This window comes from Bacillus sp. AK031 (assembly GCF_053903065.1).
On record NZ_CP096424.1, the window covers coordinates 3,037,843 to 3,095,053 of the forward strand.

A 57,211-nucleotide genomic window follows, 5' to 3' on the forward strand; every position below is an offset into this window, starting at 1 on the left:
CAATCTTTGAAGTATTATTAAAGTTACACTTACTATAATTCTTGTCCACTTCTCTATCAACATTTAAGCTTTCTGTATGTGTAAGACAACGTATTCCCCTTTCTCCTTGTTGCTTTGGGAAAAGGTTGGTTGACTCCCACTGTGATATGCATGACTTTGCCCGATCCCTGGTATCTACTCAGAGGGCGGGCGCTCATCAAGCAGGAGACTCTCGCCTTCCACTCCAATAATTGTTTACGAAAACAGACTTAGTATAAGATTATTTCATGAAAAAGATACCAATCTATCCCACTTCCACCATATAAAAAGGAAGAGGCGTCAATCCTCTTCCTTGAAACTCTTTGCATTTAACTGTCAAACCAAGAGAGGCTGCCTCGCTTTCTCTTCAGGTTTACCGATATAATACCCCTGGGCAAGGTCTATGCCCACAGTTTTACAGTAGTCAAACTCTTCTTTCCTTTCAATTCCCTCTGCCAGTACTTTGATCCCCAACTCTTTGGAGATATGGGAGACTTCCTTCAGGAATGCTTGGTTTTCCCGAATCGAATCACAATGGCTTACATAGGAACGATCTACTTTAACATAGTCCGGCTTGATCTGGCCGAGCATCTCAAGTGTAGCAAATCCTGATCCTACATCATCCAAAGCTACTTTCATACCTTCTCTTCTGTAGACAGCGAATACATTTTTCAGGTGGTCGATATCCACTATTTTTTCAGTTTCCACCACTTCAAAGACAAGGTCTGAGGGATCTACTTTGTACTTTTCTACAATGCTGAAAGTGTGTTTCAAGCAAAATTCCGGATTGTAGATGGTTGAGGGTAGAAAATTGATGAAACTTTTTATCCCGTTCTCTACATTTCCTTTTCGGCAGCGAATGGCTGCCTCTCTTGCTCTCTGGTCTAACAGGGAGTGCAAGCCTGTCTCATTGGCCGTTTGAAATAAGAGACCAGGTGAAATTTCCTTCCTATCATCCCGGAGCGAAGCAGGGACTCAAACCCAAAAAGCTGGTCATCCTGCAATTGGATTATTGGCTGAAAGTGGCTGATAAGCTTTCCTGTTTGGATAAATTCGACTGCATCCCGTTTATGCATCCTTTTATAAAAGTCATGAAAAGGAACGACCCGTGGGGTATTTCTCCCGTTTGAGATTCCTGCCCCCCAACTTCCCCTGCTTAATATGGGATCAAATTCCTTCAGCATCAATAATAGTTGATCGAAGTCATTATAAATAAAGCGATATTTATTGTCCGGTTCAGTTGTTCCTGAAAATGAGAGACTGCTGATGTCCAGCTCTTCATTTCCTTTTACAGTCAACAAACCGCTTTCATAGAAAGGGATTGATATTCCGCAATTGATACATGTGTTTTCCATCGGCACTCTTCCCCCATCCATTCATCATATTTTTTAGAACTTATTACCTATTTTATTGTCTAAGTGTAACAGTTAAGCAGACTATTGACCACTTTCATCAACTGAAAGAAAGTTCAACTCATAGAAAAACAGAGGAAAACATATCTCCTCTGTTTACTGCTTCTGAACTGCCTGGCCTTATAATAAACTGTATAGGTTGATATCAGGGTTTTTGTCCTGGAACCATCTCATCGCAAAATCATTTTCGAACAAGAATACAAGGCGGTCATGCCGGTCTTTTACAAGCAGGCTTCTGGAGCTGGACATTGATTCTTTAACATCTGATTCATTTTCTATCCAGCGTGCAATTTTCCCACCGATATTTTCCATTATGACATCTACATTGTATTCATTTTTCATCCGGTGTTCAAACACTTCATATTGAAGCTGTCCAACAGCTCCAATGATGATATCTTCTGTTCTCAAAGTCTTGTAAAGCTGGATGGCCCCTTCCTGAACAAGCTGATGAATGCCTTTATGGAAGTGCTTCTGTTTCATCACATTCTTGGCTGTCACCCTCATGAATAATTCCGGGGTGAACTGAGGGAGTTTTTCATACTGAATCATTTCTTTTCCTTCAACGATTGTATCTCCAATTTGATACGTCCCTGTATCATAAAGGCCGATGATATCGCCGCTGACTGCTTCATTGACTGTACTCCGGTCATCAGCAAGAAACTGGGTGGATTGAGACAGTTTTATTGATTTTCCAGTCCTAGTAAGAGTCACATTCATTCCTCTTTCAAATTTCCCGGAACATATGCGTACGAATGCAATTCTGTCTCGGTGGGCCGGGTTCATGTTAGCCTGGATTTTAAAGATGAATCCTGAAAATTCTTCTTTAGCAGGGTCCACTTTGCCGACATCTGCTTTACGTGGCTGCGGAGACGGGGCAAATTGCAAATAGGTTTCAAGAAAAGTCTGCACCCCAAAATTGGTTAATGCACTCCCAAAGAACACAGGTGTAAGTTCGCCATTTGCAACCTTTTCTTCAGAAAAATCATTTCCAGCCTCATTCAACAGTTGAACATCTTCAAGGGTTTGTTGATAAAGTGAAGATGATTTTAACTCATGGTCCTGGGCGAGTTCCCCATTCTCATCCAATTCAAGAAATCTTTCTTCATCTTCCACTCTGAATTGTTCAATGCGATTATAATGCCTGTCATAAATACCGTGAAATTCCTTCCCCATTCCGATTGGCCAATTCATTGGATAGGATTCAATACCGAGAACCTCTTCAAGTTCTTCAAGAATCTCAAGAGGCTCTCTTCCCTGCCGGTCCAGTTTGTTGACAAACGTAAAAATCGGGATGCCTCTCATACGGCAAACTTTAAATAGCTTGATTGTTTGGGCTTCAATCCCTTTTGCTGAATCGATAATCATGACAGCACTGTCAACTGCCATCAATGTTCGATAAGTATCTTCACTGAAATCCTGGTGTCCAGGTGTATCCAAGATATTTACCCGGTATCCGTCATAATCAAATGCCATTACGGATGAGGTCACAGAGATTCCTCTCTGCTTCTCGATTTCCATCCAATCCGAAGTGGCAAATTTGCCTGTTTTCTTACCTTTAACTGTACCGGCTGCCCTTATAGCACCGCCAAATAGCAGAAGCTGCTCCGTTAAAGTTGTTTTCCCTGCATCAGGGTGGGATATAATTGCAAATGTTCTTCTGGAAAGAACGTCTTCCTTTAATCTATTCATTCATTAAACCCTCTCATTTATAAAATCTCACTCTTCATCATATTCTTTCCTCCGTTTGTTTGCAATATAAAGAGGGAAGACTCATTGGTTAATTGTGTCTTCTTTTGGCCCCTTTCATTTTGTCGCTATACAAAGAGTAAAGTGATTTCCACTCCAGGAGCGCGACTCCGCGGGGCGTGCGGTGAGCCTCCTCGGCTTCGCCTGCGGGGTTACGTTCCGGTGGGTACGTAACCTTGGTCTCACCTGTCACGCTACTCCCGCAGGAAGTCGCGCTCCTTCCGCTCCAATCGACACATTTTAAATTAGGACAGAAAATAATACTAAATATTATCAACCTTTTAGAAAACAGCGTTTCATAAATAGAGCTGCTAATGACATAGGTCCGGGTGATTATATCTTAGTAATGAGCCGTTGTTTACATCTCTCTCGTCCAATTATAGATACAAGCAGAGATTTCTTCTGCTTCAGCCTCTTCCAGACCGCTTCCTTGTAACGAATCTTTTAGCATTTCTCTTAAATCTGCTGTCTCGTAAGTGAAATCCGAAGACCAATTCAGACTAGGGATTGCTGCCATAAAGTATTCTTCTTTCTTATTCTCATAAATAAAAACCTTCCGTTCAATGCCGCCTGCCAAGCTATTTCTGATTTTCATTTTCAACTATCCTTTCCAAAATAGAATCACCGAAATGGATCGGTAAAAGCCTCTCAACAAAACCATCACTAAGTGGGATAAAAAAAATGAAACACTACATAATAAAAGTGTACCAATATTAATCAGACAGATTGGTTTACATGAAGAAAATTTTAAAGTAATCTTACTATCCTAGCAAGAATATTACATACGAGGTGAGAAGTTTGCAGTATATTTGGGGTATCATCGGGATTTTAACCGTATTGGCCATCGCTTTTATTTTCTCCAAGCATAAACGGTCCATTAACTGGAGGACTGTTCTGGGCGGATTGGCGATTCAGTTGTTCTTTGCCTTTATCGTCCTAGAGACGAACTGGGGACAAGTAGCATTAAATGAATTCACTAAAGTAGTCAACAATATTATCAACTATTCTAATGAAGGCATTAACTTCCTGTTTGGCGGTTTATTTTCAGAGGAATCAAATATTGCTTTTGTATTTGCCTTTAATGTTTTGCCTGTTGTCATATTTTTCTCTTCCCTGATTTCAGTCTTATATTACCTGAAAATCATGCAGGTTTTCATTTACATTCTGGGCGGAGGCCTTTCCTGGCTGCTTGGAACGAGAAAAGCAGAATCAATGTCTGCTGCGGCCAATATATTTGTAGGCCAGACGGAAGCGCCCCTGGTTGTACGGCCTTATTTACCGAAGATGACAGAATCCGAGCTCTTTGCCGTCATGACAGGAGGCCTGGCTTCTGTAGCCGGTTCCGTACTGATCGGATATTCACTCCTTGGGGTTCCATTAGAATACCTTCTTGCGGCCAGCTTCATGGCGGCACCTGCCGGTTTGGTCATGGCTAAATTGTTCATCCCTGAAACAGATGATAAGCCGGAACCTAAAGAATTTGAAATGGAAACAGATTCAGAATCAACAAATGTAATCGACGCCGCAGCAAGAGGTGCATCCGTCGGATTGGAATTGGCATTAAATATCGGAGCGATGCTTTTGGCTTTCATTGCTTTAGTTGCTTTAATTAATGGAATCCTGGGTTTATTCGGCGGACTGTTTGGCCTGGACAACCTTTCATTGGAATTGATACTCGGCTATATTTTTTCTCCGCTCGCATTTGCTATCGGTGTACCTTGGGATGAGGCCGTTATTGCCGGTAACTTTATCGGCCAAAAGATTGTCATCAATGAATTCGTTGCCTATTCAGCCTTCGCTCCTCAAATTGAGGAATTATCACCTAAGACCGCGGCGATTATCAGCTTTGCGCTATGCGGGTTCGCGAACCTTTCTTCTTTCGGGATTCTTTTGGGAGGATTAGGAAACCTCGCCCCCGACCGACGGAAAGATATTGCCGCTCTTGGACTAAAAGCGATTGTTGCAGGTGCGCTTGCATCTTTATTAAGTGCAGCGATTGCAGGAATGTTTGTTTAATACAATAAAAAAGACCACCGTGATTGATAATATTAATCACGGTGGTCTTTTGTTTTTCTCCCAGAACAGCCTGGGATGAAATGCAGCATTTTCTTTTGTAGTAGCCTGTTGGTGTACTGTGTTCCTCCAGCGAGGTACATCATTTCTGCTTTTTTACCCCATGATGTCCTTCGCTCTTCCAACGAGGGACATCATTTCTTCTTTTTTACTCGATGATGTCCTTCGCTCCTCCTGCGAGGGACATCATTTCATCTTTTCTACCCGTTGATGTCCTTCGCTCCTCCAACGAAGGACACCATTTCTGCTTTTTTACTCGATGATGTCCTTCGCTCCTCCTGCGAGGGACATCATTTCTTCTTTTTTACCCGATGATGTCCTTCGTTCCTCCTGCGAGGGACATCATTTCTGCCTTTCAACCCAATGATGTTCTTCGCTCTTCCAACGAGGTACATCATTTCTTCTTTTTTACCCGATGATGTCCTGCGTTCCTTCAGCGGGATACATCATTACTGCTTTTCTACCCGATGATGTCCTACGTTCCTCCAGCGGAATACATCATTTCTTATTCACTCCCCTGGCGATTTCCTTCAGGCTTGCTCGAGTGAGATACTTCATTATTCTCTTATATCTTGAAAGTACCATCACTCACCATATAAGTGAAAACTACCATCGAGGAACGAAAACACATTTACTTTAATACCAAAGATACACTTCAATCAAATGCCTTTTGCTTTCTGAAGCTTGTTTTTTTATACTGTAGTCAGGAGTAAAGGAGAAATTCATATGACGAAAAACAGAAAGAAATTCAAACTGATCGGTGGCAGAGTTATCAAAACGGCAATAGCCGTTTTTTTGACGGCTTTAATTTGTTATTGGCTCAACCTTCCCCCGGCATTTGCCGTAATTACTGCAATCGTAACAGTCGAACCTACTGCTGCAGACTCTATAAGAAAAGGGCTTGTTCGTTTTCCAGCCTCTGCTATAGGTGCAGCCTTGGCAATTTTGTTTACATTTTTCTTTGGAGACAGCCCGGTAACCTATACACTTGCCACTCTTTTTACCATTGTCATCTGCCACAAACTTCATCTGGAGGATGGGATGCTCGTTGCGACTCTCACAGCGGTAGCAATGATTCCCACAACGACGGACCATTACCTTATGTCATTTGTCACCAGGCTGAGCAGTACCAGCATCGGACTGATCGTTTCTACACTTGTTAATATTTTCGTCCTGCCGCCAAACTACTCACCAAGAATTACAACGATGACACATAATCTTTTCATCAAGACCGGCAATTTGCTTGAAACCCGGATTACGGAACTCGTAATCGATCAAAAAGCTGAAGGAAGGACGCACCTTCTGTTTCAGGAAATCAATAAATCGATGGACCTGACAGAAAAGCTGTGCCGTTATCAGCGTAAAGAATGGAAGTATCATCGTCACAGCCGGCAGGATATGAAAGTCTTCCATTATGAAAATAAAAAGATGAGCATCTTGAGACAGATACACTATCACTTGGGTAACCTGATGATTCTTCCCCAGCACGATATCATTTGGGCCGAGGAAAAACAACAGAAAATCCTGGTTGCAGTTCAATCTCTTGTAGAAATCATCCAGGATCCCCGGCATTACATTTCGGAGGAACACTATCATAAATATAAAGAACTGCTGGAAGAATTTTGGGATATTAAAGATGAGCTGAAAAATGTAAAAGAGACCGACCACCACCATTTTTTCTCAACTGAAACCGTCCTGCTGTACGAACTTCTTTCCATTCAGGATCTGACCGAAGAACTTTCCCATATTTATGAAATGCAGCACAGGAATGATTCCGCACTTATTCAGACTCCAGGGTAAATTCATTAAAAAGCCAGAGGCATTCGGCCTCTGGCTTTTTAATGTTACTTTCCATATTTTTGCTTGCAGTGTTCGATAGCGATTTCTTTATCACTGTGGGGATACTTAGTATTCTCAATGATTTGGTAATCCTCATGCCCTTTACCTGCAAATATAATGATATCTCCAGGTTCGCTTACATTAACAGCATGTTTGACAGCTTCTTCCCTGTCGCCTATCAAGGCGAAATTCTCATGCTTCATTCCTTTGCCAAGATCATTCACGATGCTGTCGTAGCTTTCGTAACGGGGATCATCTGTTGTCAAAACCACATAATCTGCAATCGAAGCCTTTTCAGCCATCGCCGGTCGTTTGGATTTATCCCTGTTTCCGCCTGTGCCAACAAGGAAAATGATTTTGTTCTCCTTAAAAGGAAGTACTGATTGTATGGCGTTCTCAATAGCATCAGGTGTATGGGCATAATCAATATACATCGACAACGGAGCATCTGAATGTACCTTTTCCATTCGTCCGCTGACAGGAGGAAGTTCACGTATAATATCCACAAGTTCCTGCACGGACATCCCCCTTGCAAACAACGTCGCCATTGCAGCTAAGATATTGTATACATTAAATTTCCCCAGCAACTTTGATTCAACTTTGAAATCACCTTCAGGGGAATGCAATGTGAAGGTTGTAATGTCATTATAATATTCAATATCTTCTGCCTTAAAGTCAGCATAAGCTTCCAGCCCATAGCTGATGACTTCATGTGCCGTCATTTTAGAGTATCTCTCATACCATTCATCATCACTATTTAAAACAGCATATTTTGGTTTTGAAAGATCCTGGCCCAACTGGGAGAAAAGAAGTCCTTTTGCATAACCATAGTGTTCCATTGTCTTGTGGTAATCCAGATGGTCATGACTCAAATTGGTGAAGGTCACCACATCGAAGTCAACTCCCCACAGTCTTCCTAGTGCAAGGCCATGAGAAGATACCTCAAGTACCATATTGTCAATATCACGGTCAATTGCTTTTTGGATCATCTCCTGATTTGTCATGACATCACAAGTTGTATTCTCGCTGGGAAACAGGTCTCCGTTCAAGTCAAACCCAATGGTTCCTGAAAGTGCAGAACTCTGTCCGCCCCTCCTCAATATAGAATGAATCAGATTTGTGACTGTCGTTTTGCCATTCGTGCCAGTCACACCGATGACATTCACCTTTAATGAAGGATAGTCATAGTATTTATTGACCAGCTGAGCCATCGCTTTAAACGTATCTTTTACTATGACCACTGCCGCCTTATCCAAATCGATATCAAGCTGCTTCTCGGCAATTATGAGAACAGCTCCATTCTCAACAGCTTTCTGGGCATAATCATGTCCATCAACTGTAAAACCTCTTGTACAAATAAACACGTCTCCTTCATCCACTTTACGTGAATCAACGTGCAGTTTCAAAATATTTGAAGGAAGTTCACCAAAAGTTTTCTTCACTTTTAAACAGGATAACAGTTCATATGTATTCATTTTCAATAACCTCACAGTGTGTTGAAATCAGATAATCTCTATTTTATATTACCATCAGTAAATTGAGAAGGAAAAGAGCACTCTTTCCTACAGGCTTTTTGGTGTAGATTCAGCGGCCAATACTTTTTCTGAAAGAACGAGCGATCCTTCCTTTTCGGCCCTCTGTCTCTTCAGCATGGTAAATGGATGAAACGATTGCCTCTTCTACTGATTCAGCAGCCGCTTGGAAAATGGTATTCATAATCGGATGATCTTCTCTGATCATACTGACTGTTTCAAAAAGGGCGTCATTCTGATGTTTAATTATATTCTGGGTGGAAAAGGCAATGACTATGTCACCACTGCCGTGATGGATATGGCTGCCTGCTCTGGAAAGACCGACAGCCGCCCGCTTGGACAGCCTTTTTAATTGCCTGTCTGTCATCGGGATATCGACAGCAAGAATAATCATTATCGATCCGTCAGGAAGTTTCTCACCTGCCGGGACCAGGTTGTGGTCTAAATATTTATTCTCTTCTCTTTTTCCAAAATTAGTCTGAACTAAACAACCGATGGTAAAAACCTTATCCTCTGCATGAATTACTCTCGACGCAGTACCTATGCCTCCTTTGAAGCCGAGACACATTGTACCTGCCCCTGCCCCGACAGCTCCATTTTCTGCCGGTCCTGCCGCTGCAGCTTCAATCGCTTGCTTTGCATGCGCTGGCTGTACTGCTTGAAGCCTTGGTGAATTCAAATAACTGTCATTGCACTCACCGACGATTATGTTGATAGAACCTGTACTTTCCCCTATTTCAGGAGTTGATTCTAACATGTATTGCAATGTACCCTGCCATATATTCCCGACAGAGAAAGTGTTAGTCAGCATAATCGGTGACTCAATCAACCCTAACTCATCAACCTGGACAAGTCCTGCTGTTTTTCCGAACCCGTTAATGACAAAGCTTGCAGCCCTCACTTTAGTTTGAAACAGGTTTTCTCCATGAGGCAATATGGCAGTGACACCTGTTTGTACCCGCTCACCATTTTTTCCCTTTTCTGAAAGTGTAACATGACCCACTTTTAGCCCTTCAATATCCGTTATACAATTATGTGCACCTTTCGGTAAACTTCCTATCGAAAACAATTTATTCATCCCTACACCTCATTATTCCTTGTCAAAAATCTTCTTATTAAGATTACTTCAACATTCACATTCTTTTTCCTGCAAACCTGCCATTTGTATGTAAAGAAGATCTGTGCCTGAAACAGGCACAGATCTTCTAATAATCTCTTTATTTCTCTTTTTTCCGTTCATCAGGAATTGTTGCTTCCATTGCGGTTTCCGCCTTTTTTGCCAATGTCCTGATAGAACTCCTTATCATGGCTGCGGCTTGTTGCCTCTCCGCCTTTTTCTCCGATGTCCTGGTAGAAGTCTTTATCATGATTGCGGCTTGTCGCTTCTCCGCCTTTTTCTCCGATGTCCTGATAGAATTCTTTATCGTGACTGCGGCTTGTTGCCTCTCCGCCTTTTTCTCCGATGTCCTGATAGAATTCTTTATCATGACTGCGGCTTGTTGCTTTTCCGCCCATTCGTCCGGCTTCTTCTCTCGACATTTTACCGTTGTTGTTATTGTTATTATTGTTGTTTGCCATCTTCTAAACACTCTCCTTTAAAAAGTTTAGTATTTAGCTTTAAGAAGCTTACATTAGTTTTATTATCCTTATAAAAGTCCAATAAACAAAAATAGTCGAATTATAGCGAATTTCATTATATTACCAATTCCTCAACCCGCACACTCTGCTTTTATTTCTCTAACAAAAAGATTCAAAAATAAAGAGAGGTCACCGCGGTAAGCGATGTAACCTCTCTTTGTGGATTTACTCAACCATTTCGGACTGTACATAGTGATAAAGAAGTTTCTCTGTATGATACAAGGAAGATTCATGTGTTCTTTCATAGGCATGTGAAGCGTCTATGCCAGCGCCAACCAGGCCGTGAACAATGTCGTGGCCTGCACGGATCGCCGCTGATGCATCTGATCCGTAGTAAGGGTAAATATCTACCTTGTAATCAATCGCATTGCCTTTGGCCAGATTGACCAGGTGCTGCCTTAATCCATAATGGTACGGGCCGCTTGAATCCTTAGCGCAAATGGAGACAGTATATTCATCCGAAGATTGCCCGTCCCCAAGAGCCCCCATATCTACTGCTAGGTATTCTACTGTTTCAGCAGTAATATTGGAGTTTCCGCCATATCCGATTTCCTCATTGTTGGAAATCAGGAAATGGGTAGTATATGGAAGAATGATGCTGTCTTCTTTGATTTTTTTTATCAATTGAAGAAGCATGCCTACACTTGCTTTATCATCAAGATGGCGGGATTTGATATAACCGCTTTCAGTGATTTCTGCACGAGGATCAAAAGAAATAAAGTCCCCTACCTCTATCCCCAACTCTCTTACTTCAGCCGGGTTCGACACTTTTTCGTCGATGCGGACTTCAATATTGACATCGTCACGTTTAGCTTCACCTGCATTTTTATATACATGAACAGAAGTTTGGTGCATGAGAATGGTCCCGGAATATTTTTTTCCTGAAGATGTTTCTATCTCACAGTATTCCCCTTCGACTGCATTCCAGCGGAAACCGCCGATCATTGATAACTTCAGGCGTCCGTCACTTTTAATATCTTTGACCATTGCCCCCAGTGTATCTACGTGGGCTGTCAGCATCCTGTGCTTGCTGTCATTTTCACCTGGAATGGTAACAATCAGGCCGCCTTTGCGATTTCTGTACATTTCATAGCCTGTTTCTTTTAAATAATCTTCTACATAAGAAATGATCGTATTCGTGTTACCAGAAGGACTTGGTATTGAAACCAACTGCTTGATCAGCTCCATAGTACTCTTTGTGTTTGGGTATGTATTCATGTTTCATTCTCCTTTCCCCTTTTGTAATATTATACCTTAAAAAGCCGGTTGAGATAAATTTTCACGATTTCCATCTATCTGAATAACCATCCCCGGGTTGGAGATATTCTAAGAATATATTGAGTCATCAAACATCATGATTATCTGGAGGTATTACTGTGGAATCAACCTTTTTAGACGATTTGCCTCAAGGGAAAAAACATCCTAAAGGGCTCTATCTTCTCTTCTTTACTGAACTCTGGGAAAGATACAGTTATTACGGGATGCGTGCGTTACTTGTACTATACCTGACTACACAATTCGTCAGCGGCGGATTGGGAGTGGATCCTGAAAGAGCGCTGCAAATATACGGGCTGTATACGGGTGCCGTTTATTTTTTCCCTGTATTTGGGGGCTGGATGACAGATCGTTTTATCGGTCTCAGAAAAGCGATCACCATCGGCGGAATTACAATGGCTTGTGGAGACTTCACGATATTTCTCACCCATTCCCAAGCAGGTCTTTACACAGGGCTGTCCCTCCTCGTTATCGGAAACGGGTTTTTCAAACCGAATATTTCTACACTTGTGGGTGAACTTTATCCTCGTAACGATAAAAGAAAAGACGCCGCCTTTACGATCTTCTATATGGGGATCAACCTTGGAGCTTTTTTCGCTCCTCTTGTTGCAGGTTTTCTGGCAGAGGATCTGTTTCTTACCACACTTGATACAGGAACGATTCACTACGGTTTTAAGTGGGCATTCCTTGCTTCTTCAATCGGAATGATTTTTGGTCAGGTAATCTTTTCAACCTTTAGCAGGAAATACTTGGGACAAGTAGGCTTAAAGCCAGCTAAAGCTTCAGCGTTTGAAACAAATGGAGAAAATGTCCCGCTGTCTCCTAAAGACAAACAGAGGACAACCGCCATATTAATACTTGCCTGCTTTGTTGTCTTCTTCTGGGCTGGCTTTGAACAAGCCGGCAGTTCATTTACTCTCTATACCAAGAATTTCATCGATAGAGAAGTTTTTGGCTATACGATTCCAGTTGCCTGGTTTCAATCTGTCAATCCTTTGTTCATCATCATACTTGCTCCGATCATTTCTGCTGTTTGGCTGAAACTTTCAAAGACCAGACGCGGGGACCTGAACATGACAACAAAGATGGGGATCGGGATGATTCTCCTGGGTCTTGGATTTATGGTGTTAATACCCGCAGTCCTGCAAACTGGCTCAGATGAAAATAATATTGTCGTTAAAGCAAACCTGATGTTCATCATATTTACCTACCTGCTTCACACACTGGGGGAATTATTCTTATCACCGGTCGGGTTATCCCTGGTCAGCAAAGTGGCTCCAATCAAAATCGCATCGTTGATGATGGGTGTATGGATGGCTGCTATAGGAGTCGCCAGTCTACTGGCAGGACAGCTTGCCTCATTGACCGCCACCCTTGGTTACCTCGAGATTTTCGCAGTGATCGGCGGAGTGGCCATTTTCCTTGGGATAGTGCTGTTGTTGATCTCCAGGAAACTTATCAACATGATGAAAGCAGAAAACGCATAAGGATTCAGCGAGCGGCAGATCTGATAGGTCTGCCGTTCATTTAGTCTGAAGTAAATTAATTAAAGGAATTCGGCAGTTTTACTAGAAATTTGTATTATAGCTATTTGCTATGCAATATAAAAAGGCTTTGGCCCGGCCGAGGCTCTTACGTACTAACAGGGGAAAGACACGGAGGGAGAAAAGCAATGAGCAAACAAAACGATGAAAGTATTTTTGACAAGGAAATACATACCGACTTTTTAAAAAAAATGACTTATGGAGATTATTTACAACTGGATTCGCTGCTTTCCAGTCAAAAAAGACTATCAGGGCATCACGATGAAATGTTATTCATCATTATCCATCAGGTAAGTGAGCTTTGGATGAAATTAATATTGCATGAATTGGATGCAAGCATTGATTTGATTAAAGAAGGTGAACTATCACCCGCTTTCAAAATGCTTTCGAGAGTGTCAAAAATTCAATCTCAGATCATTCAGGCTTGGGATGTCCTGTCAACCTTAACCCCTGCTGAATATATGGAATTCAGGGAAAAGCTTGGACAGGCATCAGGATTTCAATCCTATCAATACCGTATGATTGAATTCATGCTCGGTTATAAAACCAAACATGTGCTTGAAATCTATAAAAAAGATCCGGACCTTCAACAAGATTTGCTCCAGGCTTATGAGAAACCGAGTATCTATGATGTTTCCATTCTTGCATTGTCTAAAGCAGGGATCCCAATCCCGGACGAAGTTCTAAACAGGGACTTTACAGCTCCTTATCAGTTCCACCAATCAGTAGAGGATGCTTGGACAGCTGTTTATAAAGATGTCGACCGATACTGGGACCTGTATGAGCTTGCTGAAAAGCTGATAGATATTGAAGACTGGCTGCAGCAATGGCGTTTCCGGCATATGAAAACGGTAGAGAGAATCATTGGGCACAAAAAAGGAACCGGGGGATCGTCAGGTGTGGGATATCTAAAGAAAGTGCTTGATCACAGATTCTTTCCGGAACTCTGGGATGTGCGGACAAAATTGTAATAAAGAATGCTGTTTCAGCGTGTATTAGTACTTTTCGTACATGCAGTGGACAGGCAATGTTCAGCTGCCGATTTTAAAATCAGTATAAAAAAGCACCGCTTCTTAATCGAAGCGGTGCTTTTTTATATGTATGATCTGAGAGGGATTCGAACCCCCGACCCCATCCCTGTCAAGGATGTATTCTCCCGCTGAACTATCAGATCACGATTATGGGTACATATCTAATTATATGAAAAAGTGTCCGCTTGTCAATACACCTGAAGATTTTTTTTATAAAAAAAGTATAAAGAAACGTACGTTCGCATAAAATGATGATATCAGTCTTTCTAAAATGGTTTCTTTACTCCCCCCAAAAGAAATGACTGAATGCATTAAGCAGCCAGCTAAAAGGAGTGAATCGGGTGGAAAAGATTTTTAAGAAATCACATAGATATCATACTCCCATTCAGATTATTTATCATAGTGACCAAGGAGATTTTACGAAAAGAACGATTCTGATTAAGAAAATCGGAACGGAGCATATAAAAGCCTACTGTTTTTACAGACGGCAATACCGCACATTCAAAACTGAAAATATACTTGCCGCGATTCAGGCAGATCAGGTGTATCCCGTATGGTCCCATTAGTTGTGAGCAAGAAAACCGCTGAAGTAAATTTCAGCGGTTTATTCTTTCACCCTATTATTTCTTCCTCATCATGAGCTTTTATTTCTTCTTCTGTAAATTGCTCCTCTTTATCCCTTAAAAGATGTGCAATTCTAGAGGCTGCATTTGCTGCGATACTGGCGACCATATCATCCAGGAATGTATGAATCCCCTTCCCCACCTTTGTATCAAGATCTCTGATGACTCCGATTTTATTCTTATCAAGATGGCCGAAGGTCGTTACAGCTATACTTCCGTATCCTAATGACGCCCCTAACGCAATCGTTTCATCGACCCCAAACAAGCCTTCATCGGTTTCCACTATTGATTGAAGCGGTTCGGACAGCTGCTTATTTTCAGCAAGAACGTCAAGTTCGATCCCCACTAGAATGGCATGCTGTATCTCCCTCTTTAACAGGACTTTCTCAACACTTTCTATACAATCTTCCATATCCAGTTCAGGGTGATATGGGTATTGCATTTGATAAACAATCTCGGCGATATCTTCTACTGAAACGCCTCTTTCTTCCAGCTTCTGCTTAGCTGCATATGTAACATCTTTGGAATGTATTACTTTCTTCATTGCTTCTCCTCCTGCATATACGGCTTTTTACATATTATAGCATTCGACTGGCTAAATCTTGATAATTATTAAACTACCAGTCTTCAGTATTTTTCACAATAAATATGGCATTAAACCTCTCACTTCACAGTGGAGCTGGCAGTATGAGCGGGTGCAGGGATTTTCATAATCAATTGTGGTACAATCTTCCCTGAGAGGTTCTTTTCGCTGTGGATTTCCCTTTTCAGCGGAAATGTCCAATACGTTTAAATCATTATTAATGGAGGTATAGAAATGTCAGCTTCTAGAGGAACAATCAATGAACTCAGCCTCTTCAGTAAAGAACTGAATGAAGAAATCAATATGCTAGTGTACCTGCCCCCCTCTTATTCGCCGCTATATAAATATTCACTTTTGATTTGCCAGGATGGGAAGGACTATTTTCAGTTAGGAAGAATTCCGAGGCTTGCCGATGAATTACTGGGCGGCCAGGACATTGAAAATATGATCATTATCGGAATCCCTTATAAGGATGTTCAGGATCGCAGAAGGAAGTATCACCCGGATGGGGAACAAAACGCGGCGTACATCCGCTTTCTTGCGCATGAGCTGGTTCCGCACTTAGATGAAAAATACCCTACATACCATATGGGAATGGGAAGAGCTTTAATCGGCGATTCTCTTGGTGCATCTGTTTCATTGATGACAGCATTAAAATATCCAAATACTTTTGGAAAAGTCATTCTGCAATCCCCTTTTGTTAATGATAAAGTGATTCAGGCAGTGAAAAGCCAGAAGCAGCCACACCTTCTGAATATTTACCATATTATCGGCAAGGGGGAAACAGAGGTTAAGACCACAAATGGGGAAGTCGCCGATTTCCTGTCTCCAAACCGGGAGCTTCATGAGCTTTTTGATCAACAAGGATTCTCATCATTCTACGATGAATTTGACGGAGATCACACTTGGAAGTATTGGCAGCCGGATTTGAGGCGTGCTCTTAAGCATATGTTCTCATAGTACGGATAAAAGAATGGCATAATAGGGAAGAAGATTCTTTTTGATGGGTTTCCCTTTTATTTTTGGCTCATTCGAGTGAAACTCCCGTTTCACTCGCTTTTCAGCAGAGCTGAAAAGTCGCCCCGTGCAGATATGAGCCAAAAAACATTGGTTTTTCATAGATAACAAAAGAAAGTATCTTTCGCTCTATGTCAATACACTCTTAAAATGTGCTATAATAACTGATATATTAAATTATTTAGAATTTATTGAACTTATTGGACTAAGGAGGTAATACTTATATGAATTATGGTGTCGTTATTTTTCCATCTAAATCGCTGCAAGACAAGGCCAATGCCTACCGGAAGCGCTATGATCCGCACTATGCTTTAATTACCCCTCATTTGACTCTGAAGAATGTTTTTTCTGCAGACGACACTGAGATTAAAGATATTGCTGATAAGTTGAGAAGTATCGCCAAGAAGTATGATCCGTTTGCTCTGAAGGTATACAAAATCAGCTCCTTCCAGCCCGTTAACAATGTAATCTATTTCAAGGCTGAACCCACACCCGAACTTGAAGGATTGCACCAGGAAATGCACTCACCGGAATTCAGCGGACAAGAACCGGAATATGCTTTTGTCCCTCATATAACTGTTGCCCAAAATCTGTCTGATGATGAGCATTCAGATGTGTTCGGGTCTTTGCGCATGCTGGGTGTTGACCATGAGGAAACAGTGGATCGATTTCACCTCCTCTATCAACTTGAAAACGGCTCTTGGACAGTTTACGAAACATTCCGCTTAGGAAAGGAATAGAATTCCATTGAAGATGATGCTAGCAAACTCAGACAAAAAGCTTCAGGATGCCCTGCTTGTCCGCAAAGAAGTTTTTGTTAATGAACAAAATGTACCTCTTGAAGAAGAAATCGATGAATATGAGAATTCATCGGAACACTTTGTGTTGTATGACGGCGATAAACCAGCAGGTGCAGGACGATTCCGGTTGAAAGATGGAGAAGGAAAAGTTGAGAGAATCTGTGTACTGGCTGACTATCGAGGAAAAGGTGCAGGTAAACTGATAATGCATTATATTGAGGATCATGCAAAAAGCAAAGAAATCCCTGCCTTGAACCTTAATGCACAGACACATGCGATTCCGTTTTATGAAAACCTAGGCTACTCTATTACATCGGATGAATTCCTGGATGCAGGAATTCCGCATAAGTCAATGAAGAAGATATTGAAGTAAGCAAAAAACCCGATCCTGAACACAGTAACGGCTCCCGATTTCGAATACAAAAGAGTAAATTAGCGCACCAACTAGCAGTCCAATTCGCAACTGAATTAGACTGCTTTTTTTGTTGATATATATAAGGGTTAATAATATGAACGCTAAATCCGCCCGGAATTTCGACCCCCTTTTAACATTGTGTCATAGGTTATTGTCAACATGAAAAATACGCATGATAATCGTTATACCAATTGGTGTGTTACAAACTAGCAGGGGATGTGTTAATTTTTGAGAGACAGATAAATGAAGCGGACATTTTTTTCTTAATTAACCTCTGATTATATAAATAATAAGGGTAGTTTTTCCCGTTATTCTGCAGAATAGGGGTAGGTGCGGGGGAAATAAGGGGAATTTTTCCCCTTAAGACAAATTAAAATGGCCCATTTTCATGCTTTTGGAGTAAATAGAGGGAATTCTTCCCTCTATTTACTCTATTTTTCGTGCTGTTTCCTCAATAAGAGGAATTTCTCCTCTTATTTTGGCAGCTTATTTAATGGGGATTCAGAGATAATCGGAAATCACTAACAAGTGCTTATCTTGGGATAAAAAATGCTTCGAGCATGTGTCTCCAAGCCCCAAGCATTTTTCTTCCGATTTTCTTGCCGAATTGCTTTTTAATTTTGGTGCGAATTACTATACAAAAACAATGTTAATTCATATTTTGTATTTCAAAACAGAACCCCTAACTAACACTGGATCCAGCTTTTTTGCCGCAAAAATGTTTGTTCTACAGTTTTTTCCGAATTTGCTACTTTCATAAATGCAAACAACAGACCAATCTCAGGCAAATCCCCGCCACTCCTGATGAATAAAACGTTAGTCTTTTGTTGAGAATGGGTTAATAACTTCATTATTTACAGGAGACTATTATGAACTTACTGGCTATTGCCTCAGAACTTGTTGTAGGATTTGTTGCATTGCTGTTACTGACAAAAGTTCTGGGAAAAACCCAAATATCACAAATTACCCCGTTCGATTTCATTTCAGCCATAATCTTGGGGGAGCTCGTCGGAAACTCTCTCTACGATAATAAGGTTGGCATCTGGGAAATCCTGTTCGCCATTTCCTTGTGGGGAGGAATGATTTTCTTCACAGAGATTCTCACGCAGAAATCACGAAGAGTCAGACACATTCTTGAAAACACCCCTTCTATTATCATCCGGAAGGGTATCATTCAATTTAACAACTTAAAAAAAAATCACCTGGATTTAAATCAGCTTCAGCAGCTGCTAAGGGCAAAAGACATTTTCTCCATTAGAGAGTGTGAATATGCCATTCTCGAAACAGATGGGAGTATGAGCGTAATAAAAAAACCGATGTATGCTTCTGTCCAAAAACAGGATTTGAATATCGCTCCCTCCTCGACCTCCTTTCCTATTTCTATTATTTTAGATGGCGAGATTATTTATGATAACTTAAAGATGATTGATGCAGATGAAAAATGGCTTCTTGCCGAGCTCAAAAAAAAGGGGTATACCTCACATAAGGATATTTTATTTGGAGAATGGAAAGATGGAGAAGATTTATTGCTTCAGGGATATCAATAATTCAAAAAGAGCAAGCACCCTGTATAGCACCGACAGGCAGATATTCCGGATGGCTATACAGGGTGCTTGCGCTGGATTCAGCCGCAACCCATTTTTACACTTTCTTACCTTGGAAAAAAGCCACTACAGGTCCATCTCATCCACCAATGTATATACGGTTGTTCTCCATATATATCTTAATGGCATTGTCGTTCGACAGTTTTGTAAGGTAAGCAGTGAAGCTTGTTCTATATAACAAATACTGTCCAATAGTCCCTGCCTGCACTCCGTGGTCATTCAGGAATTTTTCAAACAAATCTTCAAAAGAATATTTTTCCTCACTTGTATGTAAAGTGGCCACTAAATACTCTAAAAGATCTCTATGTACATTAATATTTGCAGTTATCGTTTCAGTCAGGTTCTGCTCAAATTCACCATGACCGGGAATTGCTCCTGCCAGACCCATGCCTTTCAAGCTTTCCAGGGTTTGCAGTGTCGTTTCTGCATCCGCAATGAAGGGAATAATATGTTTTTGCAAAGCATCTCTTCCGAAATAAGCATCTGCTGCAAATAGCACGTCATTATAAAGTACACCTGTTTGTCCAAGTGCATGGCCGGGGAGAGAAATAAACTCCAATTCGAATGGGCCAATTTCAGCTTTGCCCGGAGATACATACTCATCTATCGCAACAGGTTTCCCTTCCAGGAATTTATTACGTAATTCCTTCAGTGGAAAAGCGCCGTTCCATAAATAGACAGGCTCCAATAAAGGATGTTCGATAATTTCCTTTTCTAAGTCAGGAGCCAGGAATTTAATCCCCTTTTGCTTCTTCAACCAGGCCGCTCCTCCAAAATGATCAGTGTGGGCGTGGGTGATAAAGCAATAGTCCAAAGGCAGATCCTCATTTTCAAGCTGTCTGAACACTTTTTTGATCGACGAGTCATCCAGGCCGGTATCGATCAGCAGACCCTTGCCGTCTTTCAATAAATATCCGATATTAACAGCCGATGAAAAGTAATGGCAATGTTCATTGATTTTTTTCATTTTCAAGGGAAATACATCCTTTCCATTTTTTAAACATATTCGTTAATGTACTTCCCTTTTCCTGTAATATCGGCTAAAAAGTCAGGTGAAATTCCCTCTGCCTGGCGAAACCTCTTCCTGCTGTCTTTTAATTTCGAGAGACTGGTATCCTGATCCACTCCGGTATCATCGCGTTGTGCCTTGTTCATCAGCGGCCGGATCCGGTTGATTGGCATGAATGTAAATGGATCATATTCTTTATTTGCCTCCCGCTCTGCATACTGCATATATTGATAGTGCGGGACAGGTGCGATATATCCCATACATTTCACCTCATTTTCTCTATTTTCTAAGCTTTCTTCGTTTTTTAAAAAAGAGTCGATTAATATTCCCTGCAGGATGCGCAATTTCTCTCTGGCATTGTAAAACAGCATCTACTGCTTCTAATTCATTTTCCCGCTTCATAAATCTGTAAACTCTCTTGTTAATTACTATGGTTTTCGGAAGAAAATATGAGTTTATGTGGGTTGATAGTAAAAATAAACCATTGGTTCTACTTCAGCGTCAGAAGTAGTGCCAATGGCTCTATAGAACAACTAGTTTTTATTTCCCGTTATTAATCATTTTTGAAATAGTGCCGAAGTCCAACTGTTTGCCGTCGTTGATAATGGACTTAACGATCTTATCTTCCGTTTCTTTGTTTACTGGTTTATTCGCAATCTGAGATACTCGCTGAATGACTCCTCTAACGGTTTTTTCATCTTTGAAATTTGCATTCTGAAGTGAACCAGCCAGTTCCAGCACATCATTCATATTGACACCTGTTTTCTTTTCAACATTTTTAAAGAAGTTATTATTCATTAGGTAAAACGCCTCCTTTACAGCTAATATATCTTATGAAGTGTAAAGGAAAAGAGTGCATATTGAGTGGGCGAATATCCAAAAAACATTAAAAAGAAAAGGCAGAGCCCACTGGATTCTGCCTTTTCAAATTCACCCTATTAACAGAAGCTTGCGCCGACAATGATCAACAAAATGAACAGTACTACAATCAATACAAAGGTAGAGCCGTAACCTCCGCCTGCTGGATAACCGCAGCCTGCACCATATCCATAACCGTATCCGTATGGCATTCTTATCACCTCTCTTTGTTTCTGACTATTCCATTATATGTAGAGGTAATAACCTATGTATGGGCAGTATGATTATCTGAAAGCAGACCAGTCATATAAATCAATTGTCAGAACTCCGTCAGCATCTGCCTGTGCAAGAAAAACGTTCTCCAAATTGATCCTGCGCCGTTTAAGCTGCTTCAACAGCCATTCTTCTGTAAGTCCGATCTTTCGCAATCCTTGAATATCCACTTTACCGTCATTGATGACTGCCTGAACCGGAAAAACCTTTTGAGACATTGTAAAAAGATCTTCATACAGGAGCGGCTGTTTCGCTTTTTTTAACAGGACACTTAAATCCCCATTGGTATCAAGAGAAGCATATTCTACGTCAGAAACCCTGAAGATATCTTTTTTTCTTAATTGTTCGAGTAGTTCATCTGTGGAGTATTTTTCTTTTTTAAGTGCCATTTCACTAATATTTCCATTCTCAATGAAAACTGTGGGAGTGCCTTCAACGAAATGCCTGAACTTTATACTTTTCAAAGAGATCAATGATAAGATGAACGGCACGGAAAACCAGAGAAGGATACTCATAAGCCCTTCCGTCAACTTAAGGTCCAGATCCATAGAGAGTGTACCGGCAATGCTGCCGACTGTTATCCCAGTAATATACTCGAAGAAAGATAATTTAGAGAGCTGTTTCTTGCCAAGAAGTTTTGTAATAAAGAATAATGCTACCAGAATGAATAAGCTCCTGAGTGCTACTTCAAGATATTCCGACACATTCCCTCACCCCTTTGGCTTAAAGATCAAGGCCCCGATGAATCCAAAAATGATGGCAGCTGATATACCTGAGCTGGTCACTTCAAACATTCCCGTCAGCACGCCTACCAGGCCATGTTGATCCGCTTCCTGCATTGCTCCTTGAACCAATGCATTCCCGAATGATGTAATAGGAATGGTTGCACCTGCACCTGCAAAATCAATTAATGGTTCATAAAGTCCAAACCCAGCCAGGACTGCACCTATTACAACGAGCAAACTTAAGGTGTGGGCAGGGGTTAATTTGGCAATGTCAAATAAAAGCTGCCCAAACACACAAATCGCTCCGCCAATAACAAATGACCAAAAAAACATAGCCAACATGGGCTTCTCCTCCTTTCCTTCTAGCCTAACTGTATTCAATTGAGACGGCATGTGCTATACAAGGGATCGTCTCATTCTGCTGAAAGGTAAGTGGTGACAGCAGGGCTCCAGTAGCAACCATTAAAATCTTTTTGTAAACCCCTTTTTTCATTTGATTCAGCAAATGGCCATATAAGACCGTCGCCGAACAGCCCGGACCGCTTGCACCAGATTGAACTGGCTGATCTTGACCATATATGAGCAGTCCACAATCCTGGAACTGGTTTTCACTTAAATTGAACCCTTGCTGCTGCAGTAGTTCCTGAGCAGTTTTCCTCCCGATTTTTGCTAAGTCTCCTGTTATGATCAAATCATAATAGGATGGATCTCTTCCTAAATCTCTAAAATGGGAGATGATTGTATCTGCTGCTGCTGGTGCCATTGCACCTCCCATATTAAATGGGTCGCTCAGTCCCATGTCGATAACCTTTCCGATTGTCGCTGAAGTGACCCTCGGTACAGGATTGTTTCCTGCCGTGCTCTTGCCGATCACTGAATAGCCTGCTCCTGTAACCGTCCATTGTGCAGTTGGAGGCTTTTGTCCCCCATATTCTGTAGGGTATCGGAATTGTTTTTCAACTGCTGAGTTATGGCTTGAAGCACCTGTCAAAACGTGGTTTGCTCCCCCTGAATCTACAATATAGGAGGCTAGAGCCAGCCCTTCCATGGATGTGGAACATGCGCCAAATATCCCAAGATAAGGAATGGCATTTGTTCTTGCCGCAAAGGAAGAGGGTGTTATCTGATTGATCAGGTCCCCAGAAAAAAAGAATTCTATCTGGCTGTCTTGCAGTCCTCCCTTTTCCAAGGCGATCTGTACAGCCTCCTCAATCATTAACCTATTTGCTTTCTCATAGGTCTCTTCCCCCATCCAAAGGTCATCGTAGAATCGATCGAAATCTTCAGAGAGCCTTCCTTTTTTCTCAAACGGCCCTCCAACAACACCTGTTGAAAGAATAGAAGGTCGATTTTGAAACTCCCATGACTGTTTACCCTTTAACATTAAATGACCCCCCATTGAATCAGCAGCGTTTTGATGAGAGCGATGATAAACGCAGAAAAGACACCAAATACAATGACTGAACCAGCGAGCTTGAATATATTGCCTCCGACACCTAGCACCAATCCTTCTGTTCGGTGCTCGATTGCCGCTGAAATCACTGCGTTTCCGAAGCCGGTTACAGGAACAGCGCTGCCAGCACCAGCAAATTGGCCGATATGGTCATATATACCAAATCCTGTTAGCAGCATAGAAAAGAACACCATCGTTGCCACTGTTGGATTACCCGCAGTCTGTTCGGTAAAGTTAAAAAAATAAATATAGAAGTAGGTGACTACCTGTCCAATCATACAAATGAAGCCGCCTACGAAGAATGCTTTGATACAATTGATTAGTACAGGCCTTTTCGTCTCATGTTTCTGTTCTAATTTCTCATATTGTTTTTGCTGGGAGGTCTTTTGCTTCTTGCCCATATAAATCTCCTTTCTAGGTTAACTCCTCTTTAAGCTTGATGATTTCCTGAAATCTTTTTTCGGCATCCTTATTGGAAATATGTTTCTCTTCTATCTTCTCTTTAAGTCTTACCGTTTCAAGAAATATCTTATAGTCACTGGAGACAATAAATTTTTCTTCCGGATATTTTTTCTCCAGTTTCTTTGTCATTTTCTTTTCTATACTTTTCATGTGAAACCGATGAGAATGCTTTACTTTATACGAAACAAGAATCTCTTCCTTCCCTTGGATAACTGCCACATCATAAAGCTCTTCCAATTTGGCAATTTCTTTCTTAACCGAATGGCCAATGCTGTCTGTTTCGGGATTCTCCATTAGTTCCACTGGCGGCGGATCTGTAACCTTAATTAGTGCTCCCTTACTGTCATCTCCCTCTTCCTCATTGACAGCACATCCAGAAAGAAGCATAAGAGCCATCAACACAAACAACCATTTCTTCATAAAATCCCCTCTGCTTTTGAAATAGACTCTTAAGAGTATCTAAAGAATTGCCCATGAATCATTCGATACTAACCTTTAAAGAGCCCTGAATACTTCTATTTTCTGCTACTGATCAACTTTTTATGAATAAAAAAAGGACTTGCGCTATCATATAAACTCCCCGAGTTCATTGAGCGCAAGTCTTGCCATTCAATTATTGACAGAAACTTACAGAGTTACTGTCACTTATTTTGTTTTCTTCTTCTTTCCGCAGCCGCAGCCTTTTTTCCTTTTCACAGGCTGATTTGATTTCACTTTCTGTTCCGATTTCTTCATCATCCTTATTCCTCCTTAAATGATGGAAATTCGCTGCTCTTATTGTTTAAAAAAGGTGCATACAATCATTATATGCAGTTTATAAAACGCTTGTTCCAGCCTTTCATCAGGAAAGCCATCTCTGTACAACTGCCTCTATTATTGAAGCAATGCCTGCAATTGCCATAATTGTGATCACAGGTGAAGCAATGGAGGGGTTCAAAATATAAAGTAAATAACTGCCTGCTGCAACCCAAATTCCTGTACACCAATGACAGCTGAGCAGCTCGCCTATCCAGCCCTTAAGGCCGCTGGTCTTTGGAACTAAATAGACCTCTGTCAAACCGTTCTCATCCATTTCTTCTTGTTCATCAAAAAAAGGTGCTCTCAAAAACTCAGTAATTTTGTCATAAACAATCAAATGGGTTATACGAAAGACAGCCAGCCCCATGATGATCAGTTGTAATATATTTTGCTCCACTTATCAGGCTCCTTTACATAAGTATAAAACCCACTTCAAAAATCAGAAACAAATCCCCCAGATAGCCTATTTTGGCGAAAAAAGGGCTATTATCCGTAACTTAAAGTCCTTGCCTACAATATGTTATTAGTGTAGTGATAAACAATTAAAAGGAGGATTTTCAATATGGGTTGTGGAAGAAGAGACGATGTAGGTGGAGTTTCCACTGATAACTGTGTATGTGAAGTAGTTCGTGCCATTAAAGATATTCAAGATGCTGCAGTAAACGATGATTGTTTAGATTGTACGACAAGCTGTTTCCTTGAACCGCTTGGTGATCTGAACAGTCCGGCTATGAGACGCCGTGCAGACACGCGTGTGTTCACGTTGACGAATAAGAACGGAGAATTGTTCAAGGCACTTTTCAGACAACGTGACGGTGAGTGTGATGCAAACTGCGTATCTATTTACTTCCGTGTTGAAGAAGTATTCGATAACTGCTGTGCAACACTCAGAGTATTAAGACCAGATAAAGACATCGTAAACGATTATGGTAAATTGGATTTTGGCAAGATCTGCAAAGTTGACGATTGGTACAGAACAAACAACTGTATCACAGTTGATTTGAACTGCTTCTGTGCGATTCAATGTATTGCTGACAGAGATCTTGACATCTGCGAGTAATCTCTAGATAAAAGCCGGTCGGGATAATCCGACTGGCTTTTTATAATGGTAAAAACACTTACAAGCCGATGATTTTTATTGCCTTTAAAGATGACCTTTTTATCTCGGCTTCATCACCTTGAAACGTTTTGACAACAAGAGTATCGTTTCCATCCTGCAGCAATATTCCCTTATAATGTTCTTCCGCGGTTACAAACTCACACGGGAATGGAGCTTTCCCATTGATATAACGGGAAAGGTAATTGATTTTTTCATCCAGTTCCATTTCTCTGAATGGTTTCAACGGCTTAAATGAGTAAGTTCTTTTTTGGTTTTCTTCAGGCTGCGTTTCTGTTTCATGAGTTTTGTTTGTGTTCGGTTCTTCAAGCTCCTCTTTTACCTGGTCTTTTGCAGGTGCTTCTCCATACAAAGAACCTAGTTCCTCTTCAAAGTATGTTCTTTTTTTTCTCTTTTGTTTTTTTTCCGGTACGGCTTCTGCCTTGGCCGTTTGTTTTGGCTTTGCATTTCTGGATGAGTAGCTTTGCTGCATATTTGCTTTTGTTTCTTTCATTGCGGGCTGCTGGATATATAATAAAGGAGCTTTACCGCTTGTTTTTTGTTTTTTCATTCGTTGCACCTCCCGAGGTTCATTCCTTATACAATGTATGCAATAAATGCCCAGAGGTTTCTCATTTTTTCTTGGAATTAGATCAGGGGAATTCAAAGATTGAGAAGGATGTCTGTTCTAAACTCTTTTTGATGTCCTTCGCTCTCGATGCCAAGGACATCATTCTTCCCAAAGTTTATCGCAAAGATTCCTTTTTTGTACCAGGCTCAACGTTTGAAACGCCGGTTTATTTTTTGACAGGCTGACGGTTACCGCGATTACGAGAGCGGATAGCCATACATACTTTAAGGGAAGAAATTTCCCTTATAGAAGAGATGTCGGAAAAACAGGTCAAATAAGGGTAAAATTTTCCGCTATTTACTTAAAAAACATGAAATATGGATTACTGAGCATGATTAACGGAAAATCCTTCCGTTATTTACCTTTCCTCAGCTAAAATCTGCAGTTTAACGGAAAAATTCTCCCTTATTTTAAGAACCCTTCCATTTGGTGACCTACTCAATCATGAAATTTTTTGGATTTTATTACAAATTCATAGTAAAAAGCAGTCCGTTTTGGACTGCTTTCTCTAGTTTTGTACTAAAAAAATGAAATATTAAGGCATTCAGCCTTGAACTTACGAATAACTATTATCCCAGTACATGATAACCGGAATCGACGTGAATATTTTCACCAGTGATTCCGCGGCTCATATCGCTGAATAAGAATACTGCAGTATCTCCGACCTCTTCCTGTGTGGTGTTTCTGCGCAGAGGAGCTCTCTCTTCAATTTCTTTCAGGATTGTATTGAAATCGCCAACACCTTTTGCAGAAAGAGTTCTGATTGGCCCAGCAGAGATTGCATTAACGCGCACACCCGCTTTGCCAAGATCGCTTGCAAGATATTTTACGCTTGCTTCAAGAGAAGCTTTTGCAACACCCATGATATTATAATTCTCAAGTACGCGCTCACCGCCAAGATACGTCAGCGTTACGATGCTTCCGCCTTCAGTCATTAGGCCTTTTGCTGCTTTGGCAACAGCCGTCAGGGAATAGGAACTGATATTATGCGCCAATAAAAAGCCTTCTCTTGTTGTGTTCATGTAATCTCCGGCTAATTCTTCTTTCTTAGCAAAAGCGATACAGTGTGCAATCCCATGAATACTACCGACTTCTTCCTTAATAGTCTGGAAACATTTCTCAATGTCTTCGTCACTTGTCACATCGCATTGCAAGAAAAGATTGTCGCTTCCTTCAAGTGTTCCCGCTAAGTCTTTTACCCCTTTTTCAAATCTTTCGCCTGCGTATGTAAAAATAAGTCTTGCTCCCGCCTCGTGAAGACTTCTTGCAATCCCCCAGGCAATGCTGCGTTTGTTTGCTACACCCATGACTACATATGTTTTTCCCTGTAATGAAAGAGTCATTTTCATCCTCCTAAAATGAATTGCTATTTGAATTAATACAAGTTATTAGTACCTGATACTAATTTTAGCCGATTTGCTCAAGGAAAGAAAGAGATTCACTAAAAAAACTTATCGCCTCTCTAAAATTATTGATGGATTTTTCCAATACTGCTACACCACTACCAAAGTTATCCCCTATTTGTGTTTGAAAATACTCATTTCACAGAAAAAACCTCCTGTCGAAATGACAGAAGGTTTTCTTTAACAATATTCACAGAATTCCAGTTCACGTTTCAATTCATCAACATATTCCTTAGAACCTGTAACGATTAAGCGGTCATTCATATGAAGTTCTGTATCCCCATGGGGAACAATGGAATCTTTTCCTCGGAATATCCGGACAAAGATGACGTCTCCTGTGAATGGGAACTCTCTTAGTGTCATGCCTTCAAACTGGATATTCAACATTTTGATTTCATATAAAGAGGTTTCCTGATTTGTAAAGATATTCATGACTGAAGGAGATTCAATAAGAGCCTTCAGCAGGGTTTTCGTTGAAAGCAGCACAGAGAACACTTCTATCCCCTGTTCTCTGAGCATTTCTTCAAGATCTGGGCCTTCAATCCTTGCGATTACCCGTTCAATGCCTGCTTCCTTTGCAGCAATGGCAAGAGTGGCATTTTGCTCATCATCACCAGTGGAAATGACAATGATGTCGGTATCAAAGATGTTGTTTTCTTCAATCGTTTTCAGTTCAAAGTTATCAATTTCTTTTATCTGGAATAAAGAGTCGGAAATGCTCTTGTTCGACTTATCCATTTTTGTGTGATATAACACCGGGACATATAACGCTGATTTCAATTCGCGGGAAACAGGCAGCGTCATTTGGTTTGCCCCCAGGAAAGCCACCTTAATTTGTTTTTCTTCCACCGCTTCTTTTGGGAACAGCTTTTTAAACACTACAGGTGTAACCAGACAAGTGATAACGGCTACTAATATCAATGTCCCACTCATTTGTGCTGTAATGATTCCCATTCTCTCCGCTATCTTGGCAGCCGCTATGACCAACGAAAGTGTGGAAGTTAATAAGAATGCTGATGCAATCGTAGTTTTATTGTCATACCATTTTCTCAGCCAGAAAACCGGCAATAGCTTCGACAGTAAGAAAGCTACCAAGAGCAGTGGAATCAGAATTAACATTTTCTTATCGCTAAGAAGTGACCAAAGTTCCAATTCAACCCCGACCATGACAAAGAAAATCGGAATAAGGAAGCCGTACCCAAACGAATCGAGTTTATGAACCATTTCCTGGTTAGGTGAAAGCAGAGACACTAATACACCTGCCAAAAATGCCCCAAGGATATTTTCGGCACCTACTGATTCAGAAACTGCAACAAGCAGGATTATCAATGTAAATATTGCCCTTGTTCCAATCTGGGTAGTACCAGTGGACAGTGTTTTCATTAAATTGTTATTCTTGAAACGTTTTGCAAGAAAATAGAGTAATACACCAGCACCAAATAATAACAGCAATAACCACATGTTTCCATGTCCTTCACCGTACAATGACACGAATACGGCAAGCAGTATCATTGTAACCAAATCAGCTATCACCGCTACTAACAGAATGATTTGTCCAATACCGCTTTTCATTATATGTGCTTCCTTCAGTGTAGGCACAACCACTCCCAATGAAATAGTTGAGATAATCAACGTCATTAGGAAGGCATTTTCAATTAATCCAGCAAAGACGAATAAATAGGATAATAGTAGAGATACGCCGAAAATGCCGACAAAGATAATTAAAGAAACCTTCAACCGGTTGGGTTCAGGTTTTCCATTCGGCAAAATCACTTTCTTCTTTTTATCATTGGAAAATGCAGAAAAATCGATTTCAAGTCCGCTTAAAAACATTAAAAATATAAAGCCAAGAGTTGACAGAGTTTCCAGCCAAACATCTTCATGAACAAGATCAAATCCACTTTTTCCTATAATAAGTCCGACAACAATTTCAGCTATAACGACTGGAATGAAATTCAGACGAAGCCGATGCAGCATGATCGGTGTTATGAATGCAGCCAAGATAACGATGACAAGGGATGCTACCGAAGCACCATGTTCCATATTATTTCCCCCTATCTAAATCAAATAGTTCATAAATAGTGTTGCCATTCCAAAGTATATCATGATGCTGATTATGTCATTGATCGTCGTGATAAACGGACCGGATGCAACAGCCGGATCCACCTTAAGTTTGTGCATAAGCAGGGGTACCAAGGAACCCGCCAATGTGGCAACGATTAATGAAACGAGAATGGAAATACCAACAAGAAAGCCAAGAAATAAGTTCCCTTGCCATACGTATACAATTATCATCACCAATATTCCACAAACAGTTCCAGTTATTAAACCAGTCCCCGCTTCTCTCAGAACGATCTTCCATTTGCTCTCATTCTCCAGACCGCCAGTGGCAATTCCGCGTACAGCTACTGCAAGTGCTTGTGTTCCTGTGTTACCAGCCATCCCTGCAATAAGAGGAATAAATACGGCTAGTATAGCGACTTTATCCAAAGTTTGTTCAAACCTGCCGATTAAACTCGCTGTAAACATTCCAAGAAAAAGCAGTGCAATCAGCCAGGGCAGCCGTTTCTTTGCCGCTGTTATGGGATTTCTATCTACAGAATCCATATCGGAAATACCGGCAAGCTTTGAATAGTCATCAGAAGCTTCTTCATCAATAACATCAATAATATCATCGACCGTTATGATACCTAATAAATGATTTTGAAAGTCGACTACCGGCAGGGCAAGGAAATCGTAATCCCTCATTTTTCTGGCAACCGCTTCCTGGTCCTCGCCTACTGAAACGGAAACTACCCGATCGCTCATCACTTCGCCTATCATTGCTTCATCATCACTGACGATTAAGTCACGAAGCGATATAACCCCTGCCAGGCGCTTTCCTTCATCTATTACAAAAATATAATAAATGGTTTCGGCATTGGGTGCTTCACTCTTTAGGATATTCATTGCCGAACGTACCGTTTGATTTGCAGATATCGCAACGAATTCCGTGGTCATGATACTTCCAGCAGTATACTCTTCATAGTGCAAAAGCTCTTTAATTTCCTGCGCCGAGTCGTCATTCATTATGGTCAGATAGCTGGCGACCTGGTCCTTATCCAATTCATTCAGAACATCGACCGCATCATCGGCATACATATTGGACAACATATCTGCAGCATACGATGGATTCATTTCAGCAAGTATACCCTGATACTCTGATTCATCAATATCAAGGCTTTCAAATAACTCAGCCATTTCCTCTGGAGAAAGGTACTGGTACATGATGTGCCGTAAAGGATCATCTACCCTTTCAAAGAACTTTGCCCTGTCATATGGATGGAGCGCGGTAAACTCTTCCCTGAATTTATCCATTTCCTCATTCTGAAGGGATGCTATCAAATAATCTTCATTAAGCTGCACTTCTGTTTTATCAATGTTCTCAATCGACATGTGCATACCCCCCTTTTTAAAGGTTTATATGTTAACAAAGCCAAGTCGCTGGTTTATATTCAATTTATCCATTGCTGTTTAAAATAAGAATATAAGAGAATTATTATTATGAGGACTTTTTTATATGATCAGTCCATTCTCCTGAATTTAATGGGAGTTTTCAATAAACAATATTTTTTCACCATAACTATAGTCTTAATAATACTAGCAAATCTTTAAAAAATTGTCGCCTCATAAAAATCATTTAATTAATGAAAACGTTTTAGCTTAGTTTCTGACGAAGAAAGGAGTCCATTATGAAACTGGATATTATAGGAGATATACACGGGTGTTTTGATGAGTTTAAAAAATTGACTGGTAAGCTTGGGTACCAGTGGGATACTGGTATACCTGTCCACCCTGACGGCAGGCTGCTCGGATTTGTCGGTGACCTGACAGACCGCGGCCCCCATTCTTTAAAAGTGATTGAGACAGTCTGGAAACTTTGGAAGCAAAATCTGGCCTATTACGTACCTGGAAACCATTGCAATAAGCTCTATCGTTACTTTCTTGGAAATAATGTAAAGATCGTTCATGGCCTTGAAACGACTGTGGAGGAACTAGGCTTCCTGCCTGAAAATGAAATTGACCGTTATAGTACCATGTTCAAAGAACTGTATGAACAGTCTCCCCTTTATCTTCAGTTAGATGCAGGCAAGTTAATCATCGCCCATGCAGGCATCACCGAAGAGCTTATCGGGAAACAAAGCAAGCGTGTAAAAACCTTTGTACTCTATGGGGATATCACTGGAGAAACCAATGAAGACGGCACCCCTGTCAGAAGGGACTGGGCATTTAACTATAAAGGAGAGGCCTATGTTGTTTATGGGCATACTCCGTTTTCAGAAGTCCGGAATATAAACCGCACCTATAATATCGACACCGGGGCAGTTTTTGGCGGGAAGCTGTCTTCCCTTTCATACCCGGAATTTACTATTGAAAGTGTCAATTCCAATATGCCTTATGTTGCAGAGAAATTCAGGGATATAAACCCCGATCGTTAATAGAGGAGCCCTTTCCTCTGTCTTGAACTTCAGATCGAGAAACTACTGTGAGAAGACAATTTAATGACAAAAGCAGCCGTCTCAATGCGGCTGCTTTTGTTTGCAGGCAGAGTCTTTTGGAAGGTAGAACACTTCTATGACCTCTGTAAGACTTCTTTCATATCGAATGGCAGTGGTACTGTATAACGAAGTCTTTTCCCTGTAATCGGATGAATAAATGATAGGGAAAAACAGTGAAGAGCCTGCCTGTTAATCTTGTCTGTATTTCCATCATATAAAGTATCCCCAAGCAAAGGATGCCCTTTGTAAGACATATGCACCCTGATTTGGTGAGTTCGGCCAGTCTCTAAATCGAGCTTCAGATGTGCAAACTCTGCATATTGTTTGATTACCTGGAATCTGGTGACGGCATGCTTGCCATCCTGCCTTACTTCCCGCTCAATAATCGAGCTGTCCTTCCTTCCAATAGGGGCATTTACAACACCCGCCTTTTCACTTAACGGGAAAACACCTTCCGCCAATGCTTCATACGATCGGTTGATCTCACGATTATGCTGCTGCAAACTGAACAAATGATGAATATGCCGATGTTTTGCAATCAGCACCAGGCCAGAGGTATCACGGTCCAGCCTGGTAACAATATGTACTGCCGTATCCACACCTGTGTCCTTATAATATCCATAGATGCCGTTTGCCAGACTTCCATTTGGATGCTCTCTTGAAGGAATGGTACTCATCCCTGCCGGTTTATTAAGTACAAGAATATCCTTATCTTCAAAAATAATTTCCAAATTCATTGTTTCCGCTCTTAAAGACGCGCTTTTTGGCTCCGGAGGAAATACGACGGACAAACGATCACCTTCTTGAAGCGAATAACGGACCGTCACCTCTTTGCCATTAACGCTGATCTGCCCACCGGAAAACTTAATGTCAGTCAGCATCCGCTTTGAGATATGCTTTTCATTTAGGAAAGACTTGATATCTTTGCCTGCTTGTTCTGTTATGTGCCAATCCATTTCATACCTGTTCATATACTAATCTCACTTAATCCTCTGCAATAAACGAGTCTCTGACCCTCTTCCAAAATGGAAATGGACGGAACCTTGCAAATCGGATTTTTTCATCTGCAACTCTATATTGAATAGATTTAACATCCTTATGAAGCAATGTCAGGTGATCAATCGTAATCATAAAGTCTGGAATATTGACTGGCTTCAGCATACAGGTATGATGGGCAGGCAAGATCAAAGGTGAGCCAATCGTCCGGAATACCCTGTTATTAATCGATGCCATTTCCGCCAGTTGGATGGCAGGAATCGAGGGGTGCAGGATTGCCCCGCTCAATGCTTTATTATAAGCGGTACTTCCTGAAGGAGTGGACAGGCACAGGCCGTCTCCTCTAAACCTTTCAAAATGCTGTCCCCTGATTTCAACATCCATCACAAGGGTCCCTTCGACACTCTTAACAGTAGATTCATTCAAACCGAGGTACCTTGTTTCTTTACCTCCATGCTGGTAACGGATAATCGTCTCCAACAGAGGATATTCAATGATTTGATATGGTGTTTTCGCTATCGCAATAACAAGCTTTTCTATCTCTTCAGGCACCCAGTCAGCATAAAATCCTAAATGCCCAGTATGTACTCCTACAAACGCAGTCTTGTCAAGCCTGGAACTATAGCGGTGAAAAGCATACAAAAGTGTTCCATCGCCGCCTACAGAAATGACAATATCAGGCTCTTCTTCATCATACACCAGTTCAAAGTCCTGTAAGTAAGTACGCATTTTATGCATCAACGTGTTGGACTTTGCATCGCCTTTCGAAGTAATTGCAAATTTCATAACAGCTACACCCTTTTTTAGTTTCTATTTCCCTATCCCGCTAAAGCAAAACTTATTCATCCTGGGACTCACGTCTCTTTTCATCTTGATCTTTCTTGTTCGAAAAAAACCTCTGAGCCTCCTGGATCTCATCTTTTATCAGAGACATTTCCTCATCAAGCCGAAATGCTGCTTCAGCTGCTCTCATCAGCCGCATCCTGATTTCATCCGGAAACTGTCCACGGTATTTATAATTAAGAGAATGCTCAATTGTAGCCCAAAAATTCATCGCCAGTGTCCTGATTTGAATTTCAGCGAGAATAATCTTTTCTTCATGAACGGTTTGTACTGGATATTCAATGACTACATGATAGGAACGGTAACCACTCGGTTTCTTATGGGAAATATAATCACGCTCTTCAATAATCCGAAAGTCATTACGCGCTCTTAGTGAATTCACTACTGAATGGATATCATCCACGAATTGACACATTAACCGCAAACCGGCAATATCCTGCATTTCAGTGCCGAGCTTATCGAGCGGAATTCCTTTTTGGTTGGCTTTATCCAAAATACTGGCTATGGGCTTTACCCTTCCAGTGACAAACTCTATGGGAGAATGGCTGCGTTCTAATTCATAAAGTCCTCTCATTCCTTTGAGTTTGATTTTCAACTCATCAACTGCCTGTTTGTATGGCCCCAAAAACTGATCCCAATGATTCAACACATTCACCTCTTTTCGCAAAAAGCTTATCAAGATAAGCTTCTTCAGCGAACGACTTGACTATTAATTAGCGGCTAAACGGCCGCTAAAGTATTTGTTTGCTGTTCTGAATTACGCTTTTTCAAGAAATACAGCTTCCACTTTTTTCACCATATCTTCTCCGTAGTTGCTGTTCCCTTCGATGTTTTCTATTAGAAAGTCCAATTCCTGATAGAGGCCTTCTAATTCAAATTCTGTATTGCCTATGCCTGCGAATACCGGCAGTTTCAGTTCAAATGCCTTCTTTAAAGGAGGCCAGCACTCTTCTTGTATATGTAAAAGAACATAATCTTTTTCAGACTCAGCCAGATAAACAAAAGAAAAATTTTCAGAGTCCACAATTACTTGGCCTGCAGGCTTAAGAGTCAGTTCATCAGCACCCTCATTCCCATGCAATAGTAATTTATCCTGAAGGAGTTCAGCTTTTTTAAATTGTATATTTTTTCTCATATGAAGTTGGTTCCCCTTTCAAAGCTTTATAGATATTATTTTAACACATTCACCTTAAATTCATCTAAGGATTGAAGTCCTTACTTCAGAAAGGGATAATATAGTCAGTAACTAGTAAGTTTCTGCCTATTTATTATGTAGAGCAGATAGAAAGGAAGCTGATCATGCCACAAGAATTAGAAATTGAATTTAAGAATTTATTGACCCTGCCAGAATTTAATACAATAAAAAATCGGCTTTCGATTGCTGAAGAAGACTTCACATTGCAAAAGAACCATTATTTCGATACTTCTTCGAATGATTTAAAAAAGCTAAAGTGTGCTCTGCGGATCAGGGAAAAGAATGATAAATATGAATTGACACTGAAACAGCCTGCTGAAGATGGTTTACTGGAAACAAACCAGGTGGTTACAAGCGAAGACACAACGAGTATGTTGACTGAAGGATCCCTTCCCGCTGGAGAAGTCAAAGCGGCACTAGATAGCCTGGGGGTTTCCTCGGTGAAGTTCAATCACTTCGGGACATTATCCACCAACAGGGCAGAAACACATTATAAAGGTGGATTAATGGTATTGGATTACAGTTTTTATTTAAACAATGAAGATTATGAGTTAGAATATGAAGTAAAAGACAAGCAATCAGGACAAGAAATCTTTCTGGGCTTTCTAAAAGATATGAACATACCTTTCCGGCCGGCGGAAAATAAAATCAAAAGGTTTCTGCAGGCTGCCAATGCCAACTGATCCATTTATCTAAAGGAGCTGCATCACATGAACATCCAGGCTTTAAAAACAATGATTGAACTCCAAGCTCTGCAAAACTTTAATTCGACTACAGCACCAACAGAGACAAACAGCGGAACTTCACTTTTTCAACAAATGCTGAATGAAACTTTATCCAGCCATGTTAACCAGCAGCCGATTCAAGAAAAACTGGGCTCTGTTAACCAGCTGTTTCCTTTATTAAACAATGGCAATTTCCTTATGAGCAAAACGGCTGCATCATATATGTCAAAGGCTGAGACACTTTCTTCAAACAATAAATCGGACAGCTCCATCGATTCCATCATCAGCAAGGCTGCTGAATTATATAAGCTGCCCCGAAAATTAATTAGCGCTGTCATAAGCCAGGAATCAAATTTCAATTCCAACGCGGTCAGCCATGCTGGAGCTTCCGGATTAATGCAATTAATGCCTGCTACGGCAAGGAGCTTGGGAGTAACAGATATTTTCGACCCTGAACAGAACATCCTGGCCGGCACCAAATATCTTCGCCAAATGATGGACAAGTATGACGGAAATCTTGAGATGGCACTGGCAGCTTATAATGCGGGACCGGGCAATGTCGATAAATATAGCGGAATACCCCCTTTTAAAGAAACCATTCAATACGTACAAAAGGTCTCTCAGAAGTTTTACGCATAAAGTATCAAACACTCACACTCAATTTGTGAGTGTTTTTCTTTTGCTCTTTTTGTGTATTACTACGGAAAAATATGATTATTATAAATGAACTCCAGACCCCGGATTGCCAGTCCGAATTTAGCGGATACTATCAGTAAGAAGAACTGACAAAGGCTATTTGTTTGAGATATTTTTCGGCGATTGCTAAAATAAAACAAACAATCAATGCAAAAAGGAGTCTACTTATGGAGAAACATAAGACGCCGTATGAAACGATTGGCGAAGAAAAGCTCTCAATGCTTGTAGATGCTTTTTATGCAAGAGTGGGGAAAGAACCTTTATTAATACCTATATTTCCTGATGATTTGTCAGAAACAGCAAGAAAACAAAAACAGTTTCTGACACAATACTTAGGCGGGCCCCCTTTGTATACAGAAGAACATGGGCATCCTATGATGCGGGCCAGACATTTAAATTTTGAAATCACACCTACAAGAGCCAAAGCATGGTTGAAATGCATGAGTGAAGCTATGGATGAGGTCGGCCTTGAAGGGCATTTCAGGGACGAGTTATTTTCAAGGCTTGTATTAACTGCCAGGCATATGGTAAATACGCCCGACACAGTACAAGGAGAAGAAAGTGAGCAGCATGAATAATATCCAACACCTTCAAAAGTGCAGAGACAAGAAACCTTTAGAAATATATATGTTCATTGATCCTCTATGTCCGGAATGCTGGGCATTGGAGCCTATCCTAAAGAAGCTTCAGGTTCAATATGGCCAATACTTCAGAATAAAGAATGTATTAAGCGGAAAGCTGACATCTTTGAATTTGACGAATAAAAAGAAACAAGAAAATATTGCAAATCAATGGGAAAAGACAGCCAGCAGATCGGGAATGTCCTGTGATGGGAACCTTTGGTTCGAGAATCCGATCGACTCCCCCTCACTCGCATCAATAGCGATTAAGGCAGCCGAACTGCAAGGAAGACATGCAGGGATTCGATTCTTTAGAAAATTACAGGAAACGCTGTTTCTCGGAAAGCAAAACGTATCTAACCTGGAGATACTGACTGATATTGCCGCCAGCAGCAAACTGGATTTACAGGAATTTAAAAATGACATCCATTCAGAATCTGCCTCAAAAGCCTTTCAGTGTGATTTGAAGATTACAGCCGAAATGGATGTAGATGAAATCCCTACTCTTGTATTCTTTAATGAAAATATTGAAGATGAAGGAATCAAAGTAACGGGGATGTATCCTTTTGAGGTATATGTACAGATTCTTGAAGAAATGCTTTCAATTAAACCGGAACCGCAGCCTCTGCCTACACTGGAAAACTTCATGCAGCATTATCAGCTCGTTGCAACAAAGGAAATCGCAGTCGTATATGATTTGAGCATTCCTCAAGTCGAGAAAAACATGAAAAAATGGATACTTCAAAACAAAGTGGAAAAGATTCCGGCCAAGCATGGAACATTTTGGAGATACCTGTCTTCCTAACAAATAATATATTAAGATAATATAAAGAAACCCCGTTGTCCTTAGACAACGGGGTTTCTTATACAAACAAAGGGGATGGGAGAAATTTTTCACGGTCAAACAAAGGGGTATATGTTTGTTGTGATCAACTTCATGTACATAATATAGCACGGAGCAACTTGTATGTGCAAGTTGTTTGTATATTATTTCACAATATTGTCAAAATGTTTGAAAGTTACCTCTTGATAGACAACATGTATTTAACAGCATGACAAGTCATATAATTTACAACTACAATAATAAGGAGGAAGGACTGAAATGAATCCTCGATTTAAGTTAATTCTCCTGATTTTATTTATACTGTTTGCATTTACTGTAAATATCTTCGGACTCATGAATCTTTATCCGATCCTTGTGACGTCCCCACTCTTGTTCCTGTCACTACTGATGCTGTTCCTCTATATTAATAACCGGAAAAGATTCAAGGGATTCAAACTCTGAATACTTTATTAAGAGACATACTTGTTCATCACGCTTAAAAAAACAAAAAAACAAGAAGGTCATGATTGAATTCAATCATGACCTTCTTGTTTAAAATCGTATCAGGGAATTCATGATCCTGAATCTTTCTGTCCCTCTGTTTCACCTACTCAGAAAAAAGTCTTGGTCTATTAAGAAAGCATTTTTTCCATTTCGTTAAGGCTTTCTTCAAAAACTTTCATAGCCTCTTCGATAGGCTGGGAAACGGTCATATCCACTCCCGCTTTTTTCAATACTTCAATTGGATAATCGGAACTTCCTGATTTCAGGAATTCAATATACCTTTCCACAGCAGGCTGGCCCTCCTCAAGGATTTGCTTGCTTAATGCCGTAGCTGCACTGAAGCCTGTAGCATATTGATAAACATAATAGTTATAATAGAAATGCGGGATACGTGCCCACTCCAGGCCAATCTCCTCATCAATGGAGATATCCTCTTCACCAAAATACTTTTTATTGAGTTCGTAGTACTCTTTTGTCAGCATCTCTGCAGTCAACGCTTCACCCTCTTGAGCTTTTTTGTGGATGATGTGTTCAAACTCAGCAAACATTGTCTGGCGGAATACTGTTCCTCTGAAGCCTTCCAAATAGTGATTTAATAAATATAGACGCTTCTTTTCATCATCTATGGTATTAAGGAGATAATTGTTCAGCAATGCTTCGTTACAAGTCGACGCCACCTCGGCAACAAAGATTGAATAATTGCCATATGGATAAGGCTGATGCTTTCTCGTATAATAACTGTGTACACTGTGTCCAAACTCATGGGCCAAAGTGAACAGGTTATTCACATTGTCCTGCCAGTTCATCAGGATATAAGGATTCGTGCCATAGGCTCCTGATGAATATGCCCCGCTTCGTTTTCCTTTGTTTTCAACCACGTCCACCCAGCGGTTATCAAAGCCTTCCTTAAGAACATTCTTATACTCTTCGCCAAGGGGAGTCAACCCTTCTAAAATCATGTCCTTCGCTTCTTCATAAGGAATGTCCATTTTCACTTCTTTAACTAACGGTGTATAAAGATCATACATATGAAGCTTATCAACACCAAGTACTTTTTTGCGAAGCTTTACATATCTATGCAGCAAATGAAGGTTATCATTGACCGTTTTGACAAGATTCTCATACACTGTTTCCGGTATATTGTTTGCAGACAAGGCAGCCTGGCGTGCAGAATCATAATTTCGTACCTGGGCACTGAAATTATCTTTCTTCACAGTCCCGCTTAATGTACTTGAGAAGGTATTCTGGAACTTTCCGTATGTCTTGTAAACTGCTTTAAAAGCCTCTTCCCTGACCCGGCGATCATCGCTTTCAAGGAAACGGATATACCTGCCATGTGTAATTTCCACTTCTTCCCCATTTTCATCTTTAATGCTTGGGAATTCCATATCGGCATTATTCAGCATCCCGAATGTATTGCTTGATGCACTCAACACTTCGGATGCCTGGGCAAGAAGCGCTTCTTGCTCAGCTGAAAGAATATGAGGACGCTGTTTATTGATCTCCTCTAAAGCGTGCTTATAAAGCTTAAGATCCTCATTATCTTCTAAAAAGCTGTTCAATTTGCTCTCGTCAATTGTAAGTATTTCAGGTACCAGATAGGCAAATGAACTTGAAAGCTGTGTGTAAAGACTTTTCGCTCTGTCATCCAGCCCCTGGTTATAAGAATTAGTCGTATCCTGATCATATCTCATGTGGGAATATGTGTAGAGCTTCCCCATTCTCTCCATTATTTCATCTTGGAATTTTAAAGCTTTATACAGCTGATCGGCACTTTGTGAGAGCGTTCCTTTGTACTTTCCTGCATCTTTGATCAATTCCTGTATTTCTTTGAACTCTTTCTCCCATAAATCATCATTAGCAAAAATATCTTCAAGTCTCCATGTCAGTTCTTCCTTAATGTCTTTACGGTTCGGAAGACTCTTTACCGCTGTTTCATTTGTCATATGTATCCTCCATTCTTTCGCTAATCGAATTATTCCTTCCCTCTTACATTCTCTATCAAAAGCTTAATTCCTGCAAGAATTGGGCTTTTCATCAGAGATTTGAACTTCCAATTGATTATTGACTTATATAGTATATGCAGCAATATGGGAAAAAGTAGCTTCATTGCTTTTTAAGAGCTGACAGGACCAAGATATATTCTCTATTACTGTTCCTTTTTAGTATGTCTCTTTTACATAAAATAACTAAATATTCTTCAACTGCATTCATTTGAAATTCTTCATCAATTAAAGGCATGCTTCTACATTGAAGATAACCGGAAATTTTCCTTTGGTTGATACAGTTCTGTATTTCCTTCATTCCAATTCTCTCTCCAACGGTCTTTTTCTTCAAGATATCATTCCATATATAGTACTGCCATTCGACTGGATGATTCTTGAACACAATCATAAACTTTGTTGGCAAGCCAATAAAATCAGGCAGCTTAATAAGATGATCTCTTGCCAGGTAAAGTGTCCTTAAAAAACGGTCATTAACTCCTCTGTTGTATTTCATCTTGTTCTTTACCCATAAAGCTTTCCCGGCAAAAAACCGTTCTGAATTATGGTGATTTGCTTGCTGAATTGGCAGCTGAAAAGGAAAAGTTAGGGAATGTAATGGGATTGAGGTGGTGACTGCAGTGAATTTCTTTGAGGAGAGCGGGAAAAGGTGATAGTAAAAAAACATGGTATCTTTAACGGTGTCAAATACAGCGAGCCAAAACCCTGTGTGGGGGCTGAAACGAATAAAATGCTGTTGAAAATTTGATAAGGATATCACAGGGCCAGCCCCTAATTTCTTTATCGGCTTGCCAAGTACCCAAATAGGAATAATTTTTTCTTGCTGATACCCCCTGGTTCTGGAAATGAAATCAAGGCTGCTGATTTCTGAACATTGAAACTCAACTGCAAACTGCCTGTTTTTATCCTGAATGAATAGATCCGGCCTTTGCTGAATAACTGGAAGGTAGTGTTCAAGGTTAACTTTGAAATCGGATTTAGAGAAGTGCTGATATAGAGAGGTTTTCCCCTTAAGATGGATAGATGTTTCAGGTTCATGGGTCCCTGTACAGGCACCGCCTGATTGGTGGGCAAAGTGAGGAATTTTAATATTTCCCTTTTTAAGGATCAACGGGGACTTACACTCCGGACAGAAGAATTTTTCTGTTTTCTGTAATAAAACCATATCTTCCGAAGATAGATGGATCAATGATATGAGCTTCTGATTGTCATTAAGAGCTGTTAGCATTCTTCACCTCCTGCCAATACAATTCTCTGTCTGTCACATCAAATCCTCTTTATTAAAGCCGTTTTTTCTAAAAAGTATGGAAATTAATTGTGAATATGCAGAGGGACTCCTGAATTCAATAAAAAAACCGCATTCTCATACTGAGAATGCGGATAGAGATGGTTTTTTCCTTAACTGAAATGCTTCGAGACGGTGTTAAACACATCATCATCCATAATGGAATTTCCATATTCGCTTAAGCGATGTACAGTTAAGCTCGATTCATTTCCAAACTCCAGCATAATACTTAAGACATTATCAATTTCTTCTTCTGTGAAATATTCATCGGAGAACTCTATGTGTATATAATACGTATCTTCGTATGAGAAAAGTTTAGAAGAATGATGTTCATACATGGAGGCACTCATCTTTTTAGAAAGTGAAATGACATCTTCAAAATCCCTGAATTTGATGGTGAATTCCAAAGAACCTTCTTCCTCGTTTTGATCCTGTTTCATTTGGAAGTGCTGATCAAGGAAATCTTCTATACGCTCATCTACCGGCAAGTCTTTGATCTTGTCCTCAGGGATCGGCAATTCAAACTTTTGGCCGTCTTTTGTGACTTGTGCCCGGGTTACCAGCACTTCCAGTCCTTTATCAAGAGCTTGTACCTGAATCCATAACGGACCTTCGATGGTGAAATTCTCTTCCTGATGGACTTCATCCATCATTTCCCAGAACAGTTCTTCACTTCTTTCACGGTTATACCATATTTCTTCTCTATCAAAGCCTCTTTCCTCTATATCGCCATATGAAATATAAAACTTTACAGTGTTATCATTTATACGTTCTATCTCCATCAAACACCTCTCCCTTCTATTCAATGTTGGTGAAGGGACTGCACCCCTGAGCAATAGCTCTGATAATGATGTAGGCTATTTGCATTTTATCTTTTCTAAAGGCACTTTCCTAATAGCCAACTTTTTGCTCTTTTTTCTTTATACTGGAGTCAATCCGGTTAATGAAAACGCTAAAAAGTTTGCATAAAGAACCTTAATTGAATAATGAATCAGTTGAATTAGTTTATACCTTGTACTCCCATTTTATGATAAAACATCATGAAATGGAATTAAAAATATGCCTATTTTTCAATTAGGTTAAAACTATAATATTCCAGTGTTTTGGCTATTTTAGCTTAAAAACATCTACAATTCAAGTTTTTAGATTTACTGTTCCTTATTACTGAATATCCTGTGAGCAGGAATTTAAAACATTCGCTTAGCTCTAAATAAAAATCCTTCATGCCTGGTTTAAGCATGAAGGAAATACAGTTGTATATTAGTTAACCATGCGTTGGGCTTCGAGAAGCTGGAATGTACGGACCTTCCTTGGAAGGAATCGACGGATTTCGTCTTCGTTATATCCCACTTGCAGCCTTTTCTCATCCATGATAATTGGTCTGCGCAGCAAACCAGGATTCTGCTGGATCAGTTCAAAAAGATCTTGAAGAGGAAGAGCATCAAGTTCAACATTTAACTTTTGGAATGTTTTTGAACGGGTTGAGATGATTTCATCTGTTCCGTCTTCTGTCATTCTCAAGATTTCTTTAATTTCATCAATACTTAATGGTTCTGAGAAAACATTTCTCTCTTTATATGGAATTTCATGATCTTCTAACCAAGCTTTCGCCTTCCGGCATGATGTACAACTAGGTGAAGTGAACAAAGTTACCATGAACCATTCACACTCCCTTATATTATTAAGACTTATTTTATAATTAGAGGTTTCTTTAAAAATAACTTTCTCAAATAATAATTACTTTAAAGAAGAAATCTCTATTATGTATTATACATGAAAAAGGTTCAATTGAATATACTTTTAAATAAATTGTCAACTTTATATACATAAGTTAAACAGTAATTTTATCAACAGTTTACATTTACCCGTTTATATTACGATTAAACATAAAGTTTAACTTTTTTTAAAAAGTTTTTTGTATTTGTTTCACCTGTAAAAATAACCTTATTGAATTAACTTCAATAAGGTTATTTTTTATTTTAAATATCTTTAAGAATATCGGTTTCTCTATCCTCTTCCATGTTAAGGACTTCATCTGCAGGCTGGTACGATGCTCCATAGAACTTTTCATCCTTATATGTGTGGATCAGTTCATAGGTCTTAATCATGGACTCATATACCAGTTCCTCTGATTCGTTGTTCGGTGCCCAATAAAGGATTTCCATTTCATTGATTTCATTGGTGGCTAAAGATCTTCGGCGATAACCAATACTTGAGGCATGTTCAAAACCTTCACGTTTATAAAACTTTAACCGTTTCTCAGTATCAGTGTCTTCATAATCCACCGGTTCTACTTCAAGGATAATGGCTTTCCCTTTCTGTTTTAGCTTTTCAATTAACTTGTGTCCGAGGCCTTGTCCCCTTGCTTTAGAAGAAACAAATAGGTAGTCAATGAAGATAAAGTCTTTAAGTTCAGCATACATCAATACATGAAACTCATCTTCATCCTTATGATAAATATCGCTGCGTTCTTTGAGCAGTGTCTCCATATGTTCCTTTGACTTCATTTCTTCTACAGGGAAATATTGATTTAACTTTTCATACCAATGCATAAACCTACTCCTTTGTTTTCAATTAAGTCAACTTATTTTCGCCATTCATTACAATACACACCGTTTATTATTTCCTAACATGTTACGATAATAAACACAGCATCAAAGTCATATTCTTAATTGTAATTTTCAGGGATTTTTCAGTTGCTTTCAAGAAGATACGAAAGCAGTATGTGGAATAAATAAGTGGATGTAAAGCGGTTTTTCTTACCAATTTAATTTTACCTTATAGAAGATGAAAGTCAAACCAAAAGCTTGGGAAATGATACTTGATTTCAGCTCCAATCATCATTGAAGTAAAAACAACAATCATTAACAAAAAACCTTATGTAAAAAGCGAAATCTAAGAAAAAGGACAGCAGATTTTTCTGCTGCCCGAAGGACATTATGGAGTGAAGTCCACATTCTCCGTATAACTATTTCCTGCATTCCAAAGCAGGTATTCATTTATCCCCTGATCTTGAAGTGCTTTGATTTGGGCTTCAACTTCAGCTTTTCCATATACCTTATAATTTCCGGCTCCTAACCATGAGGCAGTAAAATCCTGAATCCATGGCCGTGAAGTCGGTGGAGTTTCTAGCTCTGCAAGCTTTTTATTTTCGAGCTTGGCATATTCACTAATCAACTTATATGGCTCTAAATCAGGACGAGAGATCCCAAAATAGGATGTCCAGTGACTTGGATAAATCATAGATGAAATAACATCCACATGTTCAGAGATTTTGGAGAAATTCTGACCAATTCCCGGTGCCTCTGGAAGGGTAGCTGTGTAGCCGAAGATGTCAACCGAAACATCTACTCGATAAGGCTCTAATTGGCTTTTGGCATATTCAACAAAGTCCGTTACAGCATGAACCCTTTTTTGGACATTGTCTGCGTCCATATCTTCATATTCCCCCATACTGTATTTCAGTTCAGTGTCTCTTTTTTCAAAGCCTTCAGGGAAACGGACATAATCAAACTGAATCTCCTGGAAGCCCATTTTCGCTGCTTCTATGGCAATCCCTACATTATAATCCCATACCTCTTTTAAGAAAGGATTGACGAAGGATTCTCCTCTGCCGTTACTCCACACCTGGCTTCCTTCCATATAAGAAAGTTCCGGCTTGGCAGCAGATAGCACGGAATCCTTAAAAACAACAATTCGCGCAATTGGATAGATTTGTTTTTCCTCTAATGTTTTCAGCATACTTTTTGGATCTTTAATATAGGACTTTCCTATATCTTTGTATTCTGACTGCTGAGTTTCATACGTAATATTTCCCCAGTCGTCTTTAATGTCAATTACCATCGAGTTGAGGTCTGTATTATCAATTAAATCTATCAACCTATCAAAACGGCTTCCCCCTGCCGAATGTCCAGTTACATAAACTCCCCTTACCGCATCCGGATATGTAAAGTTTAAACCGGAATCATAGATAAATCTGGAGACCTGCTTAGGCAGGGTTTTCTCCTGTAAATTAATCTTCAAAGCTGTATGATGTGTAACGGCTTTCGTTTCTGTCTCTTCGGCATTCACGGTTTGCAGCGGCAATAGGCAAAGTGCAGACATACCTACAGCTGCCATGGCTCTTTTAAAGTTCAAGTTACCCTCTCCTCTATGTCAGAAATGTATATTTGTCAGAATCGTAGACTTAATACCCTCATTTATAGTATATAGTACATTTTATCAATGGATGATAAATTAATAAAAGGTATTTAATGGATAAATGTCGAAATTTCCGGGGAAATGTTTCCATCTTCATTCTAACAGTAATTTAGCAGGGAATAAACTAAAAAAGCCCTCAAAAAAAGGAATTTTCAGAGGGCTTTTTGTTAATTTACTTTTTGTACTGTGCTTTATATTGAGCAAATTCTTTCTCAGAGCAGTAAACAAAATGACCAGGAGCAACTTCACGAAGTTCAACATTATCATCTTCAGAATAGTTATGGACTGCTGGATCATATGTCTTACGTTTACGTGAACGCTCATAATCAGGATCCGGAAGAGGGATCGCAGACAGCAATGATTGTGTATAAGGATGAAGCGGGTTCTTATACAAAGCTTCACTTGGAGCGAGTTCTACAAGCTTTCCGAAATACATTACTCCGATTCTGTCACTGATATATTTAACCATTGAAAGGTCATGGGCGATAAACAGGTATGTTAAACCTTTTTCACGCTGAAGATCCTTCATCAGGTTAACGACCTGTGCCTGGATTGATACGTCCAAAGCGGAAATCGGTTCATCGGCAATGATAAAGTCAGGATCTACCGCAAGTGCACGGGCGATTCCCAAACGCTGGCGCTGTCCGCCAGAGAACTCATGCGGATAACGATTAGCGTGCTCTTTATTAAGACCAACTGTTTCTAACAGTTCATGGACCTTCGCCAAGCGGGCTTCAGAAGAAGTCGCAAGGCCATGGATATCAATTCCCTCTGCAATCAGGTCAGAAACCTTCATCCGAGGGTTAAGAGATGCATAAGGATCCTGGAAGATCATTTGCATCTTACGGTTGAATTTCTTTAATTCTTTACGGGATTTTTTGCCATGGACGTCTTCTCCTTCGAACAGTACCTGTCCGTCAGTGGCATCGTAAAGGCGGATGATTGTACGGCCAGTTGTAGACTTACCACACCCGGACTCACCAACAAGACCCAACGTTTCCCCTTTGTAAATATCGAATGAAATATCATCTACAGCTTTAACCATGTTTGGTTTACCAGGGTTAAAGTATTGTTTTAAATTTTTAATTTCTAGCAACTTTTCAGCCATTATGAACGAACCCCCTCAAATAATACCGGCTCATCATAGTTGGAAGGCATCTTGCGCTGTCTAAGTTTAACAGCCTCAGGCGGCTCAACTTTCGGTGCACTAGGATGCAGCAACCAAGATTTCACAAAGTGTGTATCAGAAACTTTGTAGACTGGCGGTTCTTGTTCAAAGTCAATCTTCAATGCATATTCACTTCTTAACGCAAAAGCATCGCCTTTAGGCGGATTCATTAAGTCAGGAGGTGTTCCTGGGATAGCTTGAAGCTGCTGGCCAGTTTCTGTTTCCAATGTAGGCATGGATGCAACCAATCCCCATGTATAAGGGTGTTTCGGATCGTAGAATATTTCATCTACAGTTCCTGATTCCACTATTTGCCCGCCATACATAACAGCGACCCTGTCAGCAACATTCGCTACAACACCAAGATCATGCGTAATGAAGATGATTGACGTTTCAATTTTGTTCTGCAAGTCTTTCATCAATTCCAGGATCTGTGCTTGGATTGTAACATCAAGTGCAGTTGTAGGCTCATCAGCGATTAGAATCTTAGGATTACAAGCAAGTGCAATCGCGATAACTACACGCTGTCTCTGCCCGCCAGAAAATTGATGAGGATATTGCTTGAAGCGGCCTTCTGGATTCGGAAGGCCAACAAGTTTTAATAACTCAATCGTACGCTTTTTGGCGTCCGATTTGCTCATATTTTGATGTTTTAGAAGCGGCTCCATGATTTGTTTACCGACTGTCATAGTCGGGTTAAGAGAAGTCATAGGATCCTGGAAGATCATCGAGATGTCTTTACCACGAATCTTTTGCATCTCTCTTTCAGAAGCTTTCCCTAAATCTTTTCCTTCAAAATTAATTTCACCATTTTTAATAAAGCCAGCAGGTTGAGGCAATAGTCTCATAATCGCTTTAGTCGTTACAGACTTACCTGAACCAGATTCACCTACGATTGCAAGAGTTTCACCTTTATCCAGATGAAAATCCACACCGCGGACGGCTTTTACCTCTCCCCCGTATGTCGTGAAGGAGACATGTAAATCTTTCACATCTAATAATCTGCTCATTTTTTCTACTCCTTCCACTATTTACGCATCTTCGGATCTAGTGCATCTCGCAATCCGTCAGCCAGTAAGTTAAAGCTCAAAATGATTAGAGAGATAACTACTGAAGGAATCAACATCATATGCGGGTATGTCTGGATTGATTTATAACCATCATTAACCAATGAACCCAATGAAGCCTGCGGTGCAGCAATACCTAATCCGATAAAGCTCAAGAATGCTTCAGTAAAGATTGCGGTAGGCACTGTAAACATTGTGGTAATGATAACAGGTCCCATTACGTTAGGAAGCAGGTGTTTCCAGATCAATCTGTTGCTTGTTGCACCTAAAGTACGAGAAGCCAAAACAAACTCTTGGTTTTTCAACTGCAGTATCTGTCCACGTACAATCCTGGCCATTCCCGTCCATCCGGTAATAACCATCGCCATGGTAATCGAGAAAATTCCCGGTTCAAATATAAGGATGAACAAGATTACAACGATCAAGTTCGGAATACCGACTAGAATCTCAATGATACGCTGCATGAAGTCATCGACTCTTCCGCCATAGTAACCAGATACACCACCATAGGCAATCCCGATAATTAAATCAATTACGGCTGCAAGTACACCGATGTAAAGAGAAATCCGGGTACCTTGCCATGTTCTAGTCCAAAGATCACGCCCTAAATCATCAGTACCAAACCAGTAATTGGTTTCTACTTGACGTGTTTCATAAACATCCATACCATTTTGGTCTATACCATCAAACCATGTAAGGCCTGAAAGCGCTTCAATTTTAGGCGGTAATTTAGCATGACGGATATTTTGGTCTTTGTAAGACATATCATTCATGAAAGGCCCGATAATTGCCATGATGGTAACTGCAATCATAATGATCAGTCCAACAATGGCACCTTTGTTCTTAAATAGACGAATCCAAGCATCATGCCAAAAGCTAAGGCTTGGTCTTCCTATTACTTCTGACTCATCTTCACTTGCGCGTCTTGGTTGGAAGAAGTCAGGATTAATGTTTTCTAGGTCTTTTCTTTTGTTAGTTTCCATTATTTCTTCCCTCCAGCCAAACGAATACGAGGGTCAATTATTCCATACAGAATGTCCACTAGGAAAATAACTCCGATGAACAATACACTGAAGAATAATGTTACACCCATGATTACTGTGTAGTCATTTGTGTTGATTGAGCTGACGAACTGGAAACCAAGACCAGGCACTGCGAAGATCTGCTCGATTACTAGTGTACCCGTCATGATACCTACAGTCATCGGCCCTAATATTGTGATGATTGGAATCATCGCATTTCTTACTCCGTGTTTTAAAACTGTTGCTGTTTTGGAAATACCTTTTGCTTTTGCCAGAAGAATATAATCTGAACCAAGTACTTCAAGCATCTCTGTTCTCATAAAACGAGCGATCGTTGCGACAACACCCACGGTGAGTGCCAGTGTCGGCAGAATGGTGTGTTTGAATTCACCCCAAAGTGCTACTGGCAGCCAGCCAAGTTTTACACCGACATAATATTGCATCAATCCGGCGAAAACGAAGGAAGGTATCGAAATACCCAGAACGGCTATAATAGTTGCACTATAGTCTAACCATGAGTTATGTCTTAATGCCGCAATAATTCCTAAGGCTAAACCAATAAATGTTCCTAGTACGATTGCTTGGAAACCTAGTTGTGCGGAAGGACCAATACGATCACCGATAATTTGTGTAACCGGACGGTTGTCGTACTGGAAGGACAAACCTAAATCACCTTGTGCTAAGTTCGTCATGTAGTTTACGTATTGTACTGGGAGAGGATCATTCAAACCATATTTTTCTAAGATGATTTGCTGCTGCTCTGGTGATAGCTTTTCTTGGTTTGTAAGTGGTGACCCAGGAAGGAGCTTCATCAGAAAGAATGTGGCTGTGGCAATAATGATTAACGTTATAAGCATATAAGCTAGTCTTCTTAATGTATACTTGATCACTCTTTAGCCCCCCTTTTTCTTTTTTTATTTTTTTGGCTACCTAAAACATTATAACGCATTTCGACAAATTTTCAATCTATTTCTTAAATTTCGTTTTCTTTCGACAATCAGTGGAAAAGGAGAGTGTATGCCAATGCATACACTCTCCTTTGAAAGTTTGTTCCATTGAGCTCTATTTTATTTACTCAATGTAAGCCCATTTGTAAGATGCGTCAGCACCGAAAGCGTGACGAAGGATTCCGTGTACGTAAGGACGCTCTAGGTAAGCAGCACCTCTTTGGTACATTGGAGAAATCGCAGCATCTTCAAACAAGATTTGCTCAGCTTTCAGCATTGCTTCCCAACGAGCTTCTGGATCGTTAAGCAATGTAGTTTTAGCATCTTCAATCAACTTATCATATTCTGGATTAGAGTAACCCATTTGGTTATGAGCACCATCAGTTACGAACATATCAACAAATGTCATCGGATCTGGATAGTCAGGACCCCAGCCAGCGAATGAGAAGTCATACTCACCTTTTGTTTCCAGGTCAAGCTTTTGCTTAAACGGTTGTTGAGAAATTGTTACAGTAAGACCTTCAAGGTTAGACTCTAATTGTTCTTTCAGGTACTCACCGATTTTTTTAGAGTTTTCAGAATCGTAGTTCAACAATTCTAGAGATACTTCTTCAAATCCTACTTCTTCTTTAGCTGTAGCCCAAGCTTCTTGTGCAGCAGCTACGTCAGTTTCGTTGAAGTTACCATTAGACTCACGGAAGTCAGTTCCATCAGGACCGAATACGAAGTCAGTTGGTACTAGGTAGTAAGCAGGAGTAGAACCGTTGTTAAGAAGAACGTCTACAAGACCTTGCTTATCCCAAGCCATGTCGATTGCTTTACGTGCATTAACATTAGACAATACTTCGTTCTCTTGGTTCAAGCGTAGGAAGTATACTGCAGTGTCCGCACGTGTTTTGAAGTTTTCGTCACCTTTGTATTGGTCAACGAATTCAGCAGAAAGACCAGCGATATCAGCTTTTTCTGTTTCATAAAGGTTAACACCAGTAGCAGTGTCTTTTACGATATTGAAGTTGATTTCCTCAAGTTTAACTACATCGCTTTCCCAATAGTCAGCGTTTTTAGTCAACTGGAAGCTTTGCTCATGTTTCCACTCGTTAAGAACGAAAGGACCGTTGTAAAGAGTAGTGTTAGCTTCAAGACCATATTGGTCGCCTTGCTCAGTTACGAATGCTTCGTTTTGCGGGTAGAAAGTCGCGAAAGAAAGCAATGCATTGAAGTAAGGAACTTGAGTTTCTAATTGAACTTCAAGTGTATGTTCGTCTACAGCTTTAACACCAAGTTCGTCAACTGGAAGTTCACCAGCGTTAACTTTAGCAGCGTTTTTGATGTCATACATGATGTATGCATACTCAGCAGCTGTATCCGGGTTCAAAGTCTTTTTCCAAGCATATTCAAAGTCGTTAGCTGTTACAGCGTCACCATTAGACCAAACAGCATTGTCACGGATTTTGAAAGTGTAAGTTTTACCATCTTCAGAGACAGTTGGCTCTTCAGCGGCCATACCAAGAACTGCTTCATCGTTTTCACCTAAACGATAAAGACCTTCGTATACGTTGTTCATTACTAAGAATGAAACAGCGTCAGTAGCCAGAGAAGAATCCATTGAAGGGATCTCTGAGCTTTCTAGCAAGTTAAGTACCTGTTCTCTTTGTTCTGCTGCCGGCTCTTCATCTCCGCCGCCATTAGTTCCAGATGTGTTCCCGTTGTTGTTTCCAGCGTTGTTTGTGTTGTTACCGCCACAAGCAGCAAGGAAAGTTGTTAGTGCTAGTAGAAGCACTAGAAGAAATGAAAACTTTTTCTTCATCTTGAAATTGACCTCCTCGTGTTTCATATTTATTTATCTTCCGATTTGTCAGAAGATTCGTTTTCTATTATACAACATACAGAAATTATTGCAATATTAATTTAACAGTTTTTTCACAAAATTGACTCATCATCACCAGAAAGCTTTATACATCAACGTTTCAAGCTCGTTTTTTTCTTCTTTTTAACTGTTACAATCTTTACAATCTATGTATTAAAAGCATAAATTTCCAGTTAAACACTACTTCTTATTCATAGCATTCTTGCCTTTGTTCACATTTTTATTCATTGGTATGAATGTATATTGAGTCGTGTTTATTTTACTATTTTCTCTTTTCAGCCTGGCACCCCTCTCTACTATAAGTAATTGTCAGAATTCAGAGAAATTTTTTAAAGTTTGAGACCTGAAAATCCCTTCTTACATATCTGTATATATATTTATCTTTAGCTTGATTAACTTATTTCAGTTTCGTTATACTTAATAAAAAAATGTTGGTGAGTTTATTGAAAAAAGTTTTTCTTGCAGTTTTTATTATTTACCTGGTTGCCGGGATCTTATCTTTTTTTTATGATTATGGATTTGTGCTGGGGACCATAAACATTTCATTCTTGATCGGGATGTGTGTACTTGTGATCGGAGCGTTGATGAAAGTAGTGGAGTCAGGCTTCTTTAACGGCATTCAATATGCTTTCAAGCGTTTTCGCAAAAGCACTAAAGAAGGAAAATATATCGCCCAGTTTGATGACCTGGATAATACCAAAGATGCTCATGAAGAATATAATCAGGTTAGATCATTTTCCCTCACCCTCCCATTCTTGCTTAGCGGCGGAATCGCAGTAGCGGCAGATTTGATTGCATCATATCTCTTCTATACTTGATTCTGGCACTTTATTCTTTTATAATCATTGCGATAATGAAATTGCAAAGACAAAGAGTAGTACATACAGCAGGTTTCTTCAGAGAGTTTGTGGATGGTGTGAACAAACAGCCTGTGTATGGAATGGACTTTCGAGCATTGCAGATGAAATGGAGTAGTCTGTGACGGCAGCCCACCGTTAACCGGGCACCATGTTTACCATGGACCAAGCGGCCTTTCGGGGCAACTTAGGGTGGCACCGCGGAATAATCCATTCGTCCCTAATATTTATTAGGGATGGATGGATTTTTTTATTTACCTCTTAATTTACTGAGGGAAAATATTAAACAATGTATACTAAAAATTACTTATCGATTTGGAGGAAGAAGTATGGAAACTATTTTTAGCGGTATTCAACCCAGCGGGACAATTACTTTAGGAAATTATATCGGAGCATTAAAGCAGTTTGCCGAGCTGCAGGATGATTACAATTGCTACTTCTGTGTTGTTGACCAGCATGCGATTACAGTACCCCAGGATAAGATTGAACTCAGAAAGAATATCAGAAGCCTTGCCGCTTTATATATTGCAAGCGGTATTGATCCAGATAAGTCAACCCTTTTCATTCAGTCTGAAGTTCCCGCACACGCACAGGCGGGTTGGATGCTGCAATGTGTCGCTTATATTGGTGAACTGGAAAGAATGACGCAATTTAAGGACAAGTCACATGGAAAGGAAGCTGTTTCAGCCGGACTTTTGACATACCCTCCATTAATGGCGGCAGATATTCTGCTATATAAAACGAATCTTGTGCCTGTAGGGGAAGATCAGAAACAACATCTGGAGCTGACAAGGGATTTAGCTGAAAGATTCAACAAGAAGTACAATGATATATTTACTGTACCGGACGTAAGAATCCCAAAAGTCGGAGCCAGGGTGATGTCTCTTCAAGATCCCCTTAAGAAAATGAGCAAATCCGATCCGAACCAAAAAGCGTTTATCACCCTTCTTGATACTCCCAAGCAAATTGAAAAGAAGATAAAGAGTGCAGTAACTGATTCAGATGGGATTGTGAAATATGATAAAGAAAATAAACCGGGTGTTTCCAATCTGCTTTCCATCTATTCAATATTAACCGGTGAAAGCATTGAGGAGTTAGAAGGAAAGTATGAAGGAAAAGGCTACGGTGACTTTAAAGGAGACCTCGCACAGGTTGTCATTGAATCCTTAGCGCCTATCCAGGAAAGATACAACGAATTGATCAATTCGGAAGAACTTGATCAAATTCTTGATAAAGGCGCCGAGAAAGCGAACTTTACAGCGAACAAAATGGTGAAGAAAATGGAAAAGGCAATGGGACTCGGAAGAAAACGGAAGTAAAACAAAAAAGGCAGCCTCGGCTGCCTTTTTTAATTTACTTTCGGACGATTCTCCATTTCCCAGAGTTTTTCAAAAAATGGCTGTCCTTTGATTAAGTTTTCACAAAAAAACAGATGCTTGTCCGTCCACCCTTCCCTTGTTTCCTCAAACAAGTTCTGCCATGCCTCCTCAAAATCCATATACTGGATGCTTTCATAGTTTTCAGGAGCCCACTCTGTGCACCAATAACGAATTTCTGCAGTATTCTTGGAAGAATGCAATTGATCGAGTGCCATGAACATAAGCTGTTTCAGCTGTCTTTCCCTTCTTGTCAATCCGCTCATGATTGTTGGACGCGGGGAAAGAATATGGTAATCCTTTTCTTGCTTTTCAAATTGGAAATTGAAACTGTAAGCTTCCTGATCTTCTGTCATCTCATAAACAAGTTGTTCCTGTCTTGGTATGATCCTGCTTTTTCTAATGGGGATTGAATATCCGATAGTATCTACCGCGAGAATGCCTGTCCCATCTGTAACAATGAAACAATATTCAAGCTGGATGCGCTCATGATTTTTTCGCAAGTATGCTTTTTGATAGATATCATTCAACAGTGACTGAGGAAGTTCTGATAGGTCATTTTCTATGTAATGAAACAGTTCAGGTGTCACTTTTACAAGCGGAACCTGATCGAGGAGTTCAATGACATCCTCTTTTCTCCATTCATGAAAATGACAGACATTATAACCGTTTTCTTCACCTTCAAACCAATTTACCCATACATCATGAAGATATAGCATGATTGACCCCTCGCTTCAACCTATTTGTCAATCAGTATAGGCAAATGACAGGCAGTTTATTCCTTATTTGGGTAATGAGTTTGAAAGGATTGTTACTTTTTCTGGGGTGAATAGATGGAGAGGGTGATTAAAAATATTCCTATCAGAAGGAGGTAGCACTCTACTCTCCCGGCAATAAATAGAAAATAGTCCTGAAAGGATAATCCAGTTGCAAGCAAATTCAAATACATAATCAAGGTTACTCCGCCGGAAACCGAGAACCCGAATCCGACCAGGAGAATAAATACTCTGAACATCATTCCTTCCGCCTTTACCGTCCAAATTTTCAATATATTCATCTTCTCACCTTTTCTGCTTGTCCATGTAGTAGATTCTATGAAGGTTCTAACAAATATATGAGGGTTATTGAATTCGGTCTATAATTTTACAACAGCGGCAGGCGACCATTTAATTATAAAAAGAATGAAGCAACAAGGCTTCATTCCTCAATCATTTTTTCATTTGTTATGAAGCGGCCGGATTCAAGATCCATCATATCAATTGCTGATAATCCATGGCTCTCCCTGAATTTCCTGACGATATAATACCCAATTGAATAGCCGATTAAATTTGGGTACATCCCCTTTCCGAGTAACAGCTGATCGTGTTTCGTTTCTTTTCTCCTTAAATGGAGCTCATTTTTAATATGCTGGTTCCATAGCTTCTGAAGCAGAAACTCACTATATTTTTTTGCCCAGCTGCTAACGTATTCTTCCCCACAGTACTGGTTGACTGCATCCTCCGCCAACCCTTCGAATATGATGGAATCAAGAAGGTTATACTCTTCCGTGTCCTTTTTCAACCTGTTCATTCTTGTACAATGATGATACTCATGAATAAATAAAGCTTCCCATTCTTTTGGATCCTCTTCATCTGAAAGAAATAAATAAATTTCATTTTTAAAAGAAACACCTGACTTTGAAATGGTACTTGTGAAAATTCCTTTTGAAGATTGTACTGGAAATATATATATTGGGACATCAGGCCCCTTCCAAAGGGAACGGTACTTTTTAAAATAAACATTTATCTTCCGCCAAGCTCCACGTTTTTGTAGAGAGCTTATTTGCTCCTCTGTTTTGTAAGATGGAATGTACATCCCAAATGTCTTCAGGTATTCATATAGATCTTCTGCTTTTTTTCTTGAGAGCCCTGTATTCATCAGCAGCTTCTCAGGATCTTTATAATCTTTATCCAGCCATTTGCTTGTATCCACCACTCCCATCCCTTGCCCTCCTTTCTATTTTTACTAAGGCAAACAAAAAAGACTGCTTCATAATGGATTTGTATATCCTTATGAAACAGTCTTTTTAATTATTTATATTTTTTAAAAACGATTGTCGCGTTATGGCCTCCAAAGCCAAGGGAGTTGCTCATTGCCACATTGACTTCTGTCTTTCGTGATCCTTCTGTTACATAATCGAGGTCACAGTCCGGGTCAGGTGTATCAACATTGATTGTTGGAGGAAGCACATTATCCTGAAGTGCAAGAACCGAAAAGATCGCTTCAACCCCGCCTGCAGCTCCTAATAAATGGCCCGTCATGGACTTGGTCGAGCTTACAGCCAATTTATATGCATGGTCTTTGAATACTTCTTTAATCGCCATTGTCTCATATTTATCATTATACGGTGTGCTTGTTCCATGAGCATTGATGTAATCCACGTCTTCTGCAGTGAGCCCGCCGTCTTCGATGGCGATTTTCATTGCACGCGCTCCGCCTTCTCCGGCTGGAGCTGGTGCAGTAATATGATGGGCATCTCCAGTGGAACCATAGCCGACGATTTCTGCATAGATTTTCGCTCCGCGTGCCAGTGCATGCTCGAGATCTTCCAGAATGACAATACCTGCCCCTTCACCCATGAC

General features: G+C 40.2%; 60 protein-coding genes, 1 tRNA gene and 1 other annotated feature (1 of these 62 cut by a window edge). Of the genes, 18 read left to right on the plus strand and 43 right to left on the minus strand.

The features are described from left to right. Positions 1-354 precede the first annotated feature (354 nt). The 4 genes from M1E09_RS15570 to M1E09_RS15585 form a co-directional block, all read right to left on the minus strand. A complete protein-coding gene (locus M1E09_RS15570; protein ID WP_456271760.1) occupies positions 355-918 on the minus strand; it encodes an EAL domain-containing protein in 564 nt (187 codons plus the stop codon). Then, complete coding sequence (locus M1E09_RS15575; RefSeq protein WP_456271761.1) at positions 903-1,373, minus strand: hypothetical protein; 471 nt, start codon at positions 1,371-1,373, stop codon at positions 903-905. Before M1E09_RS15575 ends, M1E09_RS15570 begins: the two co-directional genes overlap by 16 nt. 177 nt (positions 1,374-1,550) lie before the next feature. Continuing rightward, positions 1,551-3,119: a peptide chain release factor 3 gene (locus M1E09_RS15580; RefSeq protein ID WP_456271762.1), complete on the minus strand. Its 1,569-nt coding sequence runs from the start codon at positions 3,117-3,119 to the stop codon at positions 1,551-1,553. Positions 3,120-3,534: 415 nt separating this feature from the next. Beyond that, positions 3,535-3,771 (minus strand): YueH family protein, encoded by a 237-nt coding sequence (locus M1E09_RS15585; protein WP_456271763.1) that lies wholly within the window; start codon positions 3,769-3,771, stop codon positions 3,535-3,537. 203 nt (positions 3,772-3,974) lie between these two features. On the opposite strand from M1E09_RS15585, the gene M1E09_RS15590 reads away from it, so the two are divergent. Together M1E09_RS15590 and M1E09_RS15595 are read left to right on the plus strand one after the other, a co-directional pair. Beyond that, complete coding sequence (locus tag M1E09_RS15590; protein WP_456271764.1) at positions 3,975-5,192, plus strand: NupC/NupG family nucleoside CNT transporter; 1,218 nt, start codon at positions 3,975-3,977, stop codon at positions 5,190-5,192. Positions 5,193-5,975: 783 nt separating this feature from the next. Continuing rightward, positions 5,976-7,049 (plus strand): aromatic acid exporter family protein, encoded by a 1,074-nt coding sequence (locus M1E09_RS15595; protein WP_456271765.1) that lies wholly within the window; start codon positions 5,976-5,978, stop codon positions 7,047-7,049. Between the two features lie 44 nt (positions 7,050-7,093). Here the strand turns inward: M1E09_RS15595 and M1E09_RS15600 are convergent, their stop codons facing one another. The 4 genes from M1E09_RS15600 to M1E09_RS15615 form a co-directional block, all read right to left on the minus strand. Beyond that, entirely contained in the window at positions 7,094-8,563 is a 1,470-nt protein-coding gene (locus M1E09_RS15600) for a UDP-N-acetylmuramoyl-L-alanyl-D-glutamate--2,6-diaminopimelate ligase (protein WP_456271766.1), read from the minus strand. Between the two features lie 109 nt (positions 8,564-8,672). Then, positions 8,673-9,698 (minus strand): DmpA family aminopeptidase, encoded by a 1,026-nt coding sequence (locus M1E09_RS15605; RefSeq protein ID WP_456271767.1) that lies wholly within the window; start codon positions 9,696-9,698, stop codon positions 8,673-8,675. A gap of 161 nt (positions 9,699-9,859) precedes the next feature. Then, entirely contained in the window at positions 9,860-10,198 is a 339-nt protein-coding gene (locus M1E09_RS15610) for a KGG domain-containing protein (protein WP_456271768.1), read from the minus strand. Between the two features lie 225 nt (positions 10,199-10,423). Continuing rightward, on the minus strand, positions 10,424-11,476 hold the full coding sequence (locus M1E09_RS15615; RefSeq protein WP_456271769.1) for a M42 family metallopeptidase: 1,053 nt from the start codon (positions 11,474-11,476) through the stop codon (positions 10,424-10,426). Positions 11,477-11,628: 152 nt separating this feature from the next. On the opposite strand from M1E09_RS15615, the gene M1E09_RS15620 reads away from it, so the two are divergent. Both M1E09_RS15620 and kynA read left to right on the plus strand, forming a co-directional pair. Further along, positions 11,629-13,020 (plus strand): peptide MFS transporter, encoded by a 1,392-nt coding sequence (locus tag M1E09_RS15620; RefSeq protein WP_456275011.1) that lies wholly within the window; start codon positions 11,629-11,631, stop codon positions 13,018-13,020. A gap of 185 nt (positions 13,021-13,205) precedes the next feature. Then, positions 13,206-14,048 (plus strand): tryptophan 2,3-dioxygenase, encoded by an 843-nt coding sequence (kynA, locus tag M1E09_RS15625; protein ID WP_456271770.1) that lies wholly within the window; start codon positions 13,206-13,208, stop codon positions 14,046-14,048. A gap of 131 nt (positions 14,049-14,179) precedes the next feature. Here the strand turns inward: kynA and M1E09_RS15630 are convergent. Beyond that, positions 14,180-14,251, minus strand: a tRNA-Val gene (locus tag M1E09_RS15630). A 198-nt stretch (positions 14,252-14,449) separates the two neighbouring features. On the opposite strand from M1E09_RS15630, the gene M1E09_RS15635 reads away from it, so the two are divergent. Next, the gene (locus M1E09_RS15635) at positions 14,450-14,674 is read left to right on the plus strand and encodes a hypothetical protein (protein ID WP_456271771.1); all 225 of its coding nucleotides are present in this window, start codon (positions 14,450-14,452) and stop codon (positions 14,672-14,674) included. A gap of 46 nt (positions 14,675-14,720) precedes the next feature. Here the strand turns inward: M1E09_RS15635 and M1E09_RS15640 are convergent, their stop codons facing one another. Then, the gene (locus tag M1E09_RS15640; protein WP_456271772.1) at positions 14,721-15,275 is read right to left on the minus strand and encodes a phosphatidylglycerophosphatase A family protein; all 555 of its coding nucleotides are present in this window, start codon (positions 15,273-15,275) and stop codon (positions 14,721-14,723) included. Positions 15,276-15,548: 273 nt separating this feature from the next. On the opposite strand from M1E09_RS15640, the gene M1E09_RS15645 reads away from it, so the two are divergent. The 4 genes from M1E09_RS15645 (at position 15,549) to M1E09_RS15660 (ending at position 19,093) form a co-directional block, all read left to right on the plus strand. Beyond that, complete coding sequence (locus M1E09_RS15645; protein ID WP_456271773.1) at positions 15,549-16,274, plus strand: alpha/beta hydrolase; 726 nt, start codon at positions 15,549-15,551, stop codon at positions 16,272-16,274. A gap of 281 nt (positions 16,275-16,555) precedes the next feature. Then, positions 16,556-17,071, plus strand: coding sequence for a YjcG family protein (locus tag M1E09_RS15650; RefSeq protein ID WP_456271774.1), 516 nt, complete (start codon positions 16,556-16,558; stop codon positions 17,069-17,071). A 13-nt stretch (positions 17,072-17,084) separates the two neighbouring features. After that, positions 17,085-17,504 carry a GNAT family N-acetyltransferase gene (locus M1E09_RS15655; protein WP_456275012.1) on the plus strand — a complete coding sequence of 140 codons (420 nt, stop codon included), beginning with the start codon at positions 17,085-17,087 and terminating at the stop codon, positions 17,502-17,504. 911 nt (positions 17,505-18,415) lie between these two features. Further along, a complete protein-coding gene (locus M1E09_RS15660; RefSeq protein ID WP_456271775.1) occupies positions 18,416-19,093 on the plus strand; it encodes a DUF421 domain-containing protein in 678 nt (225 codons plus the stop codon). 136 nt (positions 19,094-19,229) lie between these two features. On the opposite strand, the gene M1E09_RS15665 is transcribed toward M1E09_RS15660, so the two are convergent. The 10 genes from M1E09_RS15665 to M1E09_RS15710 form a co-directional block, all read right to left on the minus strand. Beyond that, a complete protein-coding gene (locus tag M1E09_RS15665; RefSeq protein WP_456275013.1) occupies positions 19,230-20,117 on the minus strand; it encodes an MBL fold metallo-hydrolase in 888 nt (295 codons plus the stop codon). A gap of 29 nt (positions 20,118-20,146) precedes the next feature. After that, a complete protein-coding gene (locus M1E09_RS15670) occupies positions 20,147-20,419 on the minus strand; it encodes a hypothetical protein (protein WP_456271776.1) in 273 nt (90 codons plus the stop codon). Positions 20,420-20,699: 280 nt separating this feature from the next. Continuing rightward, positions 20,700-20,957, minus strand: coding sequence for a stage VI sporulation protein F (locus tag M1E09_RS15675; RefSeq protein WP_456271777.1), 258 nt, complete (start codon positions 20,955-20,957; stop codon positions 20,700-20,702). Between the two features lie 140 nt (positions 20,958-21,097). Further along, positions 21,098-21,229: a YjcZ family sporulation protein gene (locus M1E09_RS15680; protein ID WP_456271778.1), complete on the minus strand. Its 132-nt coding sequence runs from the start codon at positions 21,227-21,229 to the stop codon at positions 21,098-21,100. Positions 21,230-21,301: 72 nt separating this feature from the next. Next, the gene (locus M1E09_RS15685; RefSeq protein ID WP_456271779.1) at positions 21,302-21,994 is read right to left on the minus strand and encodes a DUF421 domain-containing protein; all 693 of its coding nucleotides are present in this window, start codon (positions 21,992-21,994) and stop codon (positions 21,302-21,304) included. Between the two features lie 6 nt (positions 21,995-22,000). Continuing rightward, complete coding sequence (gene spoVAE / locus M1E09_RS15690; RefSeq protein WP_456271780.1) at positions 22,001-22,357, minus strand: stage V sporulation protein AE; 357 nt, start codon at positions 22,355-22,357, stop codon at positions 22,001-22,003. A 25-nt stretch (positions 22,358-22,382) separates the two neighbouring features. After that, complete coding sequence (spoVAD, locus tag M1E09_RS15695) at positions 22,383-23,399, minus strand: stage V sporulation protein AD (protein ID WP_456271781.1); 1,017 nt, start codon at positions 23,397-23,399, stop codon at positions 22,383-22,385. Further along, a complete protein-coding gene (gene spoVAC, locus M1E09_RS15700) occupies positions 23,399-23,869 on the minus strand; it encodes a stage V sporulation protein AC (protein WP_456271782.1) in 471 nt (156 codons plus the stop codon). Before spoVAC ends, spoVAD begins: the two co-directional genes overlap by 1 nt. Positions 23,870-23,882: 13 nt before the next feature. Beyond that, on the minus strand, positions 23,883-24,350 hold the full coding sequence (locus M1E09_RS15705) for a sporulation protein (protein WP_456271783.1): 468 nt from the start codon (positions 24,348-24,350) through the stop codon (positions 23,883-23,885). 421 nt (positions 24,351-24,771) lie between these two features. Then, positions 24,772-25,125: a DUF1360 domain-containing protein gene (locus M1E09_RS15710; RefSeq protein WP_456271784.1), complete on the minus strand. Its 354-nt coding sequence runs from the start codon at positions 25,123-25,125 to the stop codon at positions 24,772-24,774. 165 nt (positions 25,126-25,290) lie between these two features. Here M1E09_RS15710 and M1E09_RS15715 point away from each other — a divergent pair, with 165 nt between their 5' ends. Next, positions 25,291-25,788, plus strand: a complete 498-nt coding sequence (locus M1E09_RS15715) for a CotY/CotZ family spore coat protein (RefSeq protein ID WP_456271785.1) — start codon at positions 25,291-25,293, stop codon at positions 25,786-25,788. Between the two features lie 58 nt (positions 25,789-25,846). On the opposite strand, the gene M1E09_RS15720 is transcribed toward M1E09_RS15715, so the two are convergent. The 4 genes from M1E09_RS15720 to mgtE all read right to left on the minus strand — a co-directional run bounded on the left by M1E09_RS15720 (position 25,847) and on the right by mgtE (position 31,293). Beyond that, complete coding sequence (locus M1E09_RS15720) at positions 25,847-26,395, minus strand: CotO family spore coat protein (RefSeq protein ID WP_456271786.1); 549 nt, start codon at positions 26,393-26,395, stop codon at positions 25,847-25,849. 629 nt (positions 26,396-27,024) lie between these two features. Further along, positions 27,025-27,798 carry an enoyl-ACP reductase FabI gene (fabI, locus tag M1E09_RS15725; protein ID WP_456271787.1) on the minus strand — a complete coding sequence of 258 codons (774 nt, stop codon included), beginning with the start codon at positions 27,796-27,798 and terminating at the stop codon, positions 27,025-27,027. 240 nt (positions 27,799-28,038) lie between these two features. Further along, positions 28,039-29,901 (minus strand): monovalent cation:proton antiporter family protein, encoded by a 1,863-nt coding sequence (locus M1E09_RS15730; protein ID WP_456271788.1) that lies wholly within the window; start codon positions 29,899-29,901, stop codon positions 28,039-28,041. Between the two features lie 15 nt (positions 29,902-29,916). After that, a complete protein-coding gene (gene mgtE / locus M1E09_RS15735) occupies positions 29,917-31,293 on the minus strand; it encodes a magnesium transporter (protein ID WP_456271789.1) in 1,377 nt (458 codons plus the stop codon). A 296-nt stretch (positions 31,294-31,589) separates the two neighbouring features. On the opposite strand from mgtE, the gene prpE reads away from it, so the two are divergent. After that, a complete protein-coding gene (gene prpE / locus M1E09_RS15740) occupies positions 31,590-32,336 on the plus strand; it encodes a bis(5'-nucleosyl)-tetraphosphatase PrpE (RefSeq protein ID WP_456271790.1) in 747 nt (248 codons plus the stop codon). A gap of 134 nt (positions 32,337-32,470) precedes the next feature. Here prpE and M1E09_RS15745 read toward each other — a convergent pair whose 3' ends face one another. The 4 genes from M1E09_RS15745 to M1E09_RS15760 form a co-directional block, all read right to left on the minus strand. Further along, the gene (locus tag M1E09_RS15745) at positions 32,471-33,367 is read right to left on the minus strand and encodes an RluA family pseudouridine synthase (RefSeq protein WP_456271791.1); all 897 of its coding nucleotides are present in this window, start codon (positions 33,365-33,367) and stop codon (positions 32,471-32,473) included. Positions 33,368-33,380: 13 nt separating this feature from the next. After that, a complete protein-coding gene (locus M1E09_RS15750) occupies positions 33,381-34,178 on the minus strand; it encodes an NAD kinase (RefSeq protein WP_456271792.1) in 798 nt (265 codons plus the stop codon). A gap of 52 nt (positions 34,179-34,230) precedes the next feature. Continuing rightward, positions 34,231-34,881 (minus strand): GTP pyrophosphokinase, encoded by a 651-nt coding sequence (locus M1E09_RS15755; RefSeq protein WP_456271793.1) that lies wholly within the window; start codon positions 34,879-34,881, stop codon positions 34,231-34,233. 111 nt (positions 34,882-34,992) lie between these two features. Beyond that, positions 34,993-35,370 carry a UPF0738 family protein gene (locus tag M1E09_RS15760; RefSeq protein WP_456271794.1) on the minus strand — a complete coding sequence of 126 codons (378 nt, stop codon included), beginning with the start codon at positions 35,368-35,370 and terminating at the stop codon, positions 34,993-34,995. Positions 35,371-35,534: 164 nt separating this feature from the next. Here M1E09_RS15760 and M1E09_RS15765 point away from each other — a divergent pair, with 164 nt between their 5' ends. From M1E09_RS15765 to M1E09_RS15785, 5 genes are all read left to right on the plus strand, one after another. Continuing rightward, complete coding sequence (locus tag M1E09_RS15765; RefSeq protein WP_456271795.1) at positions 35,535-36,113, plus strand: CYTH domain-containing protein; 579 nt, start codon at positions 35,535-35,537, stop codon at positions 36,111-36,113. Between the two features lie 27 nt (positions 36,114-36,140). Then, entirely contained in the window at positions 36,141-36,794 is a 654-nt protein-coding gene (locus M1E09_RS15770; protein ID WP_456271796.1) for a lytic transglycosylase domain-containing protein, read from the plus strand. A gap of 224 nt (positions 36,795-37,018) precedes the next feature. Then, complete coding sequence (locus M1E09_RS15775) at positions 37,019-37,429, plus strand: globin domain-containing protein (protein WP_456271797.1); 411 nt, start codon at positions 37,019-37,021, stop codon at positions 37,427-37,429. Next, entirely contained in the window at positions 37,422-38,276 is an 855-nt protein-coding gene (locus M1E09_RS15780; protein WP_456275014.1) for a ClpXP adapter SpxH family protein, read from the plus strand. The genes M1E09_RS15775 and M1E09_RS15780 overlap by 8 nt, the downstream gene beginning before the upstream one ends. Positions 38,277-38,573: 297 nt before the next feature. Further along, a complete protein-coding gene (locus tag M1E09_RS15785) occupies positions 38,574-38,756 on the plus strand; it encodes a hypothetical protein (protein ID WP_456271798.1) in 183 nt (60 codons plus the stop codon). 170 nt (positions 38,757-38,926) lie between these two features. On the opposite strand, the gene pepF is transcribed toward M1E09_RS15785, so the two are convergent. The 11 genes from pepF to M1E09_RS15840 form a co-directional block, all read right to left on the minus strand. Next, positions 38,927-40,744, minus strand: coding sequence for an oligoendopeptidase F (gene pepF, locus M1E09_RS15790; RefSeq protein ID WP_456271799.1), 1,818 nt, complete (start codon positions 40,742-40,744; stop codon positions 38,927-38,929). A gap of 160 nt (positions 40,745-40,904) precedes the next feature. After that, entirely contained in the window at positions 40,905-42,029 is a 1,125-nt protein-coding gene (locus M1E09_RS15795) for a competence protein CoiA (RefSeq protein ID WP_456271800.1), read from the minus strand. 170 nt (positions 42,030-42,199) lie between these two features. After that, complete coding sequence (gene mecA / locus M1E09_RS15800) at positions 42,200-42,868, minus strand: adaptor protein MecA (protein ID WP_456271801.1); 669 nt, start codon at positions 42,866-42,868, stop codon at positions 42,200-42,202. Positions 42,869-43,346: 478 nt separating this feature from the next. Then, positions 43,347-43,742 (minus strand): transcriptional regulator SpxA, encoded by a 396-nt coding sequence (spxA, locus tag M1E09_RS15805; protein ID WP_456271802.1) that lies wholly within the window; start codon positions 43,740-43,742, stop codon positions 43,347-43,349. Positions 43,743-44,065: 323 nt separating this feature from the next. Beyond that, the gene (locus M1E09_RS15810; RefSeq protein ID WP_456271803.1) at positions 44,066-44,638 is read right to left on the minus strand and encodes a GNAT family N-acetyltransferase; all 573 of its coding nucleotides are present in this window, start codon (positions 44,636-44,638) and stop codon (positions 44,066-44,068) included. 385 nt (positions 44,639-45,023) lie between these two features. Beyond that, on the minus strand, positions 45,024-46,205 hold the full coding sequence (locus tag M1E09_RS15815; RefSeq protein WP_456275015.1) for a putative glycoside hydrolase: 1,182 nt from the start codon (positions 46,203-46,205) through the stop codon (positions 45,024-45,026). A 253-nt stretch (positions 46,206-46,458) separates the two neighbouring features. Beyond that, positions 46,459-47,394, minus strand: coding sequence for an ABC transporter ATP-binding protein (locus M1E09_RS15820; protein WP_456271804.1), 936 nt, complete (start codon positions 47,392-47,394; stop codon positions 46,459-46,461). Next, a complete protein-coding gene (locus M1E09_RS15825) occupies positions 47,394-48,464 on the minus strand; it encodes an ABC transporter ATP-binding protein (protein ID WP_456271805.1) in 1,071 nt (356 codons plus the stop codon). Before M1E09_RS15825 ends, M1E09_RS15820 begins: the two co-directional genes overlap by 1 nt. A 17-nt stretch (positions 48,465-48,481) precedes the next feature. Next, the gene (gene opp3C / locus M1E09_RS15830) at positions 48,482-49,504 is read right to left on the minus strand and encodes an oligopeptide ABC transporter permease (RefSeq protein ID WP_456271806.1); all 1,023 of its coding nucleotides are present in this window, start codon (positions 49,502-49,504) and stop codon (positions 48,482-48,484) included. Continuing rightward, positions 49,504-50,400, minus strand: coding sequence for an oligopeptide ABC transporter permease (gene opp3b / locus M1E09_RS15835; RefSeq protein ID WP_456275016.1), 897 nt, complete (start codon positions 50,398-50,400; stop codon positions 49,504-49,506). Before opp3b ends, opp3C begins: the two co-directional genes overlap by 1 nt. Before the next feature lie 214 nt (positions 50,401-50,614). Further along, positions 50,615-52,297, minus strand: a complete 1,683-nt coding sequence (locus M1E09_RS15840) for a peptide ABC transporter substrate-binding protein (RefSeq protein ID WP_456271807.1) — start codon at positions 52,295-52,297, stop codon at positions 50,615-50,617. A gap of 503 nt (positions 52,298-52,800) precedes the next feature. Here M1E09_RS15840 and M1E09_RS15845 point away from each other — a divergent pair. Continuing rightward, complete coding sequence (locus M1E09_RS15845) at positions 52,801-53,175, plus strand: DUF3899 domain-containing protein (protein ID WP_456271808.1); 375 nt, start codon at positions 52,801-52,803, stop codon at positions 53,173-53,175. A 37-nt stretch (positions 53,176-53,212) separates the two neighbouring features. Further along, positions 53,213-53,439: a binding site (T-box leader), on the plus strand. 104 nt (positions 53,440-53,543) lie between these two features. Continuing rightward, positions 53,544-54,533 (plus strand): tryptophan--tRNA ligase, encoded by a 990-nt coding sequence (gene trpS, locus M1E09_RS15850; protein ID WP_456271809.1) that lies wholly within the window; start codon positions 53,544-53,546, stop codon positions 54,531-54,533. A gap of 29 nt (positions 54,534-54,562) precedes the next feature. On the opposite strand, the gene M1E09_RS15855 is transcribed toward trpS, so the two are convergent. The 4 genes from M1E09_RS15855 to fabF all read right to left on the minus strand — a co-directional run. Beyond that, the gene (locus M1E09_RS15855; protein WP_456271810.1) at positions 54,563-55,309 is read right to left on the minus strand and encodes a DUF3603 family protein; all 747 of its coding nucleotides are present in this window, start codon (positions 55,307-55,309) and stop codon (positions 54,563-54,565) included. Positions 55,310-55,401: 92 nt separating this feature from the next. Beyond that, positions 55,402-55,647, minus strand: a complete 246-nt coding sequence (locus tag M1E09_RS15860; RefSeq protein ID WP_456271811.1) for a hypothetical protein — start codon at positions 55,645-55,647, stop codon at positions 55,402-55,404. 140 nt (positions 55,648-55,787) lie between these two features. Beyond that, on the minus strand, positions 55,788-56,570 hold the full coding sequence (locus tag M1E09_RS15865) for a DUF2268 domain-containing protein (RefSeq protein ID WP_456271812.1): 783 nt from the start codon (positions 56,568-56,570) through the stop codon (positions 55,788-55,790). An 89-nt stretch (positions 56,571-56,659) separates the two neighbouring features. After that, positions 56,660-57,211, minus strand: the final stretch of a protein-coding gene (gene fabF / locus M1E09_RS15870; protein ID WP_456271813.1) for a beta-ketoacyl-ACP synthase II. 687 nt of this gene lie beyond the right edge of the window; the window shows 552 of its 1,239 coding nt (coding positions 688-1,239); the start codon falls outside the window, past its right edge; the stop codon is at positions 56,660-56,662.

What these genes read in the sequence shown, in the direction of transcription:
- M1E09_RS15575 (WP_456271761.1), bottom strand. Translation starts at nt 1,373, where the DNA reads ATGGAAAACACATGTATCAATTGCGGAATATCAATCCCTTTCTATGAA.
- M1E09_RS15580 (WP_456271762.1), bottom strand. Translation starts at nt 3,119, where the DNA reads ATGAATAGATTAAAGGAAGACGTTCTTTCCAGAAGAACATTTGCAATT.
- M1E09_RS15585 (WP_456271763.1), bottom strand. Translation starts at nt 3,771, where the DNA reads ATGAAAATCAGAAATAGCTTGGCAGGCGGCATTGAACGGAAGGTTTTT.
- M1E09_RS15595 (WP_456271765.1), top strand. Translation starts at nt 5,976, where the DNA reads ATGACGAAAAACAGAAAGAAATTCAAACTGATCGGTGGCAGAGTTATC.
- M1E09_RS15600 (WP_456271766.1), bottom strand. Translation starts at nt 8,563, where the DNA reads ATGAATACATATGAACTGTTATCCTGTTTAAAAGTGAAGAAAACTTTT.
- M1E09_RS15605 (WP_456271767.1), bottom strand. Translation starts at nt 9,698, where the DNA reads ATGAATAAATTGTTTTCGATAGGAAGTTTACCGAAAGGTGCACATAAT.
- M1E09_RS15610 (WP_456271768.1), bottom strand. Translation starts at nt 10,198, where the DNA reads ATGGCAAACAACAATAATAACAATAACAACAACGGTAAAATGTCGAGA.
- M1E09_RS15615 (WP_456271769.1), bottom strand. Translation starts at nt 11,476, where the DNA reads ATGAATACATACCCAAACACAAAGAGTACTATGGAGCTGATCAAGCAG.
- kynA (WP_456271770.1), top strand. Translation starts at nt 13,206, where the DNA reads ATGAGCAAACAAAACGATGAAAGTATTTTTGACAAGGAAATACATACC.
- M1E09_RS15640 (WP_456271772.1), bottom strand. Translation starts at nt 15,275, where the DNA reads ATGAAGAAAGTAATACATTCCAAAGATGTTACATATGCAGCTAAGCAG.
- M1E09_RS15645 (WP_456271773.1), top strand. Translation starts at nt 15,549, where the DNA reads ATGTCAGCTTCTAGAGGAACAATCAATGAACTCAGCCTCTTCAGTAAA.
- M1E09_RS15650 (WP_456271774.1), top strand. Translation starts at nt 16,556, where the DNA reads ATGAATTATGGTGTCGTTATTTTTCCATCTAAATCGCTGCAAGACAAG.
- M1E09_RS15655 (WP_456275012.1), top strand. Translation starts at nt 17,085, where the DNA reads ATGATGCTAGCAAACTCAGACAAAAAGCTTCAGGATGCCCTGCTTGTC.
- M1E09_RS15660 (WP_456271775.1), top strand. Translation starts at nt 18,416, where the DNA reads ATGAACTTACTGGCTATTGCCTCAGAACTTGTTGTAGGATTTGTTGCA.
- M1E09_RS15665 (WP_456275013.1), bottom strand. Translation starts at nt 20,117, where the DNA reads ATGAAAAAAATCAATGAACATTGCCATTACTTTTCATCGGCTGTTAAT.
- M1E09_RS15670 (WP_456271776.1), bottom strand. Translation starts at nt 20,419, where the DNA reads ATGGGATATATCGCACCTGTCCCGCACTATCAATATATGCAGTATGCA.
- M1E09_RS15675 (WP_456271777.1), bottom strand. Translation starts at nt 20,957, where the DNA reads ATGAATAATAACTTCTTTAAAAATGTTGAAAAGAAAACAGGTGTCAAT.
- M1E09_RS15680 (WP_456271778.1), bottom strand. Translation starts at nt 21,229, where the DNA reads ATGCCATACGGATACGGTTATGGATATGGTGCAGGCTGCGGTTATCCA.
- spoVAE (WP_456271780.1), bottom strand. Translation starts at nt 22,357, where the DNA reads ATGTTGGCTATGTTTTTTTGGTCATTTGTTATTGGCGGAGCGATTTGT.
- spoVAD (WP_456271781.1), bottom strand. Translation starts at nt 23,399, where the DNA reads ATGTTAAAGGGTAAACAGTCATGGGAGTTTCAAAATCGACCTTCTATT.
- spoVAC (WP_456271782.1), bottom strand. Translation starts at nt 23,869, where the DNA reads ATGGGCAAGAAGCAAAAGACCTCCCAGCAAAAACAATATGAGAAATTA.
- M1E09_RS15705 (WP_456271783.1), bottom strand. Translation starts at nt 24,350, where the DNA reads ATGAAGAAATGGTTGTTTGTGTTGATGGCTCTTATGCTTCTTTCTGGA.
- M1E09_RS15715 (WP_456271785.1), top strand. Translation starts at nt 25,291, where the DNA reads ATGGGTTGTGGAAGAAGAGACGATGTAGGTGGAGTTTCCACTGATAAC.
- M1E09_RS15720 (WP_456271786.1), bottom strand. Translation starts at nt 26,395, where the DNA reads ATGAAAAAACAAAAAACAAGCGGTAAAGCTCCTTTATTATATATCCAG.
- fabI (WP_456271787.1), bottom strand. Translation starts at nt 27,798, where the DNA reads ATGACTCTTTCATTACAGGGAAAAACATATGTAGTCATGGGTGTAGCA.
- M1E09_RS15730 (WP_456271788.1), bottom strand. Translation starts at nt 29,901, where the DNA reads ATGGAACATGGTGCTTCGGTAGCATCCCTTGTCATCGTTATCTTGGCT.
- mgtE (WP_456271789.1), bottom strand. Translation starts at nt 31,293, where the DNA reads ATGTCGATTGAGAACATTGATAAAACAGAAGTGCAGCTTAATGAAGAT.
- prpE (WP_456271790.1), top strand. Translation starts at nt 31,590, where the DNA reads ATGAAACTGGATATTATAGGAGATATACACGGGTGTTTTGATGAGTTT.
- M1E09_RS15745 (WP_456271791.1), bottom strand. Translation starts at nt 33,367, where the DNA reads ATGAACAGGTATGAAATGGATTGGCACATAACAGAACAAGCAGGCAAA.
- M1E09_RS15750 (WP_456271792.1), bottom strand. Translation starts at nt 34,178, where the DNA reads ATGAAATTTGCAATTACTTCGAAAGGCGATGCAAAGTCCAACACGTTG.
- M1E09_RS15760 (WP_456271794.1), bottom strand. Translation starts at nt 35,370, where the DNA reads ATGAGAAAAAATATACAATTTAAAAAAGCTGAACTCCTTCAGGATAAA.
- M1E09_RS15765 (WP_456271795.1), top strand. Translation starts at nt 35,535, where the DNA reads ATGCCACAAGAATTAGAAATTGAATTTAAGAATTTATTGACCCTGCCA.
- M1E09_RS15770 (WP_456271796.1), top strand. Translation starts at nt 36,141, where the DNA reads ATGAACATCCAGGCTTTAAAAACAATGATTGAACTCCAAGCTCTGCAA.
- M1E09_RS15775 (WP_456271797.1), top strand. Translation starts at nt 37,019, where the DNA reads ATGGAGAAACATAAGACGCCGTATGAAACGATTGGCGAAGAAAAGCTC.
- M1E09_RS15780 (WP_456275014.1), top strand. Translation starts at nt 37,422, where the DNA reads ATGAATAATATCCAACACCTTCAAAAGTGCAGAGACAAGAAACCTTTA.
- M1E09_RS15785 (WP_456271798.1), top strand. Translation starts at nt 38,574, where the DNA reads ATGAATCCTCGATTTAAGTTAATTCTCCTGATTTTATTTATACTGTTT.
- pepF (WP_456271799.1), bottom strand. Translation starts at nt 40,744, where the DNA reads ATGACAAATGAAACAGCGGTAAAGAGTCTTCCGAACCGTAAAGACATT.
- M1E09_RS15795 (WP_456271800.1), bottom strand. Translation starts at nt 42,029, where the DNA reads ATGCTAACAGCTCTTAATGACAATCAGAAGCTCATATCATTGATCCAT.
- mecA (WP_456271801.1), bottom strand. Translation starts at nt 42,868, where the DNA reads ATGGAGATAGAACGTATAAATGATAACACTGTAAAGTTTTATATTTCA.
- spxA (WP_456271802.1), bottom strand. Translation starts at nt 43,742, where the DNA reads ATGGTAACTTTGTTCACTTCACCTAGTTGTACATCATGCCGGAAGGCG.
- M1E09_RS15810 (WP_456271803.1), bottom strand. Translation starts at nt 44,638, where the DNA reads ATGCATTGGTATGAAAAGTTAAATCAATATTTCCCTGTAGAAGAAATG.
- M1E09_RS15815 (WP_456275015.1), bottom strand. Translation starts at nt 46,205, where the DNA reads ATGGCAGCTGTAGGTATGTCTGCACTTTGCCTATTGCCGCTGCAAACC.
- M1E09_RS15820 (WP_456271804.1), bottom strand. Translation starts at nt 47,394, where the DNA reads ATGGCTGAAAAGTTGCTAGAAATTAAAAATTTAAAACAATACTTTAAC.
- M1E09_RS15825 (WP_456271805.1), bottom strand. Translation starts at nt 48,464, where the DNA reads ATGAGCAGATTATTAGATGTGAAAGATTTACATGTCTCCTTCACGACA.
- opp3C (WP_456271806.1), bottom strand. Translation starts at nt 49,504, where the DNA reads ATGGAAACTAACAAAAGAAAAGACCTAGAAAACATTAATCCTGACTTC.
- opp3b (WP_456275016.1), bottom strand. Translation starts at nt 50,400, where the DNA reads ATGCTTATAACGTTAATCATTATTGCCACAGCCACATTCTTTCTGATG.
- M1E09_RS15840 (WP_456271807.1), bottom strand. Translation starts at nt 52,297, where the DNA reads ATGAAGAAAAAGTTTTCATTTCTTCTAGTGCTTCTACTAGCACTAACA.
- trpS (WP_456271809.1), top strand. Translation starts at nt 53,544, where the DNA reads ATGGAAACTATTTTTAGCGGTATTCAACCCAGCGGGACAATTACTTTA.
- M1E09_RS15855 (WP_456271810.1), bottom strand. Translation starts at nt 55,309, where the DNA reads ATGCTATATCTTCATGATGTATGGGTAAATTGGTTTGAAGGTGAAGAA.
- M1E09_RS15860 (WP_456271811.1), bottom strand. Translation starts at nt 55,647, where the DNA reads ATGAATATATTGAAAATTTGGACGGTAAAGGCGGAAGGAATGATGTTC.
- M1E09_RS15865 (WP_456271812.1), bottom strand. Translation starts at nt 56,570, where the DNA reads ATGGGAGTGGTGGATACAAGCAAATGGCTGGATAAAGATTATAAAGAT.